Here is a 57,671-nt window from a genome sequence, read left to right as displayed (position 1 = left end):
CCCCGATCGACCTGTCCGGGCGGGACGGCGCACTGTGGAGCTGCTACCGGTCGGTGCCCTCGGGACGACTGCTGCTGCTGGGGCCACCCGGCTCCGGCAAGTCGGTCATCGCGTTGCGAATGGCCCGGCAGCTGCCGGTGCACCGGGAACCGGACGAGCCGATCCCGGTGCTCCTGCCGGCCGACTCGTGGGACCCGGACCGGGAGACCCTCCCGGACTGGCTGGTCGACCGGATCGGCCGCCGGTACCCGCGCCTCGCCGCCGCGCATCCCCGCCGCGGCGCCGTCCTGCGCGACCTCGTCGAGACCGGCCTGGTCATCCCCGTCCTCGACGGGCTCGACGAGGTGCCCGACGAGCGGCTCGTCGCCTGCATCGAGGAGCTGAACGCGTTGCCGACGCAGCGGTTCGTCCTCACCTGCCGAACCTCCGTCTACGAGCGCTACCTGACGCAGGGGGAGAAGCTGCGCGGCACGGCCGTGGTCCTGCTGGCGCCGCCGGCACCCGCCGAGGTCGCCGACTACCTGGTGGACGCGGCCCCCTACCACCAGGTCGACAACTGGGCGACGGTGGCCGCCGCCCTCGGCGCCGAACCGCACCTGACCGGGGCGCTCTCCACCCCGCTGATGGTGACGATGGCCCGCAGCGCCTTCGACCAGCCGGGCACCGACCCACGCGACCTCCTGCCGGTCGCCCGACAGCGGCGCCGCCGCACCGTCGAGGACGACCTGCTCACCCGGGCGGTGGACGCCGCCCTGCGGTCCCGCCGGGGCGGGCAGGGCCTGCGCCGCTGGGATCCGGTCAGGGCCCGCGAATACCTGGGCACCCTGGCCGCGCACCTGGAGTCACTGGACGTCCGCGAGTTCCGCTGGTGGCAGCTGCCGGCCGCGCTGCCCGGATCCTTCTGGGCGGTCGTCGCGGGTCTCCGGACCGCCCTGGCGGTGTGGCTGGCGTCGACGCTCTCCCGGGACGCGCTCACCGCGGTCGCCGCCCTGGTTACCGACCCGGCCACCGGGAACCTCCTCGACGTGCTCGCCGACGGGACCGGTGGCCTGACGCTCGCGGCCTTCGTCGCGGGCGCGGCCGTCGCGCTCGCCCGCGGCGATGGTACGGCCCAACCGCGCCGGATCGCGTACGTCGGCGGAGGTCGAGCCTTCCGCGTGGGACTCGTCAACGGGCTGGTCGGCGGAATGCTCCTGGCCTTCCTGACGTACGCGCTGCTGTCCGGGATCGCGTCGCCGAGCAGGCAGCTGGTCGGGCTGCTGGACGCCGTGCCGGGGCTGCCGCCCTGGTCCGACCCGGCCAGGGCGGCGGTGCTGGCGGGCGTGCTGTGGTGGGCGTACCGAATCGTCCGCGTCGGGCTTCGCGTCGACGTCTCGGCACCCGCCGATCTCGGAGCGACCAGCGTGGCCGAGACCGTCGAGGCGGACCGCGCGGCCACCGTCGCCCTCGCCCTGTCGAGCTGCGCGATCGCCGTGCTGCGGGTGCTCGTCCTCGCGGGCCTGCTGCGCCTGGCCGGGGTGCTCACCGGGACACCGCCCCTGGCGGCGCTGCTCTACGCGGGGACGGGCCTCGGCCTGGGGTGGTGGCTGCTGCGCGACGGCGGCGGGGCGTGGCTTCGCTTCGCGGTGGCCCGGGCCGCGCTCGCCACCCGCGGACGCACCCCGCACCGGCTGCTCGCCTTCCTGGCGTACGCCGAGGCGGTGGGCCTGCTGCGGCAGGGAGCCGGCGGCTACCGGTTCCGGCACGCGCGGCTGCAGAGCCGCCTCGCCAGCGGGTCGGCGGCCGGGCGGCGGGGGAGCCGACTGCGTGAGGACTTCGGCGTCGAACTGGCGCGGGCCGGCTACTGGACCGAGGCGTTCGGGGTGTTCGCCGGCATCACGCGGTTCCGGTCGGTGAGCATCGGACACGCCGACGACCTGACCGTGGCCGCGTTGCGCAAGGCGCTGCTCGCGGGCGCGGCGGCCGGCGAGTGGACCCGGGCGGCGGAGCTGCTGACCCTGGTGCCGCCGCCCGCCCCGCCGGCAGACCCGACGATCCGTCCCGCCGACGGCGACCGGGTCGGTGAGCAGCGGCACCGGGTCGCCCGTCTGATCGCCGACGACGCGCCGCTCGCGGAGCTGGTCGCCGCGGTCCGGGACCTGCGCCGGGCCGAGCCGGGGGCCGGCACCGACGGTCTGCTGGCCGTCCTGCACCTCGCGGGCGGCGACACCGACGCCGCGCTGGCCCTGCTGCGTCAGCGCGGCGCGGCGGACGCCGACGACGAGCCGGCCGACCGGCTGCCGCCGATCGCGGCGGGGCTGCTCGCTCGGCTGCTCACCGACCGGGGCGATCCCGCGTCCGCCCTGCGGGTGTGCCACGAGGAGCTGCTGCTGGCCGACTACCTGCCGGACGACGACGACCTGCTCACCGCCGCCGAGACCTGGCGCTGGTCGGTCGAGGTGATGCGCCGGGTCACGGACGAGCGGGCCGTGCTGCTGCACCGGATCCGCGTGGCCCTGGCCGACCGGCGACGGCACCGCCGCGGAGTCGAGTTCGGCCGACGTGAGCTGGCCGAGATGGGGCTGCAGGCCTGCCACGCGTTGATCAGCCACCAGACGCTGGGCCCGCTCGCCGTCGCGCTGTCCCGGCGGCTCGCCGTCCTCCTCGCCGACCCGCGGATCGTCGCGCGGACGGTCAGCCGCAGCGCTCCGATGTGGCACGGCGGCTGACCGGGCGCAGGCGGGCGATGGTCAGCGGTCGCCGGTCGGCTGGGGTGGCACGGTCGGCGCGGGCGGTGCCGTCGGTTGGGGCTCCGGTGGTGCCGTCGTTTGGGGTGCCGGTGGTGCCGTCGGTTGGGGCGCCGTGGGTGGCGGTGGCGCGGTCGACTGGGACTCGTCGGCGGCGGGCGGGGCCTCGGTGCTGGGAGGCGGTAGGGGGCCGGGGTGTGGGCGGTGGCGGTGCGCGAGCAGCTCGTCGATCCACCGTGCGGCGGCCCGCTGCCGGTCGAGCATGTGCCGCCGTGCCTCCGCCAACTCCTCATCGGTGTCGCTGTCGCGGTCGGTGTCGTCGCCGCCCCGCCGCGCGTTCAGGATCGCCGCCCACCGTCCGCTGAGCCGTTCCGCGTGCCTCGCCTGTCGCAGGTGTTCGTCGAGCTCGCAGTCCAGTGTGACCAGTCGGTCCACGTGCGGCTGGAGCGACTGTCTGATCCGGTCGTCCAGGCGGACCGCGACGTCCGGCTCGCAGGTGACCCGGACAGCGCCGCGTGGGTAGGACCACGGCGATTGCGCGGCGAGGACCCGTTGCAGGTGGGTCTCCAACTCGGCGGCGCGCTGCGGGGCGATGTCCCGGGCGGCGTCGGTGGCGAGGCGGGTCAGCCGGTGGATCGCGTGCGGCATGAAGTAGCCGGCGTACCAGCTGAGCGTCTCGGCGCGCAGGCTCGGCGTCGACGACCAGGTGAACGTGGCGCGTAGGTGGAAGTTGTAGACGTAGCCCTTGGCCGGCACGCTGATCAGCCGGGGCGCGTCGCGCTGCTCCACGAGCGGGTCGGGCGGGGGCGGGGTGGGGTCCGGTCGCGCGGGTGTCTCGTCCTGCAGCGAGTCGGCGAGCCGCTCCCAGTGGTGTCGCAGCCAGCGAGCCACCCGGACACTCCGGTCCCGGGTGGAGGTCAGGCCACGTAGTCCTCGCTGACGCCAGCGGCCGGTGGCTGTCGGGTCCGCGTCGGGGCCGTCCGTCATGAATCCCTCCCCGCTCCGCGATCCCACGCTAACAACGGGTAGCCGATCCTCCCGCCGCCACGCCGACGTGACACCACCGCGTCGCGTGACGATCGTCGGGTGGCCGTCTGCCGGTCAGCTGCGGACGACATCCTGCCTGGGTGCGCAGACTGCCCACCGTCCACGGATACCGGCTGCTCGGCGGCGCGGGCGCCACACTTCTCGCCGGTGCCGGCCTGGCCGCGGGCGCGCTGCCGATGGGCACCCAGGCGTCGTGGTGGAGCGCGTTGCGACACCTCGCGGGTCCGGCGTTGCTCTGTGGGTACGCCGGCCTGACCCTGCTCGCCGTCGCCTGGTGGTGGGCGGGCCGGGACCTGCGCCGGACGCGCCGGGTCGCGGCGGGGCCCGGGGCGGGACGGCTCGACCGGCGGTCCACGGCGCTCACCCTGGCCTGCTGGGCGGGGCCGCTGCTGCTCTGCCCGCCCCTGTTCAGCCGGGACGCGTACAGCTATCTCGCGCAGGGCGCGATGGTGCTCGCCGACATCGACGTCTACCGGCACGGGGTGGCGGCGCTGGGCGGTCGGCTCGCCGCCGAGGTGCCGCTGATGTGGCAGCAGACGCCCGCGCCGTACGGGCCGGTGTTCCTCGCCATCGCCGCCGCGGTGTCGGCGCTGACCGGCGGCAAGCTGGTGCTCGGTGTGCTCGGGCTGCGCCTGGTGGCGTTGGCCGGGGTGGCCCTGCTGGTCACCTACCTGCCCCGGCTGGCCCGGCACTGCGGGGTCGACCCCGGCGCCGCGTTGTGGCTCGGGGTGCTCAACCCGCTGGTGCCGCTGCACCTGATCGCCGGCGCGCACAACGAGGCGGTGATGCTGGGGCTCCTGGTCGCCGGGCTCTGCCTCGCCTTCGACCGTCGGTTCGAGGTGGCCACCGTGCTCGTCACCCTGGCCGCGCTGGTGAAGGCCCCGGCGGTGGTCGGTCTGCTCGTGGTGGTGTCACTAGCCACCCGGCACGCCGGGCGTCGGGCCGCGCTGGCCCGCACCGCCGGGTTCGCGGCGGGCACGGCCGCCGCGGTCACCTGGGCCACCGGCATCGGGTACGGCTGGGTCGGCGCCCTCGGCACCCCGGTCTACCGGCACAGCTGGTCGCTGTCGAGCGCCCTCGGCCGCGGGGCGACCCGGCTGGCCGCCGCGCTCGGGCTGGATCTGGGTGACGGCCCGATGCGGCTGTGCCTCGCCCTCGGGCTGGTCGCCGCGCTCGTCTCCGCCGGGGCGGCGTGGTGGTGGCGACGGCGGCTCGGGCCCGCGTACGCGTCGGGGTTGGCCCTGGTGGCGGTGGCGCTGCTCGGCCCGGCGACCCGGCCCTGGTACGCCCTGTGGGGGCTGGTCCTCATCGCGGCGGCCGCGCCGGACACGTGGCCGGCACGGGCGCCGGCGGGCCGGGCGGCGCCGAGCGCGTGGGTGCGCCCTGCGGCGGCGTGCGGGGCGGTGGTGCTGGCGTTCGTGGCCCTGCCCAGCGGCTTCGGACCCGACGGGACGCAGGCGCTGCTCGCCGCCGCCGGGGTGCTGGTCGGCCTGGTCGCGGTCGGCTGGCTGCGGCTGCTCACCGTCGCGGTGCGGCCCGTGCCGGTGCCGGTGATCCGGTGAGCACCGCGCGACCCGGCACCGTCGGGGTGGGACGCGGCACCCTGCGCCGCGCGCTCCTCGTGACCGGGCTGGCGGCGCTGCTCGGGGTGCTCATCGCGGTGCTGCCCGGCCATCGGGGCTGGTTCGACGTCGGGGTCTACCACGGCGCGGTGGGCTACTGGGCGCGCGGCGGCGACCTCTACGAGTGGGTGACGTGGAACGGGTACGGGTTCACCTACCCGCCGTTCGCCGCGGTCAGCATGCTGCCGATGGCGGCGCTGGCCTGGTATCCCACGATCGTGGCGCACCTGGCGCTCACCGCGGCGGCGACGGTGTTCCTGCTGGTGCTGCTGGTGGACCCGCTGGCGCGGTGGGCGGGGTGGAGCCGGTGGTACGCGTTCGCGCTCGCCGCCCTGCTGCTGGCCGGGCTGAACCCCGTGCGGGACACGATCAGTTTCGGTCAGGTCAACCTGCTGCTCGTTGCCCTCGTCTATCTGGACCTGTGGCTGCTGGAGCGCGGCAACCGGGCGGCGGGGATCGGCATCGGACTGGCTGCGGCCATCAAGCTCACTCCTGCGATCTTCATCGGCTACCTGCTCGTCACCCGACGTCGGCGCGCGGCGGCCACCGCCACCGGCGCCTCGGCCGTCGCCACCGCGTTCGCCGCCGTCGTCGCCCCGGACGCCTCACGCACCTTTTTCACGGAGGCGCTCTGGGACACCGAGCGGATCGGCAAGCTCGCGTACGTGTCGAACCAGTCGCTGCTCGGCCTGGTCGCCCGGCTCGACCGGGACCACCCGGACCGGCGGCTGTGGCTGGTGCTGGTCGCCGTCACGCTGGCGGTGTGGGTCGTGCGCTCCCGCCGGGCCGTCCGGGCCGGGGACGAGCGGGCCGGCTTCGCGCTGACCGGGATCACCGCGTGCCTGGTCAGCCCGATCACCTGGGTCCACCACCTGGTGTGGCTGGTGCCGGCGTTGGTGGTGGTCGCCGCGTCGACGCTGCCGTGGCCGCCGGCCGACCGGGTCGCCCGTCGCCGGCTGCACGCGGGCCTCGCCGGGTACGTGGTGCTGTCCAGCGGTCTCGTCTGGGTCTTCGCCAACGATCCGGGCAGCGTGGCCGGCTTCGTCGGTGGCAACGGCTACGTCTTCGTGTCGATCGCGCTGCTCGCGTTTCTCCCGCTCGACCGTTCACCGGACATTGTGGAGCAGTTAGGGCGGAAGCCCTGTCGCGATCACCGGCTCCGGGACAGAATGATCCCGGTCCAACAGTGACTTGGATCGATGTCTCGGTACGGTCTGGAGGCAGCATGTCCACCCTCGCATCCCCGTCCTCGACGCTCGGCGCGACCCGCCGGCTCACCGCCACCCTCGCCCTGCTCGTCGCCATGGTCGCCGCCGCGCTCGTCGGCCCGTCCGTGGTGGCGCCCACGCTGACCGACTCGGCCTCCGCGGCCGTCTACAGCTCCTGCACCATCAGCCGCTGCGCGGACGCGCGTACGGCCCGATCCGGCTGGTCCGCCAAGGGCTTCCCGACCAGCCGCGGCTGGTACAGCTGGAGCGGCGGCCTCTCCAACTTCGCGGGTGGCCGGTTCTACAACTACGAGGGGCAGCTACCGGCCAACGCCACCTACTACGAGTACGACGTGTACCCGCGTCAGTCCGGCGCCGCCCGCGACGCGTACCGGATCGTGGTGAACAAGAGCACCGGGGTCACCTGGTTCTCGCCGAACCACTACGGGGACTTCTACCGCCTCTGACCGCCCCGCCGGGGGCCGGGTGGCGACGCCCGACGCCGACACCCGACCCCCGGCACCCGCGCCCGCGACCGGCGCGGACCAGCTGCCCGGCGTTCCCGCGCCGGCACCGACCAGCCGTCCGGCGTTCCCGCGCCGGCGGCCGAGGAGATCTCGATGTCCGACCAGGACGACGATCCGTCGAGCGTTTGGCTGACGGTCGGCCGCTCCGCCGCGGATGATCCCGCCGATCCCGCCGATCCCGCGATGGTGCCACTCGACGGCGCCGCGACCCGCACCCGCGACGGCTTCTTCACGGCCCTCGCCGAGGCGCTCGCGCTGCCGCCCCACTTCGGCCACAACTGGGACGCGCTCGCCGACGTGCTGCGCGACCGGCTCGCCGCCGCGCCGCTGACCCTGCGCGTGGACAACGCCGACGAACTACTGGCCGACGAGCCCGCCGGCCAGTACGCCCGCTTCCTCACCGTCTTCACGGACGTCGCCGCCGACGCGCCCCACCCGCTGCGGGTCGTGCTGCGCGACCTGCCACCCGGCTGAACCACGCCGGTCCGCACCCGCCGCCCGGCGGCCGACTCCACCCCAGGACAGGGACATGGATGTACGTCCTGTCGAGCTGCCCCATATCCGGGGCAGCCCACCGACCACCGACGACCGACCACCGACGATCGACCACCGACCACCGACGATCGACTACTGCGGGCGACCACCGACCACCGACCGGCGACCGCGGGCTATTGGCCACCGGCCGGCGACCGCGGGCTATTGGCCACCGACCGGCGACCGCGGGCCATCGGCCACCGACGGGCTGGCCGGCCGACATCGGCGGGCGATCAGCGACGGCTGACCAGCGACGGCCGTGGATCGAAGGCCGACCACTGACCACTGACGGCCGTCCACCGATCAGCGACGGCAGAGCACTGACGGCCGACCGCCGACCACTCGGCCCCGCCATCCACCGCCGGGACGCTGTCTGCTCGGTGCGCCTCCCGGCTCGGCGTATGGTCCCCCGCCTGGGGTTGCCTGGTCTGTCGCTCGAGTCTGTCGTTTGGTGCGCCGCCAAGTCGGCCGCAATGCCCTGTCGCCTCGTCTGCCGCCCGGATCTGTCGCCTGGTGCGCCGCCCCTCCTCGCCTAATCTGTTGCATCTCCCGCCGTGGCGCACCGCCCGGGTCCGGGGCCTGATTCGCAGCACGGCCCGCCGCCGGCCGCCGCGCTACTCAGCGCCCCATTTCTGGGGCAGGTCGACAGGTTGTCCCTGGGCCTTGGGTCGCCCTGGGCCGCGACCCGTCCGGGCCTGCGACCCGTCCGGGCCTGGGTCCCGTCCGGGCCTGGGTCCCGTTCACGCCCGCGCCCATCACCTCGCCGCCGGGCCCGCGTCGGGCCACGCCGTGCCGGGCCCGCGTCGCGCTGCCCGCGTCGGGTCGCGTCCAGGGACTCGTCGGGCCGGGCCGGGCGGGGTGGGCCGGGTGCGGGGCTGGCTGTGCGGTTTCCGACATCCGGCCCGCGGAGGGCTCGTGTGACGGTCGTGGTGACGGTCGCGTGACGGGCGGTTCGCGATCCTTCCCTCGCAGCCGGGCGTCAGGCCCCGGCGCGGTGCGGCGGGGGAGGCGACGGGCGCGATGGACTTCGTCGACGGGGTGCTGGTCCGGCTCGCCGACCCGGGCACCCGGGCGGCGGTCTTCGACGACGCGTCGCTGGCCCATCTGGTCGAGGCGGCGTACGACACGGAGGCGATGCCGGTCGGTCCGCCGTACGCGGCCGTCTTCGACGAGCTGACGCTCGGCTTCGCCGCCGCGCCGGTCGCGCTGGCCGAGGGGGAGTGGATGGACGCCGCCGGGACGGCGCGTACCGAGCTGCGGATGCGGCTGCACGGGGTGGGGCCGGCGCCGTTGCGCATCGACGCGTTGTGGCGGGGCAGCCTGGTGGTGCGCACGACCCCGGCGCGGGACCGGGTCGAGGACCTGGACGTGGCCGTACCCTCGTTCGACGTCGACCCGGAGATCGAGGCCGACCTCGGGAGTTTGCCGACCGACCCGGCGCAGCTGGAGGCGGAGCGGCGAACCCGGCTGGTCGGCCGGCTCCGCGCCGGCCTGCACCAACCGGCCGCGTTCACCGACGCGCACCTCGACCGGTTGCTCGTGGGGGTCGGCGCCGTCGACGTCTCCGACCTGGTGGTCCGGATGCGCGGGCAGGCCGCCGGTGCCACCGTCCGGCTGCGGTACGCGGCCCCGCCGGCCGCCGCGCCCACCCCGCGCCCGTTGCCGTTCGCCGCCGCGGTGCTCGTCCGGGACAAGGGTTTCTCGCTGGCCGACCTGCTGGTGGAGAGCCGCCTCGTGCGGGCCCGGGCCGAGGAGCTCGGGCTGGACGTGGCCGCGCCGGAGGACGTCCGCCGGCGGCACCGCATCGTCGCCGTGTGGGTGGTCCCCGCCGAGACGTTCGACGACGACGACTGGCCCGGTGGCGACACCGGCAGCGACGCGCAACGCCGGGCCGCCCGGTTCGCCCGGGCCGGCCAGTGGCTCGCCCGGGAAGGGATCGGGCTGGCCGCCGTGACCTGACTGGCGCCGGCACTCACCCAACGACCGCAGCAGCAGCTTCCGTACGGGAGGACCCGTGGCACCGACAGCAGCTTTCCCGTTCATCGAGGTCAGGATCGTGCCGCCACCGGCCCCGCTGGCCCAGCGCTCCCCGGGCGTCATCGCCGTGGTCGGCAAGGCGCCCGCCACGGCCGACGGCGGCGCCGCCCCGGCCAACACCCCGGTACGGATCGAGACGCTTGACGACGCGGTCACCAACTTCGCCCGCCGGCAGGCCGGCAACGTGGTGCGCAACGCCCTCTACAACTCGCTGGAGCTGGCCTTCCTCCAGGACCCGCGGCCGGCCAAGGTGTACGGGGTCAAGGTGGCCGGCGACGACTACGCCGCCGCGCTCAGCGGCCTGGAGGCCGCCGACGACGTGACCATGGTGTCGCTGGCCAACGAGAGCGGCGTCGGCGCGGCGGCCGGGGCCAACCCACCCACCGGGCTGCACGCCCTCAAGGCCCACGTGGAGACCCTCTCCGCGGCCGGTCAGCGGCGCATCGGGTTCGCGATGGTCAACCCGGCCACCGAGAAGAGCCCGACCTACGTCACCGACATCACCACCGCCGTGAACCCGCTCAAGAGCAGCACCAGCCGGATGATGATGATCGCCGCCCGGGGTGCGGACGGCGACGCGGCGACCGCGGCGATGGCGGCCGTCGCCGGGCTGCCGGTGCACCACAGCATCGTGCTGAAGAAGATCCGGGGCGTGACCATCCCGGTGGCGAAGCAGTACAGCCCGGCGGAGATCAAGGGCCTCTCCGAGGCGAACCTCACGCCGATCATCGACCCGAGCCTGATCACCGGGGAGAGCCTGCACTTCGCCGACGGGCGGCTGTTCACCTCGGACGCGAGCGTGCTCTACCTCGACCAGCAGCGCACCACCGACCAGATCGAGTCGATGCTGCGTGCCGGGCTCATCGGCCTGGTCGGCGACGCCCGGATCACCAAGCCGGGAATGACCCTGCTCAAGACGCAGGTCGACGGGATCCTCGGGCCGCTGAAGCGGCAGGCGGTGATCGACGACTACCGGATCGAGATCCCGGTCCTGGACATCCTCACCATCCCCGAGGCCGCGCGGACCCCCACCGACACCTCGATCGTCACCGCCGCCCGGGCCGACCGGACCGTCGACCTGGTCGTCACCGTCACCTACGGCCCGGCCGTGAGCCGCCTGCTGGTCACCCTCGTGACCAAGTTCTGACCGGAGGAACCAGACCATGGAGTGGAAGACCCGCCTCGCGGTGCAGTACACCAAGGGCAGCGAGACCGTGCTGATCAGCCCCATCGACTCGTTCAGCCCGTCCTTCTCGCTGAACGTCGAGGCCCTGCACTCGTGCGAGGTGACCCACCTGGGGGTGATCCACGCCCCCGTCGCGATGAACTTCACGATGACGGTGAAGGCCATCGGCGACGTCGCCGGCCGGCTCACCAAGCTGGCCCTCGACGGGGAGCTGTTCGACATCGCGCTGCTGGAGCACACCGGCGACGACTGGTCCTTCTCGTCGTTCGTGCTGCGCGACTGCCTGATCACCAGCGCGACGCCGACCACCGCAACGATCTCCGGCGCGCCCGCGGCCACGTTCAGCGGGTTCAGCCTGGCCGCCGCCGTCGACCCGAAGACCGGCGACGCGTCCGCGTTGCCGTAACCGCCGGCCGACCACCGAACCGTCCCCGCCCTCACGGAGGTGCCCATGTCGACCACCGGCCGCGCCGCCCGGGTCACCCGGACCGGACTGGCGCTGGTGCACGCCGGCGAACTGGTCCTGCCCGCCGCGGGCAGCGAGGCGGAGGCCGAGCAGGTGGCCGAGGACGATCGCGCGGTCATCGCGTACCACTTCCCGGTGGAGATCGAGGTGGTCGCGGCCGGTGGCGCGGTCGACGCCGACGCGCTCGCCGACCTGGCGCTCGCCCGGCTCGCCGAGCACCTGGACGGGCGGGCGTAGCCATGGCGATCTCGGTGCACGTGCCGGTGCGGATCCGGCTCGACGCCGGCTCGGTGACCGGCCGACCCGAGCAGGTCACCGAGGCCCTCGCTGCCGCGCTGGCCCGCGCGCTGGAGCGGTCCCGGCGGGAGGTCGTCGCGCCGCGCGGCGGCTACCTGGAGGTGCGGACCGAGGCGCCGACGTTCGCGTGGACCGGGGCGGACCGCGACCGGATCGGCCCGGCCGCGCGCCGGGCGTTCGAGGCGCGGCTGCGCCAACGGGTGACCGAGGTGGTGGCCGGGGCGGGACTCGACCCGGGCCTCCCGCCCGGCGTCGCCGTGCCGCTGAGCCGGCCGGCGGCGGAGCTGTTCGACCCGGCCCGGATGCGGCACCTGCTCGCCGTCTACCGGGTGCCGTCCTACGACGACGCCGGTGCGGGCACCGAGCTGCCGGTCGACGGCGACGAGCCGCCGCCGGTCACCCACCGGTGGCTGCTGCGGCCGGTGACGTTCCTCGTCGACCACTTCGCCGAGCTGGCGCGCGAGGCGGTCCGGCAGCACGGCGGCCTACCGTCCGGCACGCCGCAGGGTGTCATCGCCCGGGTGGTCGAACCGGGCGGAGGGCAGGTGTGGCTGGTCATGGTGACCACCACGCCGCTGTCGTTCCTCACCTTCGACCGGTTCGGTGAGACGGTCTACCGGCCCACCCCGACGCCGCACTTCGAGATCGAGCCGCGGACGCCCAGCCCGCAGCCCGGCACCGTCGACCGGCGGCCCGTCGCCGACCGGGGCGCCCTGGTGTCCATGGTGGAGGAGGAGATCGGCGACGACATCCGGGTCCGGCTGCGGCGGGCGCAGCCGCGCGGCGAGACCACCAGCGTCGACGAGTACGCGGCGCAGGTGGAGCGGGCCGTCGCGGCCGAGGTGAACCGGCGGGTCGACGGGATCCTCACCTCCCTGGGCGGCGCGACGCCCACCAGCCTGATCGTCGTCCGGGTGGGCGGCACCTCGCTGCTGCTGGTCAGCACCGAGGCCACCGACGCCACGCTGCACTGGACGGGCCGGGCCAACCTGCTGCCGATCACCGTGGAGCACCGGCCGGCCACGCCACCGGACCCGAACGCCCCGCCCGGCGGCAGCGTCGACGACGGCACCGGCGCGGGCCCGGGCGGCGGCACCGGCTCCGGCGGCGGCCGCAGCGGCGGCGGAGCCACCGGCGGCGGTGGTACCGGTGCCGGCGGGACCGGCACGGCCACCGGCGCCCGCGACGGTACGGGCACCGCGGGCGGCACCGGCGACGGTACGGGCGCCGCCCAGCGGGGCGGATTCGTGTTCGACCCGAGCGCTCCGGCCGCCCCGGACGGCACCGAGGGCAGCCGATTCCCCCTGGTGACCGGGGCCCGCGCCGAGATCCCGGCCTGCGGGTCGTGCAACGGTGAGCCCGAGGTGGACGCGCTCGGCGCCGACGCCGACGAGCTGCGCCGGCTGATGGACGAGATCGCGTTCCGCCTGCAGATGACGAAGCCCTGCCGCTATCCGGCCACCTTCTGCCTCCAGGCCGCCGCCGTGCTGCGCGCCCGGGCCGCCGCGGTCGGCGTGCTCGTCGGCACCGCGGAGCGGGAGGGCTTCAGCCGGCCCGTCCCGGAGGGCACCGGCGGGCTCGGGCCGCTGGACTTCCGGCCGGTCGCCTCACCCGCCATCCAGTTCCTGCGTCACCTGGCCGGGGTGGTGCCCCGCCTCGACCACCTCGCAAAACGGATCATGGAGCTGTACCGGCAGCCGGAGCACTGGGCCCGGATCCGCGGCGGCTGGATCGAGAACCCGTCGTCGTGGAGCCTGCACTTCCTGCACGAGTTCACCCCGGCGATGAAGGACGCCGTCGGCACGATCTTCGTGATCGGCAACAAGGCGATGCTGGTGCAGCTGCTGCTGACCTCACGCCAGGGCATCCAGGCCCGGATCACCAACTTCGCCCGGTACGCGCCGATCTTCGAGCGACTCATCGTCTCCCAGCTGACCGACTACGCCGAGCTACAGGGCCTGCGGGACCGGCTGCGCCGGCACGAGACGGCCCGGACGGTGCTCCACCAGACCAGCGCCGGCGGGGGGACGCTCGCCACCGCCAGCGTGGTCAACCCGTCCACCGCCTGGTACGGCGCCGCGCACTCGCTCGCCGGCGCGTTCCTCGCCGCCGAGGCGTCCTTCACCAGCCCCGGCGCCGCCGGCGAGATCGTCGAGCGGGACGGGGTGGCCCGCGTCCGGGACTCGCACGGTGTGCTGTGGACCGTCGCCGAGATCGAGGAGGCGCTGGTCATCCAGCGGGGCGAGGCCGAGGGCATCGACCCGCTGGTCAAGCAGATCAAGGACCTGCCCGACGTGCTGGCCCGCTTCGCGGGTGACCGCACCGCGATCCGCACCGAGCTGTGGCGGGTGCTGCACGACATGCAGCGCAACAACGCCGAGATGCTGGAGCGGGCGCGCGGCGACGCCGGTTTCGCGTTCCGTTCCAGCCGGATCAGCGAGCACATCCCGTCGGCGACCCTCCCCGGTGGCCGGTACGCCCTGCAGGGCATCCACCTGGTCACCCACCAGCAGATCGGCGAGTTCTTCGGCGGCAACGCCTACTACACGCTCGGCGTCGACGACCTGTTCAGCGGCGAGCTGGGCCGCCAGGCGCTGTCCGCGTTCGCGCTGACCATCGGGATCATCGCCCTGTCGGTGCTCTGCCCGCCGCTGGGCTTCGCCGTGGGCGTGGCCGTCGCCGTCGGTGACGTGATCCACGCCCACCAGCGGGAACGGCTCTACGGGGCGCTGATCGACCCCGAGCTCGTGCTGACCCGCGCCGAGGTGGAGGTGGAGCTCTTCGCCGCGTACCTCGGCCTGGCGCTGTCGCTGGTCCCGGAGGTCGGCACCATCGGCGGCGCGGTGGTGCGCGGCGGCCGGATCGCCGTGCGGTACGGGCTGCGCGCCGGACTGCGCGCCGCCCGCGGCTACGTGGTGCGCCGGGTCACCCGGCAGATCATCGAGGCGGCCTCCCGGGACCTGCTCCAGGCGTTCATCACCGAAATCCTGATCAACGAGGTGTTGGAGCGGGTGGTGCAGAAGCTGATGGAGCCGATCCTCGCGTACGTGGAACGGGAGGCGATGCTGCGCGGCGCCGTCGGCGGCCCGGAGGGCGCCCGGTTCATCCTCATGGTGCTCGACTCGCCGCCCGGCGGCGCGAGCGGCGGCACCCCTCGCGCGCCGGTGGTGCGGCCGTGACCCCGCCCCGCCGGTTCCGGGCCGGCCGCTTCCTGGACGCCGCCGCCGTGCACGCCGCCGCCGACGCCAACCCGCGCCTGCGCCGCTTCGTGCGTACCGTCGCCGGGCACAGCGAGGCCGGCGACGCCCGCGCCCGGCGGCTGCTGGAACACCTCATCCGGCGCATCGTCGACGACGTCGGCGACCTGCACCTGGGCAACGCGGTGACCCGACTGGAGCGCATCGCCGTGCTGCGGGAGAACATCGCCGCGATCCTCGACCACGTGCTGGAGGGCGGCACCCTGCCCGACGGGGTGCGCGTGGAGACGCTGGGGGAGTACTTCGACCAGCTCAGCACGGAGATGCGGGAGCTGAGCCGCCCCCGCGACGGCATCGTCGGCGACGCGCCGCTGCGGCTGGCCGACGACGCCGGCGCGTACGCCGACTCGCTGCTGCGCGAGTTCGAGGCCGACGGCGGCGCGGGCGGCCGGCACGCCGAGCCGACCGTCGCCGTCGCCGACGCGTTCCGGGCCCTGCCGGCGGACCGGCAGGCCGCCCTGCGCCGCGCCGCCGAGCTGGAGCCGCGGGCGCTGTGGCAGGCGGTGGCCGCCGAGGGCGAGGCGAGCAAACGGTCGGCGGTCGCCACGCTGGAGACCCGGCTCGGCGGGCGGCTCACCCCCGACGAGCTGACCCGGCTGCGGACCGCCCTCGACGACCTGGGGCGGGCCCGCAACCGCGGCCTGCAGGTCAGCGACGCCCGGCTGGCGGAGGCCCTCGCGCGGATCGTCGACCCGGACCTGCGCGCGGTCGTCGCCGGCGGGGACGTGTGGCTGACCCAACAGCTGGCCCTGCACAACCCGGAGGCGCTGGCGACCCTCTGGCAGCGGTTCCGCGACCGGGGCGGACGCGCCGACGACGGCCCCGGCTTCCGGGCGTACCTGCGGCACGACATGGTCACCTACGGCCGGGGGGTGCTCGGCGAGTACAGCGCGGCCTTCTCGCTGAGCAGCATCGAGCTGTTCCTCAAGGGACCGGACGCGAACGTCAAGGTCTCCGGCACCGACCTGGTCGGCATCGGCCACGACGGCTGGGTGTGGCTGGTCGACGACAAGTCGCACCGGGCCACCAGCGTCTCCGGCGTCAGCGCGCTCACCGACAACCTGGTCACCAACCTGCGCCGCGACGCCGGTGACTTCCGTGACGCCCTGGCCCGGCTGCAACGCGACGACCCGGGTTTCGTGCCCGACCCGCGCATCATCGACGCCGTCACCCGGATGGAGAACGCCGCCGCCGAGATCGACCGGATCAACCGCACCGGCTCGGCGGCCACCCGCCCGGCACGGATCACTCAGGCCCTGACCGACCAGCGGCTGCGGCTGCGGGTCACCAGCGCGGCCGGCGAGGTCCGCGAGATCACCCAGGCGCTGCGCGACCTGGGCCTGCGGTACGAGCCCACCCGCGCCCCCGTGCCGCTGCCCCCGACCGGAGGTCGTTGAGGATGGCCATCACCAGCAGCTTCCTGCGCTACGGCACGGTGCCGTCGGCGATCCTCAGCGACGGCGTGTTGCCCATCCCGCTCTGGGCGGTCACCGCCATCTCCCTGGCCCAGACCTACCACCTGCCGCCGATCGGCTCGACCGCGCACAAGGCGATCGTCGCCACCCACGACGACACGATCACGCTGACCGGGGTGCTCGTCGGCGCCGAACGCTACGCCTGGAAGTTCGCCCTGGAGACGATGGCCGAGGCGAGCAAACGGGGCACCGCGCTGGCCGCGTACTCGGGCGGGAAGTTCGGCGGGCTCATCCTCGTCACGTCGATGACGATCCGCACCGACATGCAGGTGCAGTCGCTGACCTTCAGCGCCTCGGCGGCCCGCCGGGACGTCCTGGACACCACCATCACCCTCGTCCACGTGCCCCGTCCCAGCCTGCTCGGCAAGCTGCTCGACGTGGCCAGCATCGGGGTCGGCGCGCTCGCCGACGGGTTGGGGAACTGATGCCACCGTTCCCGATCGACCGGTACCTGCTGCCGGAGGCGCCGATCGAGGTGCCGGCCGGCTTCACCGAGGTACGCCAGCAGCTCACCGCCGGGCTGCCGCACCGCGTCGACCTCGGCGCCGGCCTGCACGCGGTGCTGATCCTGCCCACCGGCCTGGCCCGGCAGTGGCAGGACACCGACCCCCTCGCGGTGGTCTCCACCTCGGCCGACGAGTTGGCGCCGCGTCCCGCCCCGCCGGCCGCGCCGCCGTCACCGGCGCTGGTCGGCCGGGCGCCGCTGCGGCTGGTCGTGCGCCACGGCACCCGGATCCTCGGGTCGGTGCCGCTCGCCGCCGGGCTGCGCCGGGTCTGCCCGGACAGCGGTCCCGCGACGCCCGACGGGGCCGGCGTCGCCGCGGCGACCCCGGTCGTCGAGCTGCTGGTGCTCGGCTGGGAGCTGCGCGCCGGCACGGTCCGCGGCTCCGGCGACTACGGCTCCCACCTGGCCGTCGCCTGGCGGCCCGCCGACCGGGCGGTCGACGCGTTCGGCCCGCCGCCGATCCACGAGTTCGTGTGGCGTCGCCGCCCGCCCGCCCAGCGGGTCGAGTCCGAGCTCGGCCCGGGCCGGCTGCGCTACCGCTACCTGCTCGACAAGAAGCTGCGGAGGGTGCTGCGATGACGCTCACGCCGTTCCAGAGCGCCCAGGCCCACCAGGGCGCGGTCGGCAACGACGCCGGCTGGACGCTGACCTTCCACCGGGAGACCCCCACCGGGCTCAGCCCGGACCCGACGGTCACGCTCTCCAGCGCCGATTACTACGCCGCGATCGACGCCGCGCTGCCCGAGGGGCTCGGCCCCGGAGCCTACAAGATCACGATTCAGGGGCTCACCGACGAGCACTACGCCCTGCTGCGCACCGCCGACGGGCAGCCGCCGCTGGTGGCGAAGCTGCACCTGTACTGGCGCGACGCCAACACCTCCGTCGGCGGCTACCTCACCAACCTGGTCGGCGCCAACGCCGGCCCGTCACCGGCCGAGCTGACCCAGGCGCTGGTCGCCGTGCTGCGGGTGACCAAGCTGCGCCGGATCACCGGCGAACGCACCTACGACACCGAGCTGACCCTCGTCGAGCAGGCGTACGCGCGGCTCGGGCAGCGGGTCGCCGAACGGTTCGAGGCGGCCACCTTCACCGCCGCGCTGCGCGCCATCGCCGACCGGACCCGGGTGGAGGTCACGGGCTGGCAGGCCGACCCGGACGGCACCATGACCCGGGGCGCGACCGAGGCGGCGGGCGACGAGCGGGTGACCTTCGGCGCCGGGCTGCTCTACACCGCGGCGCTGGAACGGCTCGGCAACGCGCTCCAGCAGTCCCTCAACGCGTACGGGCGGGGCATGCTGCTCATCCGCGACGGCACCGTGCACGTCGGCAGACGCCCGATCCCCTACCCGGAGGGCGAACCGAAGCCGCTCACCCTCGCCACCGGACTGCTGGAGTGCGCCGAGAACGGCGAGCAGGACGCCGACCCGTACGCGGCCACCGAGACCGGCGGCACACCACGGCCGCGCCGCACCGCGTGGACGCTCACCCTCAAGGGCCGCCCCGACCTCAAACCCGGCGACGTGGTCCGCTTCGACCCGCCGCCGCAGGCGGAGGCGACCACGCTGGGCAGCGTGGGCGCGGCGCTGCTCGGCTCGTTCGCCGCACCCTTCGCGCCGTCGACCGGTGAGCTGGGCGACACGGCGAAGCTGCTCTACGTCAGCTCGGCGCGGCACACCCTGTCGCGTACCGCCGGGTTCGTGACCGTCGTCGGCGGCGTCGAGATCGCCTCCCCGGCGCAGGCGTGGGACAGCTGGAGCGACGCCTCCGGCGCCGCGGCCGCGGAACCCGCGACGCCGGCCGCCTCGCCCGGGGTCGCCGCCGCCGAGGCGGTCCGCCGGGCCGCCCGGCTCGCCCGCGGCGAGTCACGCGGGCTGGAGATCGGCGAGGTGCGGGCGGTGGCGACCAACGCCTCCGGCGCGGTCGAGCCACCGGCCCAGACCGAGACCGTCTGGGAGGGGCTGGTCCGCCCCGACGGCCGCCCCAACGCGGCCCGCCGGCTGCCGGTGCGCCGGGAGCAGCCCGCGCCGCTGCCCGGGGTCACCTACCTGACCCCGTTCGCGTGGGGTGGCTGCGGCCTGATCCTGCCCCGCTACCCGGGCACCCGGGTGGCCCTGGCCTATCGCAACGGCGCACCCGACGACCCGGTGGAGATCGGCGCGCTCTGGCCCGCCGGGCACGCCCCGGTCTCCGAGCCCGGCGACTTCTGGCTCACCCTGCCGGTCGGCGTCGCCACCAACCGGCGCTCCTCCGTCGAGGACACCGTGGTCCCCGCCGACCACGACGGCAAGGTCACCCACGACCTCACCGACGGCGACGGCAATCGGGTCATCGAGCTGGGCGAGCTGACCGTACGGGTGGGCCGGGCGCAGCTGCGCGGCCGGGGCCAGCGACCGGCCCGCGCCGACGAGGCGGACAGCATCACCATCGAGCACGCCGCGGGCGGCTCCTCGATCGTGATGAGACAGGACGGCTCGGTCGTCATCACCGCCACGCAGATCGACCTGGACGCCGGCAACGGCGCGGTGAACATCAGCGGCGGCACCGTCAACATCGCCGCCGACGACGTCGACGTGCAGGTCAGCAACGCCATGAACGTCCACTGAGGAGGTCGGGGATGGGTTTCGTGCTCGCCACGTCGAGCAGCGTGCGCTGCCCCAGCCAGGGCGCGGTCAGCCCGGCCGGGCAGTCGAAGCTGCGGGTCGCCAACCGGCCGGTCGCCCGCCCCGACGGGATCACCGGCAGACCGGTGAGCGGCTGCACCGTCGCCACCAGCAACTCCACCAAGCAGTGCACCAGCGTCGTGTCGGCCAGCGGCGCGGCCGGCAAGCTGAAGGTCGGCAACGTCGGCGTCGCCCTCGACACGCTCTCCGGCGGCACCGACGGCACCACCTCCGGCCTGTCGGCCACCGCCGGCCAGAGCAAGCTGAAGGCGGTCTGACATGGACCGCACCGAGCGGGAACGCGCCGCCGCGCAGCGCCGCTACCTCGGCTGGGGGCTCGCCTTCGACCCCACCCTGCCCGGGCTCGACGTGGCCCGCGACATCACCTTCGAGGACGGCCCCGACGGCCGGGTCCTCGCCCTGGTGTCCGGCACCGGCAACGTGGCGCAGGACCTCGCGGTCGCGCTCACCACGCTGCGCGGCTCGCACGTCTTCGACGCCACGTTCGGCTTCGACGGGCTCAACGCCCTCGCCGACGGCGTGGAACCGATCCTCGTCCGCGAGCAGGTGCGGATCGCGGTGATCGCGCTGCTCGACCGCGACCCCCGGGTCCGCCGCATCGTCGACGTCAAGCTCGACGACGGGCGGCTCGGCTCCGACGACGCCAACGCCGCCGCGCTGCGCGCCTCGCGCACCCTCGACGTGCAGGTCCAGTTCGAAACCATCACCGACGACCGGCTCGCGGTCCACCTGGGGGAGCTGCCCAGTGTCTGAACCCACCCTCCCCGCCGAACTGGCCGACGTGCTGGCCGTGGACGCCGCCGCGCTGCGCTCCACCGGTTCCACCGGCTTCGGCGTCGTCACGACCGGCTTCGTGCCGAAGTCCTTCGCCCGGTTGCTCGCCGAGAAGCTCGCCACCGCCCGGCTGCTCTTCGGCGAGGACGTCGACCTGACCAGCGGTGCGGTGCTGCGCCGGGTGCTGGAGCTGAGCGCGCTGGAGGACGCCCGCCTGTGGGCCGCCATCGGCGCGGTCTACGACAACTCGTACGTCGTCTCCGCGACCGGCGACGCGCTCACCCGCCTCGGCGAGGAGCTGGGCATCGCCCGCCCCCACCGCCAGGCCCGGGGCACCGTGAAGCTCAAACTGAAGACGGCCCTGCCCAGCGGCCACCCGCAGCTGACCCTGCCCCGGGGCGCCCGCCTCGCCACCCCCGGCGGCCACCACGTCGCCCTGGACGAGACGGTCGTGCTCACCGCCGCCGTGCCCGAGCGCGAGCCGGCCGTCGCCGCCTTCTACCCGGGCCCCGCGCACAACCTCGACCCCGCCCAGCCCAGCCAGAAGATCGACCGGTGGAACCGCGCCGACACGCTCCTCGCCGACCTCGACGACGCCGAGCAGGCCGCCGGCGCCGAGCTGGTCGAGATCGTCCACAACGGCCGGCTCACCGGCGGTGAGGAACAGGTCTCCGACGCCCGCTACCGCCAACTGCTGCTCGCCGCGCCCCGCTCCATCTGGACCGCCGACGCGATCGGGCTGGCGGTGGCCACCGTCCCCGGCGTACGCCAGGTGCAGGTCTTCGACGGGCGCGGCGGGCTGGACATCAACCAGACCATCTTCGGCAACGTCAACTTCATCGAGCGGGTCTTCAGCAGCCAACGCGACCTGGGCAACCCGTACTACGTCACGGTGCTCGTCGCGCCGACCGCCGCCGCCATCTGGGACGGGCCCGACGGCCTCCAGGCGGCCGTCGAGTCGGTCATCGAGGACCTCCGACCGGTCGGCATCTTCGCCTCCGTCGACCGGGCCGAGGAGGTCGGCATCGGCGTGGAGGCCGACCTGGTCATCCGGGGCCTGCCCCTGCCCACCGGCTCCCGGGAGACCGTGAACACCTCCACCGCCGCCGCCGAGCTACGAGCCCGGCTGCACGCCCGGCTGCGCCGCTACGTCGACGAGCTGCCCTTCGGCGAGCCCGTCCGGGTCGCCGAGGTGATCTGGACGCTGATGAACGAGCCCGGCGTCGCCGACGTACGGGACCTGCGGCTGGTCCGCTTCCCGGCCGAGTCGGCGTCGCTGACCACGGCCACCCCGCCCACCGGCGACGGGGTGCAGCGCCTCGCCGTCGGCGCCAACGCCGTACTCGCCGCCAACCAGGTGCCCGTCTACGTCGACCGGGACGACCCCCGGCCGTTCCGGATCGTCTGAACGGGGAGGGCAGATGACCGACCTGCGGGTGCCCGTGGACGGCGCCGACCCGTCCGTCGAACGGAACCTCGTCGACCAGCTCGCCGGGCCGTACCCGGGCACCGTGCGCCGGGTGGTGGTGCCGGTGACCGGAGCCGGAACCGCCGCCGTGGACTGGACCAGCCGGCACCCGCTGCTGACCGTGGTGCTCCGCCGTGACCTGGCCGAGGAGACCGTCACCGTCCGGATCACCGTGGACCCCGGCGACGCCGACGAGCAGGCCCTCCCACCGGCGGTCTTCGCGCCCTGGTCGGCGGCCGGCGCCTCGGTGCCGGCGTACGTGCCGGACACCGCCGCCGAGCCGCTGGTCGCGCCCTTCACCGTGGCCGTCGCGGTCGAGCGGTCGGTGGACGGCGCCGCCGCGTCGCCGGTCACCGGCGACGCCCGGGCCGCGCTGGTCGAGCTGGCCGTGGTCGAGGGCAACCTGGGCCGGCTGGTCTACCTGACCGCGTACGAGAAGCACCGGCTGCGCCGGGCCGCCCGCGAGGTGCACGCCTACCGCACCCTCGCCCACGCCCGGCGGGACGCGCTGGACCGGCTCGGCGCCGACGTCGGGGTGGCCCGCTTCGTCGACGAGCTGGTGCACGAGCCGGCCACCGGCGAGGTGTACGCGCGCCGCCTGCCGCCGCCCGCCGTCGAGCCGGACGCCGCGTACGCCCTGCGGCTCGGCCTGCACCGCCGGTTCCTGCTGCCCACCCCGGGCGCGGTGCGCCGGCTGCTCAACGGGCCCGGCGCCGACACCGACCCGAACGCCGGGCTCTTCGCCGACCTGGCCGGCGGCGCCCGCTTCACCGTCCGGGAGACCGACGACCAGTTCGCCGTGGCGATCCGGCTGGTCGCCGCCGGCGATCCGCAGCACCGCGCCAATTTCCTCGCCCAGCTGCGCCGGGACCGGCTGGTGCTGCCCGCCAACACCCCGCCGAACAACACCGTCCACGCCGCCCGCGCGCTGCCGGCGAGCCGGCTCGCCGAGGTCACCGCGCTGCGGGCCAGCCTGCGCCAGTCGTACGCCTTCGACAGCGGACACGGCATCGCGCCGCCGCTGGCCCAGGCTCTCGACCGGGCCGGGCGGGTCTGCCGGGCGCTCGGCGCATCGCTGGTGTGGCAGGTGGTCCGGGCCCAGGACGCCACCGGCGGCAGCCGCTACGAGCTGGGCCTCGGCGTCGACGTCACGGTGCCCACCCCGGCCCAGGCCAACGACCTGCGCAACCGGGTGCTCGACGCCGCCCGGACGCCCACCGACGACGCGGCCGCGGAGGCGGCGATCAGCGCGGCGCGGGCCGCCGACGTGCCGACCGTCGGCCAGGACGGCGTGCTCGCCTGGCTGTGGCGCGCCTGCGGGGTGCTGACCGCCCACCGGGTGAGCACCACCCGCGTCTACCTGTCGCACCTGCCGACCCGGGGGCTCGTGGTGACCGCGCCGGACACCGTGGCCGTGGGCGCCACCCAGCCGGTCGAGGCGCACTTCCACGCCCCCGGCGACCCGGGCGGCAACGCGTTGCTGCTCGACGGGCTGGCCCGGGCCGGCACCGCGTGGACCGCCGGCGGGGAGGCGGCCTGGGACCCGTTGCCCGACGCGACGGCGCGCACCCGCTGGGCCGGGGTGCCGGCCCGGCCCGCGTCCGCGCCGGTGCACCAGGCGCTCGCCGCCGCCGGCCTGCCCGTGGTGGCCGACCCGGCGCCGGTGGTGGCCGCCCTCAACCGCGTGCCGGACGAGCTGGTGGAGACCGTCGAGCTGCCCGCCGCGCTCTCCACCGCCCTGGTCGCCGGCCAGCCGGCGGCGGCGCAGCGGCTGGCCCGGCTGGTCGGGCTGCTGCGCGACAACCAACTCGCCTCGGTGCTGCCGCTGGTCGACGCCGGCAACCGGGTGCTGCTGGTGTGCAGCGTCATCGGGCTGCCCCAGGCCGGGCTGAACCTCTCCGAGCGGCGGGCCACCGGTTTCCGCTGGTACACCGTCGGGCTCGGCGGTGGCACCGGGGAGATCAAGGCCGTCGGTTCGCGTACCGCCCTGCGCCCCACCCACGCGGGGCTGCTCGCCGTGGTGGCGCTCTCCTACATGCGTACCGGCCTGACCGACCCGTACGAGTTCCGGGTGGAGCTGCCCGCCGAGGCGACCCTCACCCTCGCCCAGTACGAACGGCTGATGAACGTGCTCACCCGGGTCTGCCCGCTCGGCGTCGAGATCAACACCTGGCACATCCGCCGGGACCACGTCGACCTCGACGGCGACGGCGTCGCCGAGCCCCTGCGTCCGTCGGTGGCCCGGACCTTCCGCACCTTCGCCCAGCGCCGGCACCGCGGCGTGTACGACCAGCTCTGAGAGGGACACCATGGCGAACGAGATCAACTACGACGGGGTGACCGTCCGGGAGCTGTACGACGCGTTCATCAAGGGCGGGGTCCTCCCCTCCGACGCCAGCGTCATGGTCTCCTCCTGGATCTACGAGAACGTCGGCAGCGCGAAGCGCGTCTTCAGCTACGCCGAGCCGTTCCCCGCGGTGGAGCCCGGCTGCGCCCCGGCGCCGTTCGTGCGCACCTTCGCGCACGCCGACTGGATCGACGGCGAGGACGTGGTGCAGGCCGGTCAGACGCCGGGGGAGCTGGGCTTCAACGAGCGCTTCCACCGCATCGAGCACGACCTGGACCACCTCGGCACCGACCTCGCCAAGGCGTTCACCTGCCTGGCCGCCATGCGGGCCAGCCTGCGCCGGCTGCTCGACGAGATCCGGGCCGAGCTGAACCGGCTCAACGCGGCCGTCCACGAGCAGAAGATCGACGGCGGCCCGCTGATCATCGACAAGATCCCCAACTACGTGGCCGCGCTCGACTACGGCCGCTACATGGGCACCACGATGTTCCTCGACAAGAAGGTCAGCATCTGGCAGACGAAGGCCGGCACGATCATCCTGCCCGCCGTGGAGGCCCTCGGCGTGGACGTCGTCGCCGGGCCGAAGCTGCGCGGCGGCGCGCATGTCGACCGGTACGTCGTCGAGCACCCCGACGTGCGGGAACGCTTCCCCCGCGAGGTCAAGCTCGACGAGTTCCTGCGGCTCTTCGGCGACGACGAGCTCGCCGACGGGCGCAGCGTCCGCGACGTGCTCAAGGTGCTCCCCGCCGAGAGCAGCTACCCGAGCATCGAGGCGATGATCAGCGAGATCGGCGAGCGGGAGGCCGTCATCGTCCGCACCACGATCGGCGCGCAGGCGGCGATCTCCGCCGCGCTCGGCATCGAGGCCGAGATCGAGAACGTCGCCGACGCGGACATCGCCGCGCTCGGCAGCGTACCGACCAAGGCGCGGGCGGCGCTGGCCCGCAGCGGCATCGGCACCCTCGGCAAGCTCGCCGACGCCAAGCCCGAGCAGGTGCTGGCGATCATGAAGGAGGCGCAGATCCGGGCCGACGCCGGCGACGTGGCCGAGTGGACCGGGTACGCCCGGACGCTGACCAAGCTGCGCTGAACGGCCACCCGGCGATCCGGTGAACGGTGGAGCACCGGCCGCCACCTGGGTCGGTGTCGCGACACAGCGCTGGCGCGACCTGCCTCCGCGTCCGACCGTGGAACTCCCAAGGTGCTCTCGGGTGCGGAGGCGCACGGATGCTGGTGCGACAGGTGGATCGGCAGGTCGGGCCGCCGGTGTCGGACGGGGAGACCGGTCCCGGACCGGACGCCCCGGCGCCCCGGCCACGGTACGCGCTGCGGCTGCTCGGCGGTTTCCACCTGGAACGCGACGGCCGCACCGTGGCCGTCCCGCACGGCGCCCGCCGGCTGCTGGCCTTCCTCGGCGTACGCCAGCGGTGCGAGCGGGCCGAGGCGGCCGGCACCCTCTGGCCCGGCTCGCACGAGGAGCGTGCCCGGGCCAACCTGCGCACGATGCTGTGGCGGCTGCACCGGCTGACCCCGGACCCCCTGGTGGTGGAGGACGACCGGCTCACCCTCGCCGACGGAGTCAGCAGCGACGTCGCGGCGCTGGTGGCCGCCTCCGCGGTGATCCTCGCCGGCGCGCCGGCCACCTCGGGCGGCCTCCCGCTGGCCACCGGCGAGCTGCTGCCCGGCTGGTACGACGACTGGGTCCTCGCCGAACGGGAACGGCTGCGCCAGACGCGGCTGTACGCCCTGGAGGCGCTCGCCGCGCTCCTCACCACCCAGGGCCGGTTCAGCGAGGCGACCCAGGTGGCGCTCACCGCCGTGCAGTTGGAGCCGCTGCGGGAGAGCGCCACCCGGGCGCTGATCGCCGTCCACCTGGCCGAACGCAACATCCACGAGGCGGTACGACGGTTCGAGCTGTTCCGCGCCGACCTGCGCCGGGAACTCGGTGTGGCGCCGACGCCGTGGCTGGAACGACTCCTGCGCGACGGCCTGTACGCCGACGCGCCCGACGTCGACGGCGGCCCGGGGAGAAGGTGACCCGGAAGGCCGCCGACGGCGGTCCCGCGCCACGGCGGTCCCGCGCGACGGCGGTCCCGGGTGACCGCTGGCCCGGAGACGGGCCCGGCGCAGCCGGTCGCGTCCGAGCGGCCCGGCCGCGGGTCGGATCAGTGGCGGTGGGCGGGTTGGTCCAGGATCGCCGCGAACCGCTCCTCGGCGAGATCGAGCTGGGCCAGGATGTGCCGCTTCACCGGCGCGGACAGCGGCGTGTCCGGCCGGGTGACCAGCTCCCGGAAGACCGGCACCAGCGGCCGGTACTTGCGGGCCGACGACTCCACCTTCGGCCCGACGGTGTGGATCACGCCCACCCCGTTGTCGGTGAAGTCCGACACCTTGATCACCCGCGCCCACGGCTCCCGGTCCAGGCTCGCGGCCACGTGCTCGCGGTACTGCTCGTTGCGGTCCCGCGCCGGGTCGTACGGCGGATTGGTGACCGCGGCGACCAGGCGGGCGACGCGCCCGCCGAAACGGTCGGTCAGCACGGCCAGGGCGGCGGCGGTCTGGTCGCCGTTCCCGGCCGGCGTGCCGGCCAGCTCCGCCGGGTGGTCCTCCACCGCGTCGTGCAGCAGCCCGGCGACGATCACGTCCACGTCGCGCACCTGGTAGTGGTGCATCATCCGGATCGCGACCCGCAGCAGGTGGTTCAGGTACGGCTCGCGGACCCGCCGGTCGTCACGGTGCAGGTCGGCGGCGAGGTCCAGCGCCGCCGTCAACCGTTCCCGGTCCGGCTCGTCGAAGGACAGGACCTCCAGCCGGAACCGTTCCAGCAGCCCCGCCTCGCCGTGAATCTCGGTGATCGCGTGCATCGGCATGGTGGCCAGGTACGGCGGGAAATCCATGCGTCACTTATAGCCGATCTTCACCCTCCGGGTCGCCCCCGAAGCGGGGTGTCACATGCGCGCGGTGCGGCTCGGTTACCGCAGAGCAGGCCGCGACCGCCGTGGACGCATCGGAGTGGTTGTCCGTCCCGTCAACCCGTGCGGGGATGGTCCGCCGGCTCCGGGTCGACGCGGAAGACCGGGTACCGGTCGGCGATCCGGGCGATCTCGGCCAGCGACGGGTGACGCCCCACCGGTACGTGCGGCCGGGCCCCCGGGGCCAGATCCAGGTAACGGCGCAGCACCGGGGCGCGGTCGGCGACCGGGACCTCGCTGAGCCGGACCGACTCCCGGCGACCGTGCCGCAGCACGGCACGACCACCGGCCGCACGCACGTTGCGGACCCAGTTGGTGTCCCGGCCGAGCATCGCCACGAGGTAGCGCGCACCCTGGTGCTGGGCGAGCACCAACGGGAGGGAGACCACCCGACCGCTGCGCCGCCCGGTCACCTCCAGGGTCACCCAGTTTCGGGGTACGAACACGCCGCTGGCGAAGTGCGCCGCGGAGATCCGGTTCATCAGTCGCGCCAACCGGTTCGGCCGGCCGCCCCGGTACAGCCAGCGAGTCAGCCGGTAGCGCTGCGAGACGTGCCGCATGTCGACCCTCCCGTGTCCGCGTACACCCCGAGTCCACCCGCGCCGGCGCGCCACCGCCAGGGTCGACCGGCACGCCCGTCCGGGACGGTCGACCCGCCCGGCGGCTCGTCCGTCCGTCCGCCCGCCCGTCTGCCCGTCTGCCCGTCTGCCTGTCTGCCCGTCCGTCCGCTGTCGGCGACAGACCGTCGGAGGTGCTGCGCGTGCCCGGCTGACCGCCGCCGGTTGGCCGACCGGCCGGGTGCCGCCGGCGTCACCGCCGAGCCGCCCGGGGCGGGGAACGGCCCGACGCGGGTGCCCGTCCGTCGATGGGAGACGATCAACGGTGGCGGACCTGTCGGGCGAGGAGGCGTGGGCATGAGCCGGTGGAGCTGGCCCCGGGTGGCCGCCGGACGGCTGCGGCACGGCTGGCAGTTGGTGCTGGAGGCGACCCTGGCCGCCACCGTCGCGTGGGTGCTCGCCAGGAGCGTGGTCGGGCACCCGCAGCCCTTCTTCGCCTCGGCCGCCGTGCTGATCGTCCTGGGGCAGGCACGCGGGCAGCGGCTGCGTCGCGCCGTCGAGGTGGTCCTCGGGGTGGCCGCCGGGGTGCTCGTGGCGGACCTGGTGATCCAGGCCCTCGGCCCGGGCACCACCTGGACGGTCTTCACCGTCATCCTGCTCACCGTCACCCTCGCCGCGGCGGTCGGCGCGACGGGCGTGAGCCTGGTGCAGGCGGCGGTCTCCGCGCTCTACCTGGTGGCGGTCGCGCCGCCCACCGAGTCGCTGGTGCCGTTCCGGTTCGTCGACGCGCTGATCGGCGGGGCGGTCGCGCTCGCCGTCAGCCAACTGGTCGACGCGCGGCGCCCGCTGGCTCCGCTGGTCGCCGAGGTCCGGGCGACCTTCGGTGACCTGGCCGCGGTCCTCACCGGCATCGCCGACGCCCTGGACCGGCACGACGAGCCCGCCGCGATGGCCGCCCTGGAACGAGCGCGGGGCATGGACGCCCGGGTGGACCGACTGCGCGAGGGCGTTCTCGCCGCCGGTGAGGCGCTCTGGCTGAACCTGCGCCGACGCCGACACATGGGTCGGCTGCGCTCGGTGGACACCTCGATCCGCCAGATCGACTACGCCGTCCGCAACGTCCGGGTGCTGGCCCGCGCCGGGGTCACCCTCAGCCGGCTGCCGGCGCCGGCGCCACCCGATCTCGGGACGGCGTTGCGGTCCCTGGCCGAGGCGGTACGCGCCGCCGGCGAGGCGCTCGCCGCCGACCTGGAGGGGCGCGACGAGACCGCCGACGAGCACGCCGTACGGGCCGACGAGGCGGCGCTCGCGGCGGTGCACACGGCGGGCCAGCTCTTCACGCCCGGTCAGAGCCTGCCCCTCGTCATGATCATCGGGCAGGTCCGGGCGACCGCGATCGACCTGCTCCGGGGCGTCGGCGCCGACGACGACGCCACCGTCCTCGGCCGCGTCGACCACTCCCTGGGCCTCCCACCCGTCTGACCCCGTCCCCCGCTCGCGCTCGCGCTCGTCGATCATGCAGTTGTGGTGGCCGACTCATCCGGATTCACGTCTTTCGCGAGGCACCACAACTGCATGATCGCCGGGGCGGGGCGGGGCGGGGCGGGGCGGGGCGGGGCGGGGCGGGGCGGGGCGGGGCGTGGGGCGTGGGGCGTGGGGCGTGGGGGTGGGTCAAGGGAGGGTGGTCAGCCAGGTGGCGGCGGCCTCGCGGATGTCCGGCGGGACCTCGTGGCCACCGGGGAACTCGCGGTAGGTCACGTCGTAGCCGAGGTCGTGCAGCCGGGGGACCAGCCGGCGGCTGCACACGTCCACCGGCAGCACCCGGTCGTCGACGCCGTGCGCGACGAAGACCCGGGGCTGGCCGTGGGTCACCAGCGGCGCGCTGAAGCCGGGGGAGAAGGCCACCACACCGGCCACCAGGTCACCGTTGGTGAGGCCGAGCGAGAGGGCGTACGAGGCGCCGTCGGAGAAGCCGCCGAGCACCACGTCCCGGACCGGGTACTCGGTGAAGGCGCGGGTGAGCAGGTCGTCGATGCGGCGTACGTCCACGCCGAACCCCTCGACGATCAGGTCCCAGCTGCTCGTGGCGGCCTGCGGCGCGACCAGGAGGAGGTGGTGTTCGTCGGCGAGGGGCAGCAGCAGGTTCAGTGCGTGGCGTGCCTCGCCGCCCGCGCCGTGCAGCAGCAGCACGAGCCGGTACGCCCGGTCCGCGACCGGCTCCGGCGCGTACCGCAGGCCCAGCGGACGGCCGTCGGGGTCGGTGAGGGTCGTCAGGCCGGCCGCGGCGGGGCCGACCGGCGGACGGGGCCGGGCGGTGAGCCGTCCGTGGCGGGCGTCGTCCTCGTCCGGCTCACGGCGGGGCGGGGCGGGGTCGGACACGGATCACCGTTCCTCGCTCGGTCGGCGGGTGTGCGGCGCGGTTACCCGGCGCGCACACGCTTAACCACCGCTGGTGTGCCGCCCGCCCGGCCCGCGCCCGACCGCCGAGCGGAGGGGCCCAACGCCGTGTGCGACCCGCCCGGCACGCGCCGGGCGGAGGGCTCACCGCCGTGTGCGACGTGCCCGGCACGCGCCGGGCGGGAGGGTTCAGGCGCTGTCGCGCGGCACCAGCGCGGACGGGAAGAACGTCACCGGTGGGGCTGGCCGCCGGTCGAGGACGGCGGTGGCGGCGGCGGTCGCGATCCGGGTGACGGGGTGGCTGGCCGTGGTCAACGCCGGTGTGCTCAGCGCGGCGAGCGGAATGTCGTCGAAGCCGGCCACCGCGACGTCGCCGGGCACGTTCACACCGCGGTGACGCAGGCCGGCGATGACCCCGAGCGCGGTGGCGTCGCTGGCGGCGAAGATCGCGTCGGTGTCCGGCCACCGGTCGAGCACCTCGCCGGCCGCCTCCCGGCCGCGGGCCGCCGTGAAGTCACCGGCGACCAGCCGGACGGGCATCCCCGCGGCGCGGGTCACCTGCCGGTAGGTGTGCACCGACCGGCCGGCGCAGACGAGCCACCGGTGGCCGGTGACCATCGCGATGCGTCGACGGCCCGTCGCGTGCAGGTGGCGCAGCACCGCTTCGGCTCCGGCGCCGTTGTCGACGTCGAAGGCGGGCACGGCGGGGGAGCCGATGCCGATCGAGGCGACCCGGCCCCGCACCCGGCGGGGCACCGCGTCGAGCACCGACCCCGTGGTGTTGACCAGCACCACGCCGCACACGCCCCGGTCGTCGACGAGCCGGCGCAGGGTCTGCGGGGCGCGCCGGGGCAGCCAGTGCAGGGTCACGCCGATCCCGTGTGGGGCGCCGACCCGGGCGGCGGCGGCCACCACCCGGTCGACGTAGGGGTCGTCGAGGACCGCCTCGGTGCTGCCGGTGACCGCCACGGCGAGCCGGACGCCGGAGCCCCGGACGAGTGCCCGGGCGGCCGGGTTGGGCAGGTAGCCGAGCCGGTCGGCCGCGGCGGCCACCCGGTCACGGGTGGCGGGCGAGGCGGAGCCGGTGCGGGCGAGGACGCGCGAAGCGGTCGCTCGCGACACCCCGGCGACCCGGGCGACGTCCTCCAGGGTGGCGGCGCGCGCCGCGGGTGTGGTCATGACGGTCCTCCCCAGGAGGTCGGTGCTCCGGTGCCCGCATCATCCCTCGGAGGTACGACGAAACATAGGGCTCGACCCGGCTTGTCGTGAGAGCGCTCTCACAGGTGGGATGGGGAACAAGCCGTCCGATCGAGAGGAATCCGCCGCGTGAGCTCCGCCGACACCGTCACCGCCGACTCGACGGGCACGTCGACCGTCCCCGTGGCGGTGCGGGCCGCCCGCAACGGCGTCGCCGTCGCGTTCGCTCTCAACGGGCTCGCGGTGGCGAGCTGGTTCTCCCGGGTGCCCGCGGTCCGCGACGGGCTCGGGCTCACCGCTGGTCAGCTGGGCCTGCTGCTGCTGGCCATGTCGGCGGGCGCGTTGTGCGCCATGCCCACCGCCGGGCTGGTCAGCCAGCGGCTCGGCGCGGCCCGTACGGTGGGCGTCGGCACCGTCCTGGTCGCGCTGGGCCTCACCGGCGCCGGGCTGGCCGCCGGGCTCGCCGGATCGGTGGTAGGCGTCGCGGTGAGCCTGTTCGCCTTCGGCTACGGCTCGGGCATCTGCGACGTCGCCATGAACGTCGAGGGTGCGTCGGTGGAGCGGCGCCTCGGCCGTACGATCATGCCGCGCTTCCACGCCGCCTGGAGCCTCGGCTCGGTGGCCGGGGCCGGGCTCGGTGCCGGGGCGGCCCGCGTCAGTCTCCCGGTCGGCGTCCACCTCGCCACGGTCGCGGTGGTGGTGCTGGTCGGCACGCTGGTCGCGGCCCGGCACTTCCAGCCGGCGAGCGCGACCGCGACGGCGGCACCCACTCCGGCCGGGCGGCGGCGTGCCCTGCTCGCCGCCTGGCGTGAGCCACGCACGCTGCTGATCGGGCTGTTGACGCTGGTGATGGCGTTCACGGAGGGCAGCGCGAACGACTGGCTGGCGGTCGCCTTCGTCGACGGTCACGACCTCAGCGAGGCCGCCGGCGCCGCGATCTTCGGCGTCTTCGTGATCGGCATGACCGTCGGGCGCACCGCGGGCACCATCGCCCTGGACCGGTGGGGGCGCGTGCCGGTGCTGACCGGCACCATCCTGCTCGCCGCGGCCGGCGCCACCCTGGCGATCCTGGCCGGGTCGGGGCCGGTGGCCGTCGTCGGGGTCGCGCTCTGGGGCCTCGGCGCGTCGCTCGGCTTCCCGGTGGGAATGAGCGCCGCCGCCGACGACGAGGAGAAGGCCCACGTACGCGTCAGCGTCGTCGCCGTGATCGGCTACACCGCGTTCCTCGCCGGGCCGCCGCTGCTCGGCCTGCTCGGCGACCGGGTGGGCACCCTGCGCGCGTTGCTCGTGGTGCCGCTGCTGCTGGTGCCGACCCTCGCGCTGGTGCCGGCGATCCGCCCGCCGCGCGCCACCGCCCGCCCCGAATAGCGGTGGGTCCCGGTCAGCGAAGGCCCGGCACGGTACGGGTACGCCGCGGACAGCGGCTCACCCCGATCCGCGCGGGTCAGTCGCGTAGCCAGATCCGCAGCGGCCCCACCCGCGTGAACCCGGCCGCGGTCGCCGGGTCGAGGTCGGTCCCGGACTCGTAGCCGACCAGCGCCGCCCCCGGCCGGGCCGCGGCCACCCCGGCCCAGACCTCGGCGACGTCGCCGCCGACGGCGAAGACGTTGGAGACCCCGGTCACCGGGCCGCTGTCGCTGAGCACGGCGCCACCGGTGACCGAGCCGTCGGGCGCGTACCGGGCGAGCACCGCCACCCGCGGATCGGCCAGCAACTCCGGCCGGAACAGCGCGCCACCACCGTGGGCCATCGCCCACGCGGCGAGCCGGTCCGCGCCGGTCACCGGGGCCAGCGTGACGGCGTCGGCGGGCCCGTGAGTCGTCGCTGGCCGGTGGAGCCACTCCGCGGCGAAGAGCACCCGGAAGCCGTACGGTCGCAGGTCGAGGTCGGCGAAGCTGTCCTTCACCGACGCGCCCGCTGCGGCGTCGATCCGGTCCAGCAGGGCCTCGGCGGCCACGCCGGGCCGCAGCGTCACTGCGTCCGGATAGCGGGGCGGGGAGCGGCGCGGCACCGACCAGGCGTCCGCGTCGGTCCGCCCGGACAGGCCGTGGATGGCGCAGACGAGACCGCACCACTGCACGTTGTCGCGCGCCGCCCACGCCACCACCGTCGCCTCGACCACGACCAGACCCTAACGTCGGCGCGGGCGTCGGAGGCCCGGTAATCAGGTCGCTCCCATCCGGCTCGCAGCGGATTGACAGGGACAGGTGCTGCACTGGGAGGCACGTGAGGAGAGGAGCGGACATGGGCTGGTTCAACCGGCGGTCGCGCGCCGCCGACGGGACCCCGACGAAGCTGGACCGGGAGGCGACCCGGGACGACTTCGCCGCGCTGGAGGCGTTCGTCATCAGCCGTCGGGGCGTGGAGTTCTACCTGGAACCGGAGACCACGGCAACCGACACCACGGTGGTGGCGATCGCCCACGACGGCGAGTGGATCCGACGGCGCACCGGCTCGCCACGGGCGGCGGCCGACCTCGCCCGCCGGCACGCCGTCCCCCTCTACGAGGCGGCCCGCACCGGCTACCCGGAGCGGATGCGCGCCTGGAACCGGGCCCACCCGGAGCGCCGACTCCGCTGACCCGGGCGCTGGTCGGCAGCCCAGCGGGCGGCCGCTGAGCGCCCGGCGGAGTGGGTCGCTGAGCGCGCGGCCGGGTGGGTCGCTGAGTGTGGTCCCGGCGTGGCCGGTGGACTCAGGCCGCCTCGACCACCGCCCGGGCCTCGTCCCAGGTCATCGGCTCACCGTGGCTCGACACGTACCACTGGTAGCCGTCGTCGAGCAGGCGGCGCACCAGCGCGAGGTCGGGTCCGTCGTCCGGGCCGCGCAGGTGGGCCGGCGGCGGGTAGAAGCAGTCGCCGAGCAGCATGACCCCGGAGTCGGGCACCAGCACCACCGTCGAGTCGGGCGCGTGCGCGCCGCCGACGTGCCGCAGCCGTACGCCGACCGGCAACTCGTCCTCGTCGGTGAAGGTGCGGGTGGGCGGCAGGATCAGGAAGTCGTCCCAGGAGTCGACCGCCAGCGCGCGGGCCCGGAAGCTCGGCGCGAGCCTCGGATCGGCTCGCACCTGGTCGCGCAGATAGCGGTGGCTCCACGGTCGGGCCGCCTCCGCCCGGAGCAGGTCGGCGCCGGTCACGTGGCCCACGATCTCCACGTCGGGCCAGGCGACGGCTCCCCAGACGTGGTCCCAGTGGTGGTGGGTGTAGACCAGCCAGCGTGGCGGCGCAAGCCCGGCGGCGTCCAGCGCGGCCCGGATCTCCCGGGCGTGCGCGGGGCTCTGACCCGCGTCGATCATCACACTGCCGCGGTCGTCGGCCACCACGGCGACGCCGGCCTGGACGGCCTCCGGGTCCGGGTCGCCGGGGCAGAGCCAGACCCGGCCGGCGAGATGGTGGAAGCGCACCGTGCTGATGGCCGTCGTCCTCCCGCTCGGGCCCGGGCCGATCGCCCGGCGTCGGCCAGATCGTACGCGCGCGGGGTGGCGAACCGTGTCCCGCCAGCGCTGACGCCCGCCCCGGCCGCCCGCCGCGCGTCCTGCGTCGCGCGCGAAGCCGGACGCCTCGCCGCTGCCCCGGCCGGCGTGGGCGACGGACGGTTGGCATCGACGCCCGGCACCGTCCACACCGGCTGTTCGCGCCAAGCCATCGACTGTTGCCCATCGGTTGGCGGTGCGGTGACGATCGGGGCGCCGTTGACCACTGTCGGACGGGTGTGGCAGCATTCGCGGCCTGACGGCAGTGAAGGAAGCCGGTGCGATTCCGGCGCGGTCCCGCCACTGTCACCGGGGAGCGATCCCCCCTCGTGAGCCACGACCGTCGTGTGCGGTTGGAAGGCCGGGGGTGAGCGTCGATCCGGGAGCCAGGATACTTCGGCCGTCGGGATGTGACCCCAGGGCGTGGAGACCCGAGGAGGACCCGATGACGCACTGCGTCCGCAGCGCCGCCGGCCATCGCCGTGAACGGCCCGCACCCAGCACCGCACCCACGCACCGCCGCGCCGGCCGCCGCCGGCCCGGGCGACTCGCCGCCGACGTGCCCCGGCCCGCCGTCGCCGGCCCGGCACGGCCCGCCCGCGCCCGCGCGCGCCGATCCGCCGACGCGGCGACCGGCCGCCGCGCTTCCTGACGTCCACCGCGCCCGTCGACGCCCGTCGGCGGTGATCCGGCGGACGCGCGCGACCACGTCGCCGCCCGTCCGCTGATCCGCACCCATCCCGCCCCGTCCGGCGACCCGTCGGCCGGCTGGGGCGTCCCCTTCCCCGGAGCCTGCCCTGCGTACCCTGCTGCTCTCCACCGCCGACACCGACCTGCTGGCCGCCCGGGCCAGCGGCGCCGACTACCGGCTCGCCAACCCCGCCCGCCTCGACGCCGACGCCGTGCCCGCGCTGCTCGACGGCGTGGACCTGGCCGTCGTACGGCTGCTCGGCGGTCGCCCGGCGTGGCCGGACGGGCTCGCCGCGGTGCTCGCCTCCGGCGTACCCACGGTGGTGCTCGGCGGCGAGGCGGTGCCCGACGCGGACCTCATGGCGGCGTCCACGGTGCCGTCCGGGGTGGCCACGCAGGCGCTCGCGTACCTGGTCGAGGGTGGGCCCGCGAACCTCGCCCAACTGGCCCGGTTCCTCTCCGACACGGTGCTGCTCACCGGGGAGGGCTTCGCCGCGCCGTCGCCCACCCCCACCCACGGCGTGCACGGCGACCGCCCCGCGCGAGCGGACCGCCCGACCATCGGGATCGTCTTCTACCGGGCGCACGCCCTCGCCGGCAACACCGGGTTCGTCGACACCCTCGCCGACGCGGTCGAGGCGGCCGGGGCCAACGCCCTGCCGATCCACTGCGGATCGCTGCGCGGGCTGACCGCCGGCGACGGCCCGTACGACCTGCTCGCGCGCTGCGACGCGTTGCTGGTCACCGTCCTCGCCGCGGGCGGCACCGTCGCCGCCGACGCCTCCGGCGGCGGTGACGAGGACGCGTGGGACGTCGGCGCGCTCGCCGCGCTGGACGTGCCGGTGATCCAGGCGCTCTGCCTCACCAGCACCCGCGAGCAGTGGGCCGGCTCGGACGCGGGACTGTCCCCGCTGGACGCCGCGATGCAGGTGGCCGTCCCCGAGTTCGACGGCCGGATCATCACCGTGCCGTTCTCGTTCAAGCGGATCGACCCCGACGGCCTGTCGGTGTACGTCGCCGACCCGGAGCGCGCCGCCCGCGTCGCCGGGATCGCCGTACGCCAGGCCCGGCTGCGCGGGCTGCCGAACGGCGACAAGCGCGTCGCCGTCGTGCTCAGCTCGTACCCGACGAAGCACTCCCGGGTCGGCAACGCGGTCGGCCTGGACACCCCCGCCTCGGCGGTGCGGCTGCTCGCCCGGCTCGCCGAGGCCGGCTACCACCTCGGCGACGGGCCGGTTCCCGACGACGGGGACGCGCTGATCCACGCGCTGATCGCGGCCGGCGGCCACGACGTCGAGTGGCTCACCCCGGATCAGCTCGCCGCCGCGCAGGCCCGGGTGCCGGGCGAGGTCTACCGACGGTGGTTCGAGCAGGTCCCGCGGGGGCTGCGCGAACGGATGCGGGAACACTGGGGGGAGCCGCCCGGCGAGCTGTACACCGACGGCGGCGACGTGGTGCTCGCCGGGCTGCGCTTCGGCAACGTGGTGCTGCTCATCCAGCCACCGCGCGGCTTCGGCGAGAACCCGATCGCCATCTACCACGACCCGGACCTGCCGCCGAGCCATCACTACCTGGCCGCGTACCGCTGGCTGGCGGCGCCCGTCACGGACGGCGGCTTCGGCGCGGACGCCGTGGTGCACCTCGGCAAGCACGGCACCCTGGAGTGGCTGCCCGGCAAGGGACTCGGCCTCGCCGCCGACTGCGCCCCGGACGCCGTCCTCGGCGACCTGCCGCTGGTCTACCCGTTCATCGTCAACGACCCCGGCGAGGGCACCCAGGCCAAGCGCCGCGCGCACGCCGTGGTCGTCGACCACCTGGTGCCGCCGATGGCCCGCGCCGAGACGTACGGCGACCTGGCGAAGCTGGAGCAGCTGCTCGACGAGTACGCCACCGTCCAGGCCCTCGACCCGGCCAAGGTGCCCACCGTGCGGGCGCAGATCTGGTCGCTGGTGCGCGCCGCCGAACTGCACCACGACCTGCACGCCGACGAGATGCCCGACGCCGACGACTTCGACGACTTCGTGCTGCACCTCGACGGGTACCTGTGCGAGGTCAAGGACGTGCAGATCCGCGACGGCCTGCACGTGCTCGCCGAGGCGCCGCGCGGCGAACCCCGGGTCAACCTGGTCCTCGCGGTGCTGCGCGCGCCGCAGGTGTGGGGCGGCACCCGCGCCCTGCCGGGCCTGCGGCAGGCCCTCGCCGCCGCCCACGGCCTCGACGAGGCGGCGCTGCTCGCCGAGCCCGGCGCCCGGCTGGCCGTGCCGGCGGCGCTCACCGACACCGTGGACGGCCCGGCGGCCACCGCGGCCGACGCGGTCGACCTGATCGAGGCCCTGGCCCGCCGGCTCGTCGTCGCCCTGGAGACCCTCGACTGGGATCCCACCACGGTCGACGCGGTCGTCACCGAGGTCACCGGCCGGGAGCTCCCGGACGCCGCCGCGGTGCTCCGCTTCGCCGCCACCGAACTCGTACCCCGGCTGGACCGGACCACCGACGAGCTGACCCACACCCTGGCCGCCCTCGACGGCCGGTTCGTGCCGCCCGGGCCGTCCGGCTCGCCGACCCGGGGCCTGGTCAACGTGCTGCCCACCGGCCGCAACTTCTACTCCGTCGACCCGAAGGCGATCCCCAGCCGCAACGCCTGGGACGTCGGGGTCGCCCTCGCCGACTCGCTGCTGGCGCGCCACCTCGCCGACACCGGCGGCTACCCGCGCTCGGTCGGGCTCACCGTCTGGGGCACCAGCGCGATGCGGACCCAGGGCGACGACATCGCCGAGGTCCTCGCCCTGCTCGGCTGCCGGCCCACCTGGGACGACCGGTCCCGCCGGGTCACCGGCGTGGAGGTGGTGCCGCTGCCGGAGCTGGGCCGGCCCCGCATCGACGTCACCGTCCGCATCTCCGGCTTCTTCCGCGACGCGTTCCCGCACGTCGTTGCCCTGATCGACGACGCGGTGCGGCAGGTCGCCGCCCTCGACGAGCCGGCCACGGAGAACTACCTGAAGGCGCACGTCGACGCCGACGTGGCCGAGCACGGCGACGTACGCCGGGCCACCGCGCGGATCTTCGGCTCGAAGCCCGGGGCGTACGGGGCGGGGCTGCTGCCGCTCATCGACGCCCGGAACTGGCGCAGCGACGCCGACCTGGCCGAGGTGTACGCGGTCTGGGGCGGCTACGCCTACGGCCGGGGGCTGGACGGGCGGGAGGCGCGGGCCGACATGGAACGCTCCTTCGCCCGGATCACCGTGGCGGTGAAGAACCAGGACACCCGCGAGCACGACATCGTCGACTCCGACGACTACTTCCAGTACCACGGCGGGATGGTGGCGATGGTCCGGCACCTCACCGGCGCCGCGCCGGCCGCGTACGTGGGTGACTCGGCGATGCCGCACGACGTGCGCACCCGGACGCTGGGCGAGGAGACCCGCCGGGTGTTCCGCGCGCGGGTCGTCAACCCGAAGTGGATCGCCGCGATGCGCCGGCACGGCTACAAGGGCGCGTTCGAGCTGGCCGCGACCGTGGACTACCTCTTCGGCTACGACGCCACGGCGGGCGTGGTCGACGACTGGATGTACGAGCACCTCGCCGCCGCGTACGTCTTCGACCCGACCACCCGGGCCTTCCTGGAGGAGTCGAACCCGTGGGCGCTGCGCGGCATCACCGAGCGGCTGCTGGAGGCCGCCGACCGGACGCTGTGGGCCGAGCCCGATCCGGCCACCCTCGACCGGCTCCGCGAGACGTACCTGACCACCGAGGGTGACCTGGAGGACCGGGCATGACGTTCCCGTTCAGCGCGGTGCTCGGCATGGACGACATGCGCCTGGCCCTGCTGCTCAACGCGGTCAGCCCGGCGATCGGCGGGGTGCTGGTCCGGGGCGAGAAGGGCACCGCCAAGTCCACCGCCGTCCGGGCCCTGGCCACCCTGCTGCCCCCGGTCGACCACGTCACCGGCTGCCGCTTCGCCTGCGACCCGGCCGCACCCGACCCGGGCTGCCCGGACGGGCCGCACCCGCCCGGCACCGTCGCCGAGCGTCGCCCCGCCCGGCTGGTCGAGCTGCCGGTCGGCGCCGCCGAGGACCGGGTCGTCGGGTCGCTCGACCTGGAGCAGGCCCTCGCCGCGGGCGTACGCGCCTTCGAACCCGGCCTGCTCGCCGCCGCGCACCGCGGCGTGCTCTACGTCGACGAGGTCAACCTGCTCCACGACCACCTGGTGGACCTGCTGCTCGACGCGGCCGCGATGGGTCGCAGTCACGTCGAGCGCGAAGGCGTCTCGGTCAGCCACGCGTCCCGGTTCCTCCTGGTCGGCACCATGAACCCGGAGGAGGGGGAGCTGCGGCCGCAGCTGCTCGACCGGTTCGGGCTCACCGTCGAGGTCGGCGCGAGCCGCGACCCGGCCGTACGCGTCGAGGTGGTCCGTCGCCGGCTCGCCGCCGACGCCGACCCGGCCGGCTTCGCCGCCCGCTGGGCCGACGCGGACGCCGACATCGCGCGGCGGGTCGCCGCGGCCCGCGACCGGCTCGGCCGGGTGCTGCTGCCCGACGCCGCGTTGCGGCAGATCGCCGAGGTCTGCGCCGCGTTCGACGTGGACGGCATGCGCGCCGACATCGTCACCGCCCGTACCGCCATCGCCCACGCGGCCTGGCACGGCCGGGACCGGGTCACCGTGGACGACGTGCGGGTGGCCGCGCGGCTGGCTCTGCCGCACCGCCGCCGCCGTGACCCCTTCGACACCCCCGGGCTGGACCAGAAGCGGCTCGACGAGGCCCTGGACCGGGCACCCGACGACCCGGACGACGACCCGCCGGGTGGCCCCGGTGGTGGGACGCCGCCGGATCCGTCCGGCGGCCCGGGCGACGGCGGCGGTTCCGGCTCACCGGAGCGCCCGGAAGCCGACGACGACGCCGGGCGGGGATCGACGCCGGACCCCGGGGGCGCCGACCAGCGCGGGCCCGACGCGGGTCCGCGCGAAAACCACGCCGACGGGTCGAGCGGCGCCGGTGACGACGCCGACGCGTCCGGGGCCACCGGCCCGGACGCCGCGGGCGGCCCCGCCGACGCGTCGGCCGACGCCCAGCCGGTCGCCGCACCGCAGCGCGGGCTCCGCGCACGCCTGCTCACCGCACCCGGTGTCGGGGACGGCGTGCCCGGCCGGCGGTCCCGGGCCCGCACCGGCCGGGGCCGCACCACCGGCGCCCGGGTGCCCACCGCCGGACGGGCCGGGGTCCTGCACCTGCCCGCCACCGTCCGGGTCGCCGCCCCGTACCAGGTGGCCCGGGGGCGGGAACGCGGCCCGCTGCGGCTGCGCCCCGCCGACGTCCGGGAGGCGGTCCGCGAGGGGCGCGAGGGCAACCTCGTGCTGTTCCTCGTCGACGCGAGCGGGTCGATGGGCGCCCGGCAGCGGATGGGCGCCGTCAAGGGCGCGGTGCTCGCCCTGCTCACCGACGCGTACCAGCGCCGGGACAAGGTCGCGGTGGTCGCGTTCCGGGGCGCCGGGGCGCAGACCGTGCTGCCGGCCACCTCGTCGGTGCTGGCCGCGTCCGCCCGGCTGGGGGAGCTGCCGACCGGCGGTCGTACGCCGCTGGCCGAGGGCCTGCTCGCGGCGGCCGAGCTGCTGCGTGTCGAGCGGCTGCGCGATCCGCGTCGCCGCCCCCTGGTGCTGGTGCTCACCGACGGGCGGGCGACCGCCGGGGCGCGTCCGCTGGACCGGGCTGCCCGGGCGGCGGCCGTGCTCGCGGCCACCGGCGCGCCCTGCGTGGTCGTCGACTGCGAGTCCGGCCCGGTCCGCCTCCACCTCGCCGAGCGACTGGCCGCCCAGCTCAACGCCCCGCTGCACCCCCTCACCTCGCTCACCACCCTCGCCACCCGCACCCGAAGGAGCGCCGCCTGATGCCGCAGGGGAAGCCGACGCACGTACCCGCCGACGGGCTCACCACCCGGCAGCGCCGCAACCGCCCGCTGCTACTCGTCCACACCGGACAGATGAAGGGCAAGTCGACGGCCGCGTTCGGGCTCGCGTTGCGCGCCTGGACCGCCGGACTGCCCGTCGGGGTGTTCCAGTTCGTCAAGAGCGCCAAGTGGCGGGTGGGGGAGGAGAGCGCGTTCCGCGCGCTCGGCGAGGTCCACGAGCGCACCGGCCAGGGCGCCCCGGTGGCCTGGCACAAGATGGGTGAGGGCTGGTCGTGGATTCAGCGCGGCGGCGAGGCCGACCACGCCGCGGACGCCCTCGAAGGCTGGCGGCAGATCCAGCGTGACCTGGCCGCGCAGCGTTACGGGCTCTACGTGCTCGACGAGTTCACCTACCCGATGAAGTGGGGCTGGGTGGACGTCGACGAGGTGGTCGACACCCTCGCCAACCGGCCCGGGTTCCAGCACGTCGTCATCACCGGGCGGGACGCCGACCCCCGGCTGGTCGAGGCCGCCGACCTGGTCGCCGAGCTGACCAAGGTGAAGCACCCGATGGACGCCGGCCAGAAGGGCCAGAAGGGCATCGAATGGTGACACCGCGGCCCCGGTGACCACCGTCCCCACCCGGCGTCCCGCGCCACCTGACCGGAGGAGTCCGATGACCTCGACCACCCTGACCACCACACCGCCGGTGGGCCGCTGGCGTCGCGCCGAACGGGTCCGTCTCGGCGGCATCGTGCTCGCCGTCGCCGTGCTGCACGTGGCCGGCTGGAGCCTCTACCTGTACTGGAACAACCAGCCGGTGGCCGCCGGCGGGCTGGCCGGCGCGGGCACGCTCGCGTACGTGCTCGGGGTGCGGCACGCCTTCGACGCCGACCACATCGCGGCGATCGACGACACCACCCGGCTGATGCTGCTGCGCGGCCGGCGACCGGTCGGCGTCGGCTTCTTCTTCGCGCTCGGGCACAGCGCCGTGGTGCTCCTGCTGGCCCTGGTGGTCGGGCTCGCGTCGGCGAACGTGACCGGCCCTCGGCTGGCCAGCTTCCGCGAGGTCGGTGCGACCGTCGCGATCGTCACCGCCACCGCGTTCCTGGCGCTGGTGGCGCTGCTCAACGCGGCGGTCCTCGCCGGGCTCGCGCGGCTGTGGCAGCGGCTGCGTCGCGGCGAGCTGGACGAGCGCGAACTCGACCTGCACCTGCTCAACCGGGGCCTGGTGCAGCGGGTCCTCGGCTCGCGGGCCCGCTCCCTGGTCCGATCCTCGTGGCACATGGCGCCGGTCGGGTTCCTCTTCGGCCTCGGCCTGGAGACCGCCAGCGAGGTCACCCTGCTCGCGCTGTCGGCGAGCACCGCCGCCGGTGGGGGCCTGCCCGTGCTGGCGCTGCTCACGCTGCCGCTGCTCTTCGCCGCCGGCATGTCCGCCATGGACACCGCCGACAGCCTGCTCATGAGCCGGGCCTACTCGTGGGCGTACCGGCACCCGGCCCGGCGGCTCTACTACAACCTGGCCACGACCGGCGTGACCGTCCTCGTCGGCGGCGTGGTGGCCAGCGTCTACGGGGCGGGGCTGCTGGCCGAGCACCTGGACGTGCGGGTGCTCGCCGGGTACGCCGGTGTCGCCGACCACTTCGAGCAGCTCGGCTACCTGGTGGTGGGGCTGTTCGTGGTGTCCTGGGTCGCGGCGGTGGCGCTGTGGAAGCTGCGCGGCTACGACCGCCGCTACGGCGGGACGCAGCCGACCGGCGATTGACGGCGGCCGGCGGGTCTCAGCCGGTGAACGCCCGCGCCAGGGCGTAGCCGGCGCTGGCGGCGGCGAGCCCGGCGGCGAGGCTGCCGAACACGTTGGCCAGGGCGGGCAGCCGGTCGCCGGCCCGGGCCAGCCCCAACGTCTCGTAGCTCAGGGTCGACCAGGTGGTGAGCGCGCCGCAGAAGCCGGTGCCGAGCAGCGCGGTCACCGCCGGGCCGGTGGGCAGCCCGACGACGACCCCGAGCACGAGCGACCCGATCACGTTGACGGTCAGCGTGCCCCACGGGAAGGCGGACCCGAACCGGGCCTGCACGGCCCGGTCGGTGAGGTAGCGCAGTGGCGCGCCGACGGCCGCGCCGATCGCGACGAGCAGCACGGTCACCGGGTGCGCCGATCGTCGCGTCCGAGCAGTCGTCCGGTGAGGGCGTCGCCGACCCAGACGGCGACGAGCGCGCCCACCAGGGTCGCCGCCAGGTAGGCGAGGGCCACCCCGGGCGCTCCCGCCGCGAGGGCCAGCCGGATGTCGACGACGTACGTGGAGAAGGTGGTGAAGCCGCCGAGGATCCCGACGCCGAGGAACGGTCGGGCCAGTGGCGGCCCGCCGTCGTGGTGCCGGAGCACCGCCATCAGCACGCCGATCAGCAGGCAGCCGGTGACGTTGATGCCGAGGGTGGCGCCGGGGAAGCCCGTCGGGCCGTGCGGGAAGGCGGCCTGGAGGCCGGCGCGGGCCAGTGCCCCGAGCACCCCGCCGGCGGCGATCGCGGCGAGCACCGCCGCCGGCCGCGCTCCGAGTTCCCGCCGGTCACGCCCGACGGCCAGATCGACGTCCGGGTCCACCCGCCGTCCGTCGGACTCCACCACCTGCTACTCCCGCCCCCCGCCCGTCATCACCGCGATCTTGCGGTTTCGGCCCGTGACGAGTCCGTTCTGTCGCGGATGTCGGGGCGCGATGTGCAAGATCGCGGGAGGTCAGGATATGCCGGCCACGGTGGGGCGGTCAGCGGAGTCCGACTACTGCCGCGTCCGCGCCGCCGCGCCAGAGGGTGCCGACCTCGGTGAAGCCGGCGTCGGTCAGCGCGGCGAGGTGCCAGGAGACCGGCGGAATCCACTCCGGACCGTGTCCGGCCGGGTAGATCGCGTGCCGGCGCTCGACGAGCGGGGCCAGGGACGGGTCCGCGCCGGCGCGCTCCCACCAGTCCGACCACGACGCAACTGCGCCGGCGGCGTACCGGGCGGCGCGGCGGGTCTGGGCCCGGGCGGTGAGCCGCTTGGTCAACTCGGGCAGCGCGTCGTCGGGCATGTGGTCGGCGTTGGCCAGGATGCCACCGGGGCGCAGCACGCCGCGGATCTCCGCGTAGAGCCGGGTGAGTCGGTCGGCGGGCAGCCAGTGCAGGGCGGTGGCGGTCAGCACTGCGTCGTACTCGCGGTGGGGCAGCGCAGCGGTCCAGTCGGGGCGGCCGAGGTCGGCGGTGACCACCGTGGCGCGGCTGGCGAGGGACGCCTCCGCGATGGCCAGTAGCGCCGGGTCGAGGTCGACCAGGGTCACGTCGGCGCCGGGGAAGCGCGCCAGCGTTCGCAGGGAGATGGTGCCGGTGCCGCCGGCCAGGTCGAGCAGGCGGGGCGGCGCGCCGTCGGTGACCGCGTCGACCGCGTCGAGCAAGGCGGTGAACCGGTGTTCCCGGTCGGGCAGGTACGCCTCCTGCTGCCGGTCCCAGCTCTCCTGCCACGCCGCGGCGTCGGTGATGTGAGGACTCATGACGGAGAGGCTAGTGACGTCCCGAGTCGACAGTCCAGGGCTTGTTGCAAAGAATTTGCGATTAGGAAAGAGTGGCAGGGCGATGATCGGCCGCGAGGTCCGGGCGCCGTCCGGCCCCCGCTTGGTCACCCGCCGTACGCGCGGACGCGACCGCCGGTTTGACCTCAACCCCGCTTCACCGTTCAGGCTGGGTCCTGTACGACCGAGCGAGGCGGAGGACGACGTGCGGGTGATCGAGGTGGGGGCGTTCGGCGGCCCGGAGGTGCTGACGCTGACCGAGGTGCCGGAGCCGGTGCCCGGGCCGGGTGAGCTCCTGCTGCGGGTGGCGGTCGCCGACGTGCTCTGGGTGGAGACGGCGATCCGACGCGGCCTCGGCGGAACGTACTTCCCCGTCACCCCGCCCTACCGCCCGGGCGGGGGCGTGGCCGGGACGGTCGAGGCGGTCGGCGTCGGCGTCGACCCGGCCTGGACCGGCCGGCGCGTCGTCGCTCGCACCGACGAGCGCGGCGGCTATCTGGAACGCGCCGTGGTGTCCGCCGACGCCACCCTCCCGGTCCCCGAGGAGGTGTCGCTGGCCGAGGCCGCGGCCCTGCTGCACGATGGGGTGACCGCCGCCGGGCTGTGCGACCTCGTGCCCGTACGCCCCGACGACCGGGTCCTCGTCACCGCCGCGGCGGGCGGGCTGGGCGCGCTCCTCGTGCAGCGGGCCCGCGCCGCCGGCGCGTACGTCGTGGCGGCCGCCCGGGGCGAGACCAAGCGTGCGGCGCTGTACCGCCTCGGCGCCGACCTGGCCGTCGACTACGCCGAGCCGGGCTGGACCGCGCGGGTCCGGGCGGCGACCGGCGGCTTGGACGTGGTCCTCGACGGCGCCGGCGGCGACTACGGCCGGGCCGCGTTCACCCTGCTCCGCGACGGCGGCTGGTTCTCCGCCCACGGCACCCCGGCCGGCGGGTTCGCCGTGCCCGACGAGACCGACGCGCGGACCCGGGGCGTCACCGTGGTCGGCATCGCCGACGTGCGGTTCACCCCCGAGCAGCGGCTCCGGTACCTGCGGGACGCCCTCGACGCGGCGGCGACGGACGGGATCCGACCCCTCATCGGTCAGACGTTCCCGCTGGAGCGGGCCGCGGACGCGCACCGGGCGATCGAGGACCGCTCGACGATCGGCAAGACCCTCCTCGTCGTCTGACCGCCGCCCGCCGACCCGTGCGGCGGCGCCGGCCGGGGTGGGCGTACGGTACGCGGACCGGCGGGCGCGGTGCCGAGGCGTCCACCGTCGCCGTGCAGGAGGAACGATGCGGGATCGCACCCCACGCCCCGAGGACCTGGAGCCCATCGAGCGGGCCGGCGTCGACGAACTGCGGTCGGTGCAGCGCGAGCGGCTGCGCTGGTCGCTGCGGCACGCGTACGACAACGTGCCCCACTACCGGCGTGCGTTCGACGCGGCGCAGGTACACCCGGACGACCTGCGCGACCTCGACGACCTGGCTCGCTTCCCGTTCACCGGCAAGGCGGAGCTGCGGGAGAACTACCCGTTCGGCATGTTCGCGGTGCCCCGGGAGCAGATCGCCCGGCTGCACGCCTCGTCCGGCACCACCGGCCGACCCACCGTCGTCGGCTACACCCGCGCCGACCTGACCACCTGGGCCCGCCTGATGGCCCGGTCGATCCGCGCCTCCGGTGGGCGACCGGGCGACCGGGTGCACGTCGCCTACGGCTACGGCCTGTTCACGGGCGGCCTGGGCGCGCACTACGGGGCCGAGGAGTTGGGCTGCACCGTCATCCCGGTGTCCGGTGGCATGACCGAGCGGCAGGTCATGCTGATCCGCGACTTCGAGCCCGAGGTCATCATGGTCACCCCCAGCTACATGCTGGCCATCGTCGACGAGATGGAGCGTCAGGGCGTCGACCCGCGTACCACCTCCCTGCGGGTGGGCATTTTCGGCGCGGAGCCGTGGACCGAGGACATGCGCCGGGAGATGGAGCAGCGCCTCGACATGCACGCCGTCGACATCTACGGCCTCTCCGAGGTCATGGGCCCCGGCGTGGCCAACGAGTGCGTCGAGACCAAGGACGGCCTGCACCTGTGGGAGGACCACTTCTACCCGGAGATCATCGACCCGGTCACCGGTGCGGTGCTGCCCGACGGGGAGCGGGGCGAGCTGGTGCTCACCTCGCTGACCAAGGAGGCGATGCCGGTCGTCCGCTACCGCACCCGTGACCTGACCCGGCTGCTGCCGGGCACCGCCCGGCCGATGCGCCGGATCGAGAAGATCACCGGACGCACCGACGACATGATGATCGTCCGCGGGGTCAACGTGTTCCCGACCCAGATCGAGGAGCTGATCCTGCGAACCCCGGAGCTGTCCCCGCACTTCCAGTGCGTCCTGGACCGGCAGGGCCGGATGGACACCCTCACCGTCCGGGTCGAACGGCGCACCGGGGTGGCGCTCGACGCGGCGGAGCGGGCCGGCGCCGCCCTGGTCGAACTCGTCAAGAACACCGTCGGGGTGAGCGTGGCCGTCGACGTGATCGCCCCGGACGGGGTGGAGCGGTCCATGGGCAAGATGCGGCGGATCGTCGACCAGCGGCGGGCGGGCTGACGTGGGCGGGGAGCCCAACGCCGCGTACGACATGTTCGACGCCGACCTGGCCTCACGCGGGCTCGGCATCGAGCTGGTCGAGGCCGCCGACGGCGCGGCGGTGGCCCGGATGCGGGTCGCCGCCGACATGGTGAACGGTCACGCCATCGCCCACGGCGGCTTCGTCTTCCTGCTCGCCGACACCGCCTTCGCGCTGGCCTGCAACAGCTGGGGACCGGTCACCGTCGCGGCCGGCGGAGAGATCACCTTCGTCCGGCCGGCGCGCGCCGGTGACCTGCTGACCGCCCGCGCCACCGAGCGCACCCGCTACGGCCGCAGCGGCATCTACGACGTCACCGTCACCCGCGACGACGGCGAGGTGATCGCCGAGTTCCGGGGACGCAGCCGCACCCTCGCCACCCGGCCGGAGGGGCGCGCCGACTCGTCGCCGCCCGCGGGCTGAACCCCGGCCCCGCTCACGGGGCACGCCGGGGGTCGAGCCGGTCGCGCGTCTCGCAGCGCTGCGGCTGACCGGACCCGACGCGGGCCTGGCAACCGGCGGCACACCGGCCCGGCCCGGCGGCTCGCCGACGCCGCCCGGCTGCGGCACGATGATCCGATGCCATCCGTCGTGCTGTTCCACTCCGTGTACGGGCTGCGGCCCGCCGTCCTGGCCGCCGCCGACCGGCTGCGCGCCGCCGGGCACCAGGTCGTCACCCCCGACCTGTACGGCGTACCGCCCGTCGACAGCGTCGAGGACGGGTTCGCCCTGCTGGAGACGATCGGGCGGGACGTGGTGCTCGACCGGGCGCGCGACGCGGTCGAGGAGCTGCCGGCGCGTACCGTGCTGGCCGGCATGTCCATGGGCGCCGGGATCGCCGGAGCCCTGCTCGCGGAGCGTCCCGAGACCGCCGGGCTGCTCCTCCTGCACGGCTCGGGTGGCTCACCGGAGGCCGTCCGCCCCGGCCTGCCCGTCCAGCTGCACCTCGCCGACCCGGATCAGTACGAGCCGCCGGAGGAGCTCGACGAGTGGTCGCAGGCGATGACGGCGGCGGGCGCCGCGCTGGAGGTCTTCCGCTACCCGGGTGCCGGTCATCTCTTCACCGACCCGGGGGTGCCCGACCACGACCCGGCGGCCACCGCGGCGACCTGGGCCCGCGTCCGGTCCTTCCTCGACGCCCGCTGACCGACCGGCTGCCACCTCCGCCGACCCGACCCGACCGGGCGCGGCTGCGCATCCGGCTCGCCGCCGAGGCCGCCCGCCCGTCAGGCGGCCGCCCCCGAGAGCGCCGCCACCCCACCACCGGGGGCGGGTCCGGGCGTCGACCGACGCCACGACGGCGGCACCGGATGGCCGTCCCGGGCCGCGCCGGGCGCTCGCCGTCGCACCTTCGGCACCGACGACCGGGCGGTCCAGGCAGGCCCCGCGACCGCCGTCAGGAGCACGCCGGCCGTTGCCGCCCCGATCCCGTCACGTCGCGCCGAACCGGCCGACGGCGTGGTCCTCCCGTCCCCCTCGCGGCGCGCCGAGTCCGCCGCAGGAGCGGTCATGGGCGTGCCGCGTACCGCGGTGGGGAGCCGGACCGAGGGCCGGGACCACCCCGGTGGGCGCGGCGCCCGCTCCGGTGCGAGGGTCGCTGGGCGGCCCGCCACGACCGTCAGGTGCCGACCGGCGGCGGTCGCGGGTGCCGACCCGGGTTCGGCCCGGTCGACGCGCGCCTGCGGCGGGGGAGCACCGTGGTTCGGGTCGGCCACGCGCGGCGGCGCGCACCGGGCACCGCCGGGCCGGCGGGGCGCCGTCGGCTCGACGTCCGCGCCGCGCGCGGCGAACACCGCCCGCGTCCGGCGCGGCAGGCGCCCGGCGGCGACGCGGCGCAGCGCCGGCGTCGCGATCGCGTACGTGCCGGCGGTGCGGGCAACGAGGAGTCCGGCGTCGACCAGGGACCGCAGCAGCGGCAGCATCTCGTCGGCCGTCCGGCCGAGCAGCCGGGCCACGGCCGTCGGGGTGAACCGGGCGTCGAGGGTGGCCGCGGCCATGACGACGGCGCGTCCCATGCCGGAAAGCCGGTCCAGTTCGGCCGCGGCCGCCCGGTGCAGCGACTCGGGCAGCGGCGTGGTGCGCGGGTCCTCGCCGTCCACGAGGGAGCGGACGTAGGCGACGGCATGGCCGGGTCGGCCGCCGACCAGCGGGAGCAGCCGGTCGACCAGGGACACCGGCCGGCCCGCGCGGGTCAGCAGGTGGCGCAGCAGCCGCCCGGTCTGCACCGGGGCGAGCGGGCCCACCGTCACCACGCTGTGCCGGTGCGGCGCCACCAGCGCGCCCGCCCGGTCCGGACTGTGCAGCGCGACCACGGCCAGCGGGAGGTCGCGCGCCGCGGCCGCGGTGAAGAGGCGGTGCAGGAACCGGTCGACCGCGGGCGTGGCACGGTCCGAGTCGTCCACGGCCACGACGACCGGCCCGCGCGCGGCGAGGCGCAGCAGCACCTCCTGGCACCAGCCGGCCCCGGCGGCCGCGTCGGCGCTGCCGTCCGGCGCGGCGAGCAGCCGCTCCAGCGCGGAGAGCGCGGCCGTTAGCCGGCTCGGCGGGAGCAGCCCGGCCAGCAGGGCGGCCAGCCGGTCGCGGACCGCCGGGTCGCCGGCCCGGACGCCCACGAGCCCGCGTAGCAGGTCGGCCACCGGGGCCAGCGGCTGCTCCGGGTACGGCGGGCAGGCCGTCACGCACCAGCGGACCGGCACCCCGTCCACCGTGTCGACCGCCTGGGTCAGCTCGTGCAGCAGTCGGCTGCGTCCGCTGCCCGCGGGGCCCACCAGCGCGACCCAGCGTGGGCTGCGTTCGCGGACGGCCCGCACGATCTGGTCCCGGGCGCCGGCGAGTTCGCGGCGGCGCCCGACCAGCGGCCCGTCGTGTCGGGGCAGGGGCGGTGCGGCCGCGCCGACCGCGTGCCAGACGTCCATCGGCGGCACCCGGTTGGGCACCGTCACCGGGGCGAGTCGGCGCTGCGTGACCAGGCCGGCCGTGGCGCGGTGGGTGGCCGCGCAGAGGGCCACCGCGCCGGGCGCCGCGCACCCCTGAAGGCGGGCCGCCGTGGTGATCACCGCGCCGCTGGCGACGCCGTGCCCGCCGGTGCGGGCCGCGGCGAGGTCGACGACGGCCTCACCGGTGGCGACGCCCACCCGCACCCGGACCGCGGTGCCGTCGACCAGGGGACGACCATCGAGCGCCTTCTGGATCTCCAGGCCCGCCCGCACCGCCCGGTACGCGTCGTACCCGTCCGACTCGCGCGCGCCGAACAGGGCCATGACGGCGTCGCCGACGTACTTCTCCACGACGCCGTGCCAGCGCCGCAGCACCCGTCCGACGGTGTCGAAGTACGCCTGTTGCAGCGCCCGCACGTCCTCCGGGTCGAGCCGGTCCACCAGCGCGGTGGAGCCGACGATGTCGACGAACAGGACAGTGACCGTCCGTCGTTCCTCCGGAACCGGCCAGCGTGGCGACGGGACCGGTGGCCCGGCGACGGTCGTGGACATCGGCTCCCACCTGCCTTTCCCCTGGTGATTGGCTGACGACCTCCGGAGACTCGCACCCCTGGGCCGACGGGGGATCCGTAGGACGACGTATGTCTGACCTCCGCAACCTTTGGTCGCAATGTCGACGCGAGGAGTACCACATGCGGGAAGTGGCCGTAGAACAGTGCGGGGACGTGTGATTAGGCTTCCTGCCATGGCCAGCGATGTGGACACTGCACCACTCGTCGGCCGGGCCGACCTGCTGCGGGAGGTCCGGTCGGCGCTGCTCGACGATCTCGCGCAGGGGCACACCGCGGCCGTCTTCCTCACCGGCGAGAGCGGCGTGGGCAAGACCCGCCTGCTGCGTGAGGTGAGCGCGCGGCTGCGCGAGGGCGGCGCCCTGGTGCTCACCGGGTCCTGCCTGGACATCGGCGACGCCTCACCCCTGCACCCGCTGCTGCAGGCGCTGCGGCGTTTCGACGCCGAGCTGACCGCCGCGCAGGCCCGCACCTCCTCCGCCGTGCGCGGACTGCTGCAGATGTTCGCCGACGAGACCGGCGGGCCGGACGGCGCGGGCGCGCTGCTGGAGCGGGTCTCCCGCGGCCTGCACCTCATCGCCGAGGGCCGGCCCCTCGTGCTGGTGCTGGACGACCTTCAGTGGGTCGACCGCAGCACTCGCCAGCTGCTGCTCTACCTGCTCGCCGGCCTGGGCGACCTTCAGCTCTCCGTGCTCGCCGCGGTGCGGGCCGAGTCGCTGCAGGGCGCGCATCCGCTGCGCCGGGTGCTCACCGAGCTGCGCCGACTGCGGACGGTGCGCGTGCGTGACCTGATGCCGTTGGACCGGGCGGACACCGAGCAGTTGGCGGCGGCCGTGGTCGGCCGGCCGCTCGCCGCCGAAGCCGCCGAGCAGGTGTGGCGGCGCAGCGGCGGCAACCCCTTCGTCATCGAGGAGCTGGCCCGCGACCTGCGCGACGGCCGCGACGGGCTGTCCGACACCCTGCGGGAGATCTTCCTGGCCCGGGTGGACGCGTTACCCCAGCACGCCCACGCGGTCGTCCACGCCGTCGCGGCCGGCGTGGAACCGGTCGACCACTGGCTGCTGGCCCAGGTGGTGCGGCTGCCCGAGCAGGAGCTGATCGAGGCGGTGCGGGCCGCCGTCGCGCACCGGCTGCTGGTGAGCGCCGACGACGGCTACCGGCTGCGCCACCGGCTGGTCGCCGAGGTCCTGGTGGACGAGCTGCTGCCGGCCGAACGGTCCGGCCTGCACCGCCGCTACGCGGAGGCGCTCACCTCGGCCGAGGCGGAGCTGCACCAGGCCCGGCTGGCCCATCACTGGCGGCTGGCCGGCGAGCCGGCGCGGGCGCTGCCCGCCGCGATGGCCGCGGCGCAGGAGGCGGAGCGTCTGCACGGTTACACGGAGGCGCACCGGCACTGGTCGGCGGCGTTGCAACTGGCCGACGCCCCGACCGGCGGGCCACTCGAGGTCGACCGGGCGGAGCTGCTGGGGCACGCGGCCGAGGCGGCCCACCACAGCGGCGAGCACGCCCGCGCGCTGGCTCTGCTGGAGGAGCTGGCGCGGGACAACGGGATGTCGTCCTGCGCGCTGCACATCCGGCGGGCCCGCTATCTGGCCGCCGCCGGCCGCTCGGCGCTCGCCGAGACGGAGTACGAGCGGGTGCTGGAAGCGCCGGACTGCACGCCCCGCGAGCGGGCCACGGCGGCCGCCCACCTGGCGGAGCTGCTGCTGCACCTCGGCCGGTACGCCGACGCCGGTCAGCGCGCACGCGAGGCGCTGGACCTGGCGGCCGTGGTGGAGGGCTCGACGACCGAGGTGGTCTTGGCGAGTTCGGCGCTGGGCTTCAGCGAGGCGTACCTGGAGGACCCGGACGCCGGCCTCGCGGTGATGCGCCGTGCGCTCGCCACCGCCGAGCGGTCCGGGCGGCCGGAGGACGTCGCGTTCGCGTACCTGCACCTCGCCGAACTGCTCACCGGCCCGCTCAACATCCTGGAGGAGGGTGTGGTGGTGGCCCGCCGGGGTGCCGAGCGGGTCGCCGAGCTGGGGTTGGGGCGCACCTGGGAGACCCGGCTGCTGGCCATCGCCACCAACGGACTGTTCCGGGTCGGGCAGTGGGCCGAGGCGGAGAAGGTGGTCGCGGCCGCGCTGCGGCACCGCCCGTCCGGCGCGGACGCGGTGGAGCTGCTGCTGGCCCGCTGCCGCCTCTCGGTCGGCTACGGCGACATCGAGGCCGCCGATCGTGATCTCGACTCGGTGGCGACCGTGCTCGCCGGTGGTGGCGCCCGGCACGTGATTCCGCTGCTGACCCTGCGCGCCGGCCTGGCCATGTGGCAGGGGCGGCACGACCTCGCGCGGCAGGCGGTGCAGCGCGGCCTCACCGAGATCCGCTCCGACGACGTGGGGATCCTCGCCGCGCTGGTCTGGCACGGCCTGCGCGCCGAGGCCGAGGCGCACGCCAGCCGGACGGTGGCGGTCGACGAGACGGCGGTGCGGCGGCTGCGCGACGTGGCCGACCGGGTGGCGCGCAAGAGCGAGAAGGCCGCGCGGCCGGTCCGCGACGTGGTCGACGGCTTCCTGGCGCTCTGCGCAGCCGAGGTGGGCCGGTTGAACGGCAACGACCCGGAGCTGTGGGCCCGGTCGGTGGTCGAGTGGGAACGCCGCAACCACCCCTACCCGGCGGCGTACTCGCGGCTGCGGCAGGCTGAGGCGCTGCTGGCCCGGCGCAGCCGGGTGGCGACCGCCGGCAAGCTGCTGCGCGAGGCCTACCAGGTGGCGCAGGGCCTCGGCGCGGTGCCGCTGACGTCGGAGATCAAGACGTTGGCCGTTCGGGCGCGCGTCGCGCTGGACGAGCGCGAGCAGCCGGGCGGTCGGGACGCGACGGAGTCCCGGTCGGCCGACGACGAGCTGGCGGTGCTCACCGCGCGGGAGCGGGAGGTGCTCGCCGCGGTGGCCGAGGGGTTGACCAACAAGGAGATCGGCCAGCGGCTGTTCATCAGCGAGCGGACCATCGGCGTGCACGTGTCGCATATCTTCGACAAGCTCCAGGTCCGTACGCGCGTCCAGGCCAGCGCGATCTACCTACGTAACGGCCGAGGCTGAGCCCGGCGCGTTCGCGCGTGTACGTATACGTCGTTCTACTGATCCGGCGGACAGTGTCGGCTGGAAGGCTCTGCCCTGTCGCCAGCGGCGCCGAGGTGCCGTCGACCACCTGTGGAGGAGAGATGACCGAACCGGTCTGGGGGCCCGTGCATCGGGACATCGTCGACCTGCTCGCCGATCACCCCGCTGACGTGCCGGCGGTGGTCGACCACCTCACCAAGCTCCAGGACATGCTGGTGCGGCTTCCGCCGCTGCTCGACAGCTGTCCACTGGCGGACTTCAACAAGCTCTACCTGACCATCACCACGACCGTGCTGGACGGGCTCTACGACGACCGCTTCGTCGACCCGGTGTTCCTGTCCCGGCTGGACGTGGAGTTCGCCGCCCGTTACTTCGACGCGCTGCGGCTCTGGACCGACTCCAGCCCGGGCACCCCGAAGGCGTGGTCCTGCCTGTTCGAGCGGATGCGCGGCCCGGACGCCCGTCCACTGCCGTCGGCCGCGGCCGGGGTCAACGCGCACATCAACTTCGACCTGCCGTTCGCGCTGGTCACCACGTTCGCCCACCTGGAGTCCGAGCCGGTCGACGGCAGCGACCAGCACCGCGACTACCTGGAGATCAACAACATCTTCGCCGAGAAGATCCCCGGGTTGCGGCGGGGCTTCCTGGAGCGGTGGCAGCTGCTCATCGACATGCTCAACGGCGACATCGACGACTGGTACCAGGGTGAGCTGGTCGAGTACACCCGCGATGTCGCCTGGCGTAACGCGCAGAAGATCTGGCGGTGCCGGCACGACCCCACCGCCCACGAGTGTGAGCGCGCGCGGCTGGATGACACCGCGTCCGCGCTCGGCCGGCTGCTTCTCTCGCCCCTCGGGGCGTTCCTGCAGTAGCCGGGACGGGGGGTTCCCGCGTTCCGTCCGGGGGGCGGAACGCGGGGACACGTACCGCGGGGGCGCCCGGCGCGACGACCGGGCGGTCGGCGATCCCCACCGACCGGCGCGTCCGCCGTCACGGGGGCGGCGGACGAGCCGGGGGACGCCGTGATTGGTCCCACGGGGGACCGGAGGGCCGGCCGGCCCGGGGGGTGTCGGCCGGCCCGCACCGTGCCCGCCCCAGCTCGGCCGCACCGTGCCCGCCCGCCCCAGGCCGCCCCGCACCGTGCCTGCCCGGGTCGCACGGCGCTCTGGCTGCCGGGATCCGTCCGCACCGGGTCGCCCACCCAAGGTCCCAGCCGACGCCGACCGGTGGTCCCGGCTTCCCCGTTCCGCCCGGCGGTGCCAGATCAACCGCCTACCGTCGTGGCAGGGACTCCGAGGTGGGACGGGAGCATGACTGAGGAGCACGAGGCGCAACCGGGTCGTGCCCGTCGGCGCCGGCAACGGCCGGCCGGGCCGGACCCGGCGCTGCGCGCCGCCCGCGACCCCAGCCGCCCCGAGCCCAGCGGCCGACGCGTCACCGTCCCGGAGTGGGTGCCGAGCCCGGGGCGCGCCGCGCCGCCGCCGGGTCCGCTGCGCCGGTGGCTGTTCCGGCACCGGGTGCCGCCCGTCGGCCCGGAGGCGACGGAGGGGCAGACGCCGTCGCACCCGTGGTGGCAGGTCATGTGCCTGACCGGCGTCGACTACTTCTCGACCCTGTCGTACCTGCCCGGCATCGCGGCGGTCGCCGCCGGGGCGCTCTCCCCGGTCGCGACGCTGCTCATCGTCGCCCTCACGCTGGCCGGCATGCTGCCCATGTACCGCCGGGTCGCCCGGGAGAGCCCGCACGGGCAGGGTTCGGTGGCGATGCTGGAGCGGCTGCTGCCGTTCTGGCGGGGCAAGTTCTTCGTGCTGGTCCTGCTCGGCTTCGTGGCCACCTCGTGGATCATCACGATCACGCTCTCCTCGGCGGACGCGACCGTACACCTGTTGGAGAACCCCTATCTGCCCGCGGGCGCCGACAATCAGACGGCGGCCGTCGCGGTCACGGTCGCGCTGCTGCTGATCCTGGGCGGGGTGTTCCTACTCGGCTTCCGTGAGGCGGTGGTGGTGGCCATTCCGCTGGTCGCCGTCTTCCTGGTGTTGAACGCCGTGATCGTCGCCGTCTCGATCGTCCGGATCGGCGAGGACCCGGCGCCCCTGTCGGACTGGACCCGGGCGCTCGGCGACGTCGGCGGCGCCGGCGACCTGGTCCTCACCGCCGCGCTCGCCTTCCCGCTGCTGGTGCTGGGGCTGTCCGGTTTCGAGACCGGCGTGAGCATGATGCCGCTGGTCTCGGCCCGCGGCGCGGACACCGAGGCGAGACTGGCGGCCCGGATCCGCAACACCCGCAAACTCCTCACGACCGCCGCGTTGATCATGTCGGTGTACCTGCTGCTGAGCACCTTCGTCACCACCGCGCTCATCCCACCCGAGGAGTTCCAGCCCGGTGGCGCGGCCAACGGGCGGGCCCTCGCCTTCCTCGCGCACACCCACCTCGGGGAGCATTTCGGCACCGTGTACGACATCAGCAGCGTGCTGATCCTGTGGTTCGCGGGCGCCTCGGCGATGGCCGGGCTGATCAACATCGTGCCCCGCTACCTGCCGTCGTACGGGATGGCACCGGAGTGGGGCCGCGCGGTGCGTCCGGTCGTGCTGGTCTACACCCTCGTGAGCGTCGTGATCACGTTGGCCTTCCGGGCGGACGTGAACGCGCAGGCCGGCGCGTACGCCACCGGCATCCTGGCGATGATGGTCTCCGGTGCGGTCGCGGTGACCATCTCCGCGGCCCACCACAACCACCGCGTCGCCGCCGCCGGCTTCACCGTGCTCACCCTGGTGCTGCTGTACGCGCTGGGTGACAACATCGTCGAACATCCCGACGGCATCGCCATCTCCGGCCTGTTCATCCTGGGGATCATCGTGGTCTCGCTGATCTCCCGGGTGTCCCGGACCACGGAGCTTCGGGCCGAGCGGATCGAGTTCGACGAGCCGGCCCGCCGGTTCCTCGCCGAGTCGCTGGCCCACGACGGACGCCTGCACCTGATCGCCAACAAGCGGCACAGCGGGGCGGTCAAGGAGTACACGGTCAAGGAGCGGGCGCAGCGCGGGATGAACCCGGTGCCCGGTGCCGCGGACGTGCTCTTCCTGGAGATCGATGTGATCGACCCGTCGGAGTTCAGCCGGGTCCTGCGGGTGCAGGGGGTGGAGGTGGGCGGGTTCCGGGTGCTGCGGGCCGGCAGCCCGGCGGTGCCGAACGCGATCGCGGCGATCCTCCTGGCGCTGCGGGACGTGACCGGCGTCCGGCCGCACGCGCACTTCGAGTGGTCGGAGGGGAGCCCGTTGGCGCATCTGCTGCGCTACCTGATCCTCGGGCGGGGCGACACGCCGCCCGTCGTGCGGGAGATCATCCGTCGGTCCGAGCCCGACCCCGCCCGTCGTCCCGGCATCCACGTCGGCGGCTGACGACCGCGCCGCTGCCCGACGGGTGGCAGACACGAATGGTACGACTATTCACGTCCAGAACTCCTTGTCCGGATTGGCCTCTTATCGTGACGTCTGGTGGGTCGACGGCCTGTCGCTCATCCCGCGCCCGATTGTCGGCGCGGTCGTGCCAGGCAGGGAGGCAGGAGAGGATGTCCACGTACCACGGAGGCCGACGGGCAGCACG

The 57,671-nt window shown here is 75.2% G+C and carries 46 protein-coding genes and 1 riboswitch (2 of these 47 cut by a window edge); of the genes, 35 read left to right on the top strand and 11 right to left on the bottom strand.

Annotation, left to right across the window (positions count from 1 at the left end; all coding sequences use genetic code 11):
* Positions 1-2,708: the 3' portion of an NACHT domain-containing protein gene (locus ACIBTV_RS23940; RefSeq protein WP_396708232.1), read on the top strand. Its footprint begins 370 nt before the window's first position; 2,708 of the gene's 3,078 nt are visible here — the last part of the coding sequence; its start codon lies off the left edge, out of view; its stop codon occupies positions 2,706-2,708.
* 21 nt (positions 2,709-2,729) lie between these two features.
* Here the strand turns inward: ACIBTV_RS23940 and ACIBTV_RS23935 are convergent, their stop codons facing one another.
* Positions 2,730-3,713, bottom strand: a complete 984-nt coding sequence (locus tag ACIBTV_RS23935; protein ID WP_396708230.1) for a hypothetical protein — start codon at positions 3,711-3,713, stop codon at positions 2,730-2,732.
* A 140-nt stretch (positions 3,714-3,853) separates the two neighbouring features.
* On the opposite strand from ACIBTV_RS23935, the gene mptB reads away from it, so the two are divergent.
* The 19 genes from mptB (at position 3,854) to ACIBTV_RS23840 (ending at position 26,194) form a co-directional block, all read left to right on the top strand.
* Positions 3,854-5,335: a polyprenol phosphomannose-dependent alpha 1,6 mannosyltransferase MptB gene (gene mptB / locus ACIBTV_RS23930; protein WP_396708228.1), complete on the top strand. Its 1,482-nt coding sequence runs from the start codon at positions 3,854-3,856 to the stop codon at positions 5,333-5,335.
* On the top strand, positions 5,332-6,585 hold the full coding sequence (locus ACIBTV_RS23925; RefSeq protein ID WP_396708226.1) for a glycosyltransferase 87 family protein: 1,254 nt from the start codon (positions 5,332-5,334) through the stop codon (positions 6,583-6,585). Before mptB ends, ACIBTV_RS23925 begins: the two co-directional genes overlap by 4 nt.
* A gap of 35 nt (positions 6,586-6,620) precedes the next feature.
* Positions 6,621-7,070: a ribonuclease domain-containing protein gene (locus tag ACIBTV_RS23920; protein WP_396708225.1), complete on the top strand. Its 450-nt coding sequence runs from the start codon at positions 6,621-6,623 to the stop codon at positions 7,068-7,070.
* 153 nt (positions 7,071-7,223) lie between these two features.
* Positions 7,224-7,604: a barstar family protein gene (locus tag ACIBTV_RS23915; protein WP_396708223.1), complete on the top strand. Its 381-nt coding sequence runs from the start codon at positions 7,224-7,226 to the stop codon at positions 7,602-7,604.
* A 1,080-nt stretch (positions 7,605-8,684) separates the two neighbouring features.
* Positions 8,685-9,623 carry a hypothetical protein gene (locus tag ACIBTV_RS23910; protein WP_396708221.1) on the top strand — a complete coding sequence of 313 codons (939 nt, stop codon included), beginning with the start codon at positions 8,685-8,687 and terminating at the stop codon, positions 9,621-9,623.
* 55 nt (positions 9,624-9,678) lie between these two features.
* Entirely contained in the window at positions 9,679-10,848 is a 1,170-nt protein-coding gene (locus tag ACIBTV_RS23905) for a hypothetical protein (protein ID WP_396708219.1), read from the top strand.
* A 16-nt stretch (positions 10,849-10,864) separates the two neighbouring features.
* Positions 10,865-11,293, top strand: coding sequence for a hypothetical protein (locus ACIBTV_RS23900; protein WP_396708218.1), 429 nt, complete (start codon positions 10,865-10,867; stop codon positions 11,291-11,293).
* A gap of 45 nt (positions 11,294-11,338) precedes the next feature.
* Positions 11,339-11,590 (top strand): hypothetical protein, encoded by a 252-nt coding sequence (locus tag ACIBTV_RS23895; protein ID WP_396708216.1) that lies wholly within the window; start codon positions 11,339-11,341, stop codon positions 11,588-11,590.
* Positions 11,591-11,592: 2 nt separating this feature from the next.
* Positions 11,593-14,829, top strand: coding sequence for a hypothetical protein (locus ACIBTV_RS23890; RefSeq protein WP_396708214.1), 3,237 nt, complete (start codon positions 11,593-11,595; stop codon positions 14,827-14,829).
* Positions 14,826-16,304 (top strand): hypothetical protein, encoded by a 1,479-nt coding sequence (locus tag ACIBTV_RS23885; protein WP_396708212.1) that lies wholly within the window; start codon positions 14,826-14,828, stop codon positions 16,302-16,304. The genes ACIBTV_RS23890 and ACIBTV_RS23885 overlap by 4 nt, the downstream gene beginning before the upstream one ends.
* A 2-nt stretch (positions 16,305-16,306) precedes the next feature.
* A complete protein-coding gene (locus ACIBTV_RS23880) occupies positions 16,307-16,807 on the top strand; it encodes a hypothetical protein (protein ID WP_396708211.1) in 501 nt (166 codons plus the stop codon).
* Complete coding sequence (locus ACIBTV_RS23875; RefSeq protein WP_396708209.1) at positions 16,807-17,466, top strand: hypothetical protein; 660 nt, start codon at positions 16,807-16,809, stop codon at positions 17,464-17,466. Before ACIBTV_RS23880 ends, ACIBTV_RS23875 begins: the two co-directional genes overlap by 1 nt.
* The gene (locus ACIBTV_RS23870) at positions 17,463-19,490 is read left to right on the top strand and encodes a hypothetical protein (RefSeq protein ID WP_396708207.1); all 2,028 of its coding nucleotides are present in this window, start codon (positions 17,463-17,465) and stop codon (positions 19,488-19,490) included. The genes ACIBTV_RS23875 and ACIBTV_RS23870 overlap by 4 nt, the downstream gene beginning before the upstream one ends.
* Positions 19,491-19,501: 11 nt before the next feature.
* Positions 19,502-19,825: a hypothetical protein gene (locus ACIBTV_RS23865; RefSeq protein WP_396708205.1), complete on the top strand. Its 324-nt coding sequence runs from the start codon at positions 19,502-19,504 to the stop codon at positions 19,823-19,825.
* Position 19,826: 1 nt separating this feature from the next.
* Complete coding sequence (locus ACIBTV_RS23860) at positions 19,827-20,321, top strand: hypothetical protein (RefSeq protein WP_396708203.1); 495 nt, start codon at positions 19,827-19,829, stop codon at positions 20,319-20,321.
* Positions 20,314-21,750 (top strand): baseplate J/gp47 family protein, encoded by a 1,437-nt coding sequence (locus tag ACIBTV_RS23855; protein ID WP_396708201.1) that lies wholly within the window; start codon positions 20,314-20,316, stop codon positions 21,748-21,750. The genes ACIBTV_RS23860 and ACIBTV_RS23855 overlap by 8 nt, the downstream gene beginning before the upstream one ends.
* A gap of 13 nt (positions 21,751-21,763) precedes the next feature.
* On the top strand, positions 21,764-24,109 hold the full coding sequence (locus ACIBTV_RS23850) for a hypothetical protein (protein WP_396708199.1): 2,346 nt from the start codon (positions 21,764-21,766) through the stop codon (positions 24,107-24,109).
* Between the two features lie 10 nt (positions 24,110-24,119).
* Positions 24,120-25,247, top strand: a complete 1,128-nt coding sequence (locus ACIBTV_RS23845) for a hypothetical protein (RefSeq protein WP_396708197.1) — start codon at positions 24,120-24,122, stop codon at positions 25,245-25,247.
* Between the two features lie 137 nt (positions 25,248-25,384).
* Positions 25,385-26,194, top strand: a complete 810-nt coding sequence (locus ACIBTV_RS23840) for a BTAD domain-containing putative transcriptional regulator (protein WP_396708195.1) — start codon at positions 25,385-25,387, stop codon at positions 26,192-26,194.
* Between the two features lie 128 nt (positions 26,195-26,322).
* Here the strand turns inward: ACIBTV_RS23840 and ACIBTV_RS23835 are convergent, their stop codons facing one another.
* Both ACIBTV_RS23835 and ACIBTV_RS23830 read right to left on the bottom strand, forming a co-directional pair.
* The gene (locus ACIBTV_RS23835; RefSeq protein WP_396708193.1) at positions 26,323-27,054 is read right to left on the bottom strand and encodes an HD domain-containing protein; all 732 of its coding nucleotides are present in this window, start codon (positions 27,052-27,054) and stop codon (positions 26,323-26,325) included.
* Positions 27,055-27,185: 131 nt separating this feature from the next.
* Positions 27,186-27,689 carry a nitroreductase/quinone reductase family protein gene (locus tag ACIBTV_RS23830; RefSeq protein WP_396708191.1) on the bottom strand — a complete coding sequence of 168 codons (504 nt, stop codon included), beginning with the start codon at positions 27,687-27,689 and terminating at the stop codon, positions 27,186-27,188.
* Between the two features lie 354 nt (positions 27,690-28,043).
* Between ACIBTV_RS23830 and ACIBTV_RS23825 the strand changes: the two genes are divergently transcribed.
* Positions 28,044-29,168, top strand: a complete 1,125-nt coding sequence (locus ACIBTV_RS23825; protein ID WP_396708189.1) for an aromatic acid exporter family protein — start codon at positions 28,044-28,046, stop codon at positions 29,166-29,168.
* Positions 29,169-29,357: 189 nt separating this feature from the next.
* Here the strand turns inward: ACIBTV_RS23825 and ACIBTV_RS23820 are convergent, their stop codons facing one another.
* Together ACIBTV_RS23820 and ACIBTV_RS23815 are read right to left on the bottom strand one after the other, a co-directional pair.
* Complete coding sequence (locus ACIBTV_RS23820) at positions 29,358-30,065, bottom strand: alpha/beta hydrolase (protein WP_396708187.1); 708 nt, start codon at positions 30,063-30,065, stop codon at positions 29,358-29,360.
* A gap of 207 nt (positions 30,066-30,272) precedes the next feature.
* Positions 30,273-31,262 (bottom strand): LacI family DNA-binding transcriptional regulator, encoded by a 990-nt coding sequence (locus ACIBTV_RS23815; protein ID WP_396708186.1) that lies wholly within the window; start codon positions 31,260-31,262, stop codon positions 30,273-30,275.
* A 147-nt stretch (positions 31,263-31,409) separates the two neighbouring features.
* Here ACIBTV_RS23815 and ACIBTV_RS23810 point away from each other — a divergent pair, with 147 nt between their 5' ends.
* Positions 31,410-32,648 carry an MFS transporter gene (locus tag ACIBTV_RS23810; protein WP_396708184.1) on the top strand — a complete coding sequence of 413 codons (1,239 nt, stop codon included), beginning with the start codon at positions 31,410-31,412 and terminating at the stop codon, positions 32,646-32,648.
* A gap of 76 nt (positions 32,649-32,724) precedes the next feature.
* On the opposite strand, the gene ACIBTV_RS23805 is transcribed toward ACIBTV_RS23810, so the two are convergent.
* Positions 32,725-33,402, bottom strand: coding sequence for a hypothetical protein (locus ACIBTV_RS23805; RefSeq protein WP_396708182.1), 678 nt, complete (start codon positions 33,400-33,402; stop codon positions 32,725-32,727).
* Positions 33,403-33,524: 122 nt separating this feature from the next.
* Here ACIBTV_RS23805 and ACIBTV_RS23800 point away from each other — a divergent pair, with 122 nt between their 5' ends.
* Positions 33,525-33,860 carry a hypothetical protein gene (locus ACIBTV_RS23800; protein ID WP_396708180.1) on the top strand — a complete coding sequence of 112 codons (336 nt, stop codon included), beginning with the start codon at positions 33,525-33,527 and terminating at the stop codon, positions 33,858-33,860.
* Positions 33,861-33,972: 112 nt separating this feature from the next.
* On the opposite strand, the gene ACIBTV_RS23795 is transcribed toward ACIBTV_RS23800, so the two are convergent.
* Complete coding sequence (locus tag ACIBTV_RS23795; protein ID WP_396708178.1) at positions 33,973-34,680, bottom strand: MBL fold metallo-hydrolase; 708 nt, start codon at positions 34,678-34,680, stop codon at positions 33,973-33,975.
* Positions 34,681-35,017: 337 nt separating this feature from the next.
* Positions 35,018-35,146, top strand: a riboswitch (cobalamin riboswitch).
* A gap of 400 nt (positions 35,147-35,546) precedes the next feature.
* Here ACIBTV_RS23795 and cobN point away from each other — a divergent pair.
* The 4 genes from cobN (at position 35,547) to ACIBTV_RS23775 (ending at position 43,087) form a co-directional block, all read left to right on the top strand.
* Positions 35,547-39,215: a cobaltochelatase subunit CobN gene (cobN, locus tag ACIBTV_RS23790; protein WP_396708252.1), complete on the top strand. Its 3,669-nt coding sequence runs from the start codon at positions 35,547-35,549 to the stop codon at positions 39,213-39,215.
* Positions 39,212-41,323 carry a VWA domain-containing protein gene (locus ACIBTV_RS23785; RefSeq protein WP_396708177.1) on the top strand — a complete coding sequence of 704 codons (2,112 nt, stop codon included), beginning with the start codon at positions 39,212-39,214 and terminating at the stop codon, positions 41,321-41,323. Before cobN ends, ACIBTV_RS23785 begins: the two co-directional genes overlap by 4 nt.
* Entirely contained in the window at positions 41,323-41,934 is a 612-nt protein-coding gene (gene cobO / locus ACIBTV_RS23780; protein ID WP_396708175.1) for a cob(I)yrinic acid a,c-diamide adenosyltransferase, read from the top strand. The genes ACIBTV_RS23785 and cobO overlap by 1 nt, the downstream gene beginning before the upstream one ends.
* Before the next feature lie 64 nt (positions 41,935-41,998).
* Entirely contained in the window at positions 41,999-43,087 is a 1,089-nt protein-coding gene (locus tag ACIBTV_RS23775) for a HoxN/HupN/NixA family nickel/cobalt transporter (RefSeq protein WP_396708173.1), read from the top strand.
* Positions 43,088-43,103: 16 nt separating this feature from the next.
* On the opposite strand, the gene crcB is transcribed toward ACIBTV_RS23775, so the two are convergent.
* The 3 genes from crcB to ACIBTV_RS23760 form a co-directional block, all read right to left on the bottom strand.
* Positions 43,104-43,466: a fluoride efflux transporter CrcB gene (gene crcB / locus ACIBTV_RS23770; RefSeq protein ID WP_396708172.1), complete on the bottom strand. Its 363-nt coding sequence runs from the start codon at positions 43,464-43,466 to the stop codon at positions 43,104-43,106.
* Positions 43,463-43,945: a fluoride efflux transporter FluC gene (locus tag ACIBTV_RS23765; RefSeq protein WP_396708170.1), complete on the bottom strand. Its 483-nt coding sequence runs from the start codon at positions 43,943-43,945 to the stop codon at positions 43,463-43,465. Before ACIBTV_RS23765 ends, crcB begins: the two co-directional genes overlap by 4 nt.
* A gap of 136 nt (positions 43,946-44,081) precedes the next feature.
* Positions 44,082-44,840 carry a class I SAM-dependent methyltransferase gene (locus ACIBTV_RS23760; RefSeq protein ID WP_396708168.1) on the bottom strand — a complete coding sequence of 253 codons (759 nt, stop codon included), beginning with the start codon at positions 44,838-44,840 and terminating at the stop codon, positions 44,082-44,084.
* Positions 44,841-45,063: 223 nt separating this feature from the next.
* Here ACIBTV_RS23760 and ACIBTV_RS23755 point away from each other — a divergent pair, with 223 nt between their 5' ends.
* The 4 genes from ACIBTV_RS23755 to ACIBTV_RS23740 all read left to right on the top strand — a co-directional run bounded on the left by ACIBTV_RS23755 (position 45,064) and on the right by ACIBTV_RS23740 (position 48,608).
* Positions 45,064-46,029 (top strand): zinc-binding dehydrogenase, encoded by a 966-nt coding sequence (locus tag ACIBTV_RS23755; RefSeq protein ID WP_396708166.1) that lies wholly within the window; start codon positions 45,064-45,066, stop codon positions 46,027-46,029.
* 106 nt (positions 46,030-46,135) lie between these two features.
* The gene (gene paaK, locus ACIBTV_RS23750; RefSeq protein ID WP_396708164.1) at positions 46,136-47,443 is read left to right on the top strand and encodes a phenylacetate--CoA ligase PaaK; all 1,308 of its coding nucleotides are present in this window, start codon (positions 46,136-46,138) and stop codon (positions 47,441-47,443) included.
* 31 nt (positions 47,444-47,474) lie between these two features.
* Positions 47,475-47,885, top strand: coding sequence for a hydroxyphenylacetyl-CoA thioesterase PaaI (gene paaI, locus ACIBTV_RS23745; RefSeq protein ID WP_396708251.1), 411 nt, complete (start codon positions 47,475-47,477; stop codon positions 47,883-47,885).
* Positions 47,886-48,041: 156 nt separating this feature from the next.
* The gene (locus ACIBTV_RS23740; RefSeq protein WP_396708162.1) at positions 48,042-48,608 is read left to right on the top strand and encodes a dienelactone hydrolase family protein; all 567 of its coding nucleotides are present in this window, start codon (positions 48,042-48,044) and stop codon (positions 48,606-48,608) included.
* An 80-nt stretch (positions 48,609-48,688) separates the two neighbouring features.
* On the opposite strand, the gene ACIBTV_RS23735 is transcribed toward ACIBTV_RS23740, so the two are convergent.
* Positions 48,689-50,950 carry an adenylate/guanylate cyclase domain-containing protein gene (locus ACIBTV_RS23735; RefSeq protein ID WP_396708160.1) on the bottom strand — a complete coding sequence of 754 codons (2,262 nt, stop codon included), beginning with the start codon at positions 50,948-50,950 and terminating at the stop codon, positions 48,689-48,691.
* Between the two features lie 193 nt (positions 50,951-51,143).
* Here ACIBTV_RS23735 and ACIBTV_RS23730 point away from each other — a divergent pair, with 193 nt between their 5' ends.
* From ACIBTV_RS23730 to ACIBTV_RS23715, 4 genes are all read left to right on the top strand, one after another.
* Positions 51,144-54,044, top strand: a complete 2,901-nt coding sequence (locus tag ACIBTV_RS23730; RefSeq protein WP_396708158.1) for a helix-turn-helix transcriptional regulator — start codon at positions 51,144-51,146, stop codon at positions 54,042-54,044.
* Between the two features lie 122 nt (positions 54,045-54,166).
* Entirely contained in the window at positions 54,167-54,937 is a 771-nt protein-coding gene (locus tag ACIBTV_RS23725; protein ID WP_091589026.1) for a DUF5995 family protein, read from the top strand.
* A 438-nt stretch (positions 54,938-55,375) separates the two neighbouring features.
* Entirely contained in the window at positions 55,376-57,466 is a 2,091-nt protein-coding gene (locus tag ACIBTV_RS23720) for an amino acid transporter (protein ID WP_396708156.1), read from the top strand.
* A gap of 170 nt (positions 57,467-57,636) precedes the next feature.
* Positions 57,637-57,671, top strand: the start of a protein-coding gene (locus ACIBTV_RS23715) for a hypothetical protein (RefSeq protein ID WP_396708154.1). 1,561 nt of this gene lie beyond the right edge of the window; only the first 35 of its 1,596 coding nucleotides appear in the window; its start codon is at positions 57,637-57,639; its stop codon lies off the right edge, out of view.

It is taken from the genome of Micromonospora sp. NPDC049366 (assembly GCF_044466625.1).
Classification (GTDB): domain Bacteria; phylum Actinomycetota; class Actinomycetes; order Mycobacteriales; family Micromonosporaceae; genus Micromonospora.
This window is presented reverse-complemented; position numbering and strand designations above follow the sequence as displayed.

Coding starts and splice junctions, on each gene's coding strand:
- paaI (WP_396708251.1), top strand. CDS start 47,475: ATGTTCGACGCCGACCTGGCCTCACGCGGGCTCGGCATCGAGCTGGTC.
- ACIBTV_RS23775 (WP_396708173.1), top strand. CDS start 41,999: ATGACCTCGACCACCCTGACCACCACACCGCCGGTGGGCCGCTGGCGT.
- ACIBTV_RS23920 (WP_396708225.1), top strand. CDS start 6,621: ATGTCCACCCTCGCATCCCCGTCCTCGACGCTCGGCGCGACCCGCCGG.
- ACIBTV_RS23895 (WP_396708216.1), top strand. CDS start 11,339: ATGTCGACCACCGGCCGCGCCGCCCGGGTCACCCGGACCGGACTGGCG.
- ACIBTV_RS23835 (WP_396708193.1), bottom strand. CDS start 27,054: ATGGATTTCCCGCCGTACCTGGCCACCATGCCGATGCACGCGATCACC.
- ACIBTV_RS23850 (WP_396708199.1), top strand. CDS start 21,764: ATGACCGACCTGCGGGTGCCCGTGGACGGCGCCGACCCGTCCGTCGAA.
- ACIBTV_RS23800 (WP_396708180.1), top strand. CDS start 33,525: ATGGGCTGGTTCAACCGGCGGTCGCGCGCCGCCGACGGGACCCCGACG.
- ACIBTV_RS23840 (WP_396708195.1), top strand. CDS start 25,385: ATGCTGGTGCGACAGGTGGATCGGCAGGTCGGGCCGCCGGTGTCGGAC.
- ACIBTV_RS23785 (WP_396708177.1), top strand. CDS start 39,212: ATGACGTTCCCGTTCAGCGCGGTGCTCGGCATGGACGACATGCGCCTG.
- ACIBTV_RS23860 (WP_396708203.1), top strand. CDS start 19,827: ATGGACCGCACCGAGCGGGAACGCGCCGCCGCGCAGCGCCGCTACCTC.
- ACIBTV_RS23845 (WP_396708197.1), top strand. CDS start 24,120: ATGGCGAACGAGATCAACTACGACGGGGTGACCGTCCGGGAGCTGTAC.
- paaK (WP_396708164.1), top strand. CDS start 46,136: ATGCGGGATCGCACCCCACGCCCCGAGGACCTGGAGCCCATCGAGCGG.
- ACIBTV_RS23760 (WP_396708168.1), bottom strand. CDS start 44,840: ATGAGTCCTCACATCACCGACGCCGCGGCGTGGCAGGAGAGCTGGGAC.
- ACIBTV_RS23725 (WP_091589026.1), top strand. CDS start 54,167: ATGACCGAACCGGTCTGGGGGCCCGTGCATCGGGACATCGTCGACCTG.
- ACIBTV_RS23890 (WP_396708214.1), top strand. CDS start 11,593: ATGGCGATCTCGGTGCACGTGCCGGTGCGGATCCGGCTCGACGCCGGC.
- ACIBTV_RS23730 (WP_396708158.1), top strand. CDS start 51,144: ATGGCCAGCGATGTGGACACTGCACCACTCGTCGGCCGGGCCGACCTG.
- ACIBTV_RS23915 (WP_396708223.1), top strand. CDS start 7,224: ATGTCCGACCAGGACGACGATCCGTCGAGCGTTTGGCTGACGGTCGGC.
- ACIBTV_RS23830 (WP_396708191.1), bottom strand. CDS start 27,689: ATGCGGCACGTCTCGCAGCGCTACCGGCTGACTCGCTGGCTGTACCGG.
- cobO (WP_396708175.1), top strand. CDS start 41,323: ATGCCGCAGGGGAAGCCGACGCACGTACCCGCCGACGGGCTCACCACC.
- ACIBTV_RS23865 (WP_396708205.1), top strand. CDS start 19,502: ATGGGTTTCGTGCTCGCCACGTCGAGCAGCGTGCGCTGCCCCAGCCAG.
- ACIBTV_RS23935 (WP_396708230.1), bottom strand. CDS start 3,713: ATGACGGACGGCCCCGACGCGGACCCGACAGCCACCGGCCGCTGGCGT.
- ACIBTV_RS23815 (WP_396708186.1), bottom strand. CDS start 31,262: ATGACCACACCCGCGGCGCGCGCCGCCACCCTGGAGGACGTCGCCCGG.
- ACIBTV_RS23740 (WP_396708162.1), top strand. CDS start 48,042: ATGCCATCCGTCGTGCTGTTCCACTCCGTGTACGGGCTGCGGCCCGCC.
- ACIBTV_RS23720 (WP_396708156.1), top strand. CDS start 55,376: ATGACTGAGGAGCACGAGGCGCAACCGGGTCGTGCCCGTCGGCGCCGG.
- ACIBTV_RS23910 (WP_396708221.1), top strand. CDS start 8,685: ATGGACTTCGTCGACGGGGTGCTGGTCCGGCTCGCCGACCCGGGCACC.
- ACIBTV_RS23870 (WP_396708207.1), top strand. CDS start 17,463: ATGACGCTCACGCCGTTCCAGAGCGCCCAGGCCCACCAGGGCGCGGTC.
- ACIBTV_RS23875 (WP_396708209.1), top strand. CDS start 16,807: ATGCCACCGTTCCCGATCGACCGGTACCTGCTGCCGGAGGCGCCGATC.
- ACIBTV_RS23880 (WP_396708211.1), top strand. CDS start 16,307: ATGGCCATCACCAGCAGCTTCCTGCGCTACGGCACGGTGCCGTCGGCG.
- ACIBTV_RS23900 (WP_396708218.1), top strand. CDS start 10,865: ATGGAGTGGAAGACCCGCCTCGCGGTGCAGTACACCAAGGGCAGCGAG.
- ACIBTV_RS23735 (WP_396708160.1), bottom strand. CDS start 50,950: ATGTCCACGACCGTCGCCGGGCCACCGGTCCCGTCGCCACGCTGGCCG.
- ACIBTV_RS23825 (WP_396708189.1), top strand. CDS start 28,044: ATGAGCCGGTGGAGCTGGCCCCGGGTGGCCGCCGGACGGCTGCGGCAC.